This is a genomic window from Klebsiella sp. GW_Kp181, assembly GCF_040062315.1.
In the GTDB taxonomy this organism is placed as follows: domain Bacteria; phylum Pseudomonadota; class Gammaproteobacteria; order Enterobacterales; family Enterobacteriaceae; genus Klebsiella; species Klebsiella oxytoca.
Window position 1 is genome coordinate 1 of sequence record NZ_JBEAFR010000082.1, and the last position, 56,849, is coordinate 56,849.

Here is a 56,849-nt window from a genome sequence, read left to right on the forward strand (position 1 = left end):
GTCGATGACGGCAGATTTACAGTCTGCTCCCTTTGGCCGCTCGGGAACCCCACCACGGGGTAATGCTTAATACTGGCCTGCTTCCTTATCGGGAAGCGGGGCGCATCATATCAAATGACGCGCCACTGTAAAGTATTCGTTTGCTAAAAACAAACTGGTTGCCTGATTTTTACGCGTAAAGCCGTAAAGCTAACCAGTTAATTTCATTATTGATTAAAGAATAATCGTTCGGTTGCCGTAAACAAACACCCGCTGTGCAAGCACCTGGTACAATGCGCGGCTCAGAACGTTTTTCTCAACGTCGCGGCCAGCGCGCATCATATCTTCTGCGGTGTAGGTGTGATCGACGTGAATAACGTCCTGCATGATGATGGGGCCTTCATCCAGATTATCGTTCACGTAGTGGGCGGTTGCGCCAATAATCTTCACCCCTCGGTCATAGGCCTGATGATACGGACGCGCGCCGATAAACGCCGGCAGGAATGAGTGGTGAATATTGATAATCTTATTCGGGAAGCGGGAGACAAACTCGGGGGTCAACACCCGCATGTATTTCGCCAGCACGACGTAATCCGGTTCATGGGCGGCGATAGCATCACCCATCTGCTTATCGTGCTCTTCGCGGGTTAGCCCCTCATGGCTCACCAGCTGGAAGGGAATATCAAAGCGTTCAACCAGCGAGCGCAGGGTTTCGTGATTGCCGATGACGGCGGCGATTTCTACGTCCAGCCCGCCATAGTTGGCTTTCATCAGCAGATCGCCGAGGCAGTGCGCCTCTTTAGTCACCAGAATGACGACACGGCGGCGGCCTGCTGGGTTGAGCTCACGAATCGAGCCTTCCGGCAGCGCGCTGTCGAGGTCAGCCAGGAGAACGGAGTCATTGAAAATACCCTCGAGCTCGGTACGCATAAAGAAGCGGCCGGTCCGGTGGTCAACGAACTCATTGTTCTGCACGATGTTCAGCTCGTGCTTGTAGCAGATATTCGTGATACGCGCGATGAGGCCTTTCTGATCAGGGCAAATGGTGCGTAGTACTTTACGTTGTAGTGAATGCATCGCGGGGAAAATCCTGTAGTGTTTGCTATTCCTGCTGCTGGCTTACTGGCCGCAGCATTTTTTAAATTTTTTACCTGAACCGCAAGGGCAGGGGTCGTTACGACCGATCAGCGGTCGCATTCCGTCAATATAGTACCACTGTCCGTTTTCTTTTAAGAATCTGGATCGTTCAATAATGGCGCCGGAGCGGTTATTGTCAGTGAAACGCGCGATAAAGCTGACGTAGCCTTCATCGGGACTTCTGCCTTCATCGGCAGCAAAGACGGTGAGACCCAGCCATTGAGTTTGCTTAAACCCGTTCTCCAGGTCCGCGCGAAACTGTTGCGCCTGACAGGAGGGGTGCCAGGTTTTAATCAGATAGTCGGCGTCCTGCATAACAAATGCGCTATAGCGGGAACGCATCAGCTGTGACGGATCTGGCGCAAGCTGCGTGCCAGCCAGATAACGCTGACAACATGCGCTATACTCCAGAGCGCTGCCGCAGGGGCATAATGGCGACAAAACGGCCTCCATGGGATAAAGAAAGACGGCGCTACGCCGCCAAAGCGCAATATGTTAACTGAGGTATGGCGATGATGCCATGCCCGGAGTGGAAGGATATGTTTCGGTAAGAATGAGAAAGCTCAAGATCGGTCTGGCGCTAGGGGCAGGAGCCGCCCGCGGGTGGTCGCATATCGGTGTGATTAATGCATTACAGCGTGCGGGCATTGACGTTGATGTCATCGCAGGGTGCTCTATTGGCTCGCTGGTGGGGGCGGCTTACGCCTGCAACCGCCTTCCGGCGCTGGAGAAATGGGTATGCTCTTTTAGCAACTGGGACGTCCTGAAATTAATGGATCTCTCCTGGCAGCGAGGGGGCTTGCTGCGGGGCGAACGGGTATTTAGCCAATATCGTAAACTGCTACCGGTCACCGAGATTGAACGCTGCGAGCGTCGTTTTGCGGCCGTTACCACCAATTTAAGTACCGGTCGCGAACTGTGGTTTACGGAAGGGGATCTGTATCTGGCGATTCGTGCCTCGTGCAGTATGCCTGGTCTGATGTCGCCGGTCATGCATAATGGTTACTGGCTAGTGGATGGCGCGGTGGTTAATCCCGTGCCGGTATCCCTGGCTCGGGCAATGGGCGCGGATATCGTTATTGCCGTTGATTTGCAGCACGACGCGCATCTGATGCAGCAGGATTTATTATCCATGGAGGTGCCGCGTCCGGAGGCCGAAGAAGATTTTTCGTGGCATTCACGGCTGCGCTCCCGCCTGGCGCGTATGACCTCACGTCGGGCGACGGTAGCGCCGACGGCAATGGAGATCATGTCGACTTCCATTCAGGTTCTGGAAAATCGTCTTAAGCGAAACCGTATGGCGGGCGACCCGCCGGATATCCTGATTCAGCCCTTTTGCCCGCAAATCTCCACGCTGGATTTCCACCGTGCCGGCGAAGCTATCGCTGCCGGACATCTGGCAGTGGAAAAGAGAATGGATGAACTATTACCTTTAGTGCGTACCTCCGTGTAGCGCATTTGATGCATACTTAAGTAAATTCTGACAGGCGGTAGCGTGAATCGCGTGCCACTATTAACTTATCGTCAGTCAGGGGAGAGATCATGACGCAGCCATTGGCGGGAAAACAGATTCTGATAGTTGAAGACGAACCCGTTTTCCGCTCACTTATGCACACCTGGTTAGCTTCGCTGGGCGCGACCATCGTCCAGGCGGAAGATGGCGTGGATGCACTTCAAAAAATGGCCGAGTCAAAACCCGATTTGATGATATGCGATATTTCCATGCCGCGAATGAACGGCCTGCAGCTGGTGGAGCATGTGCGCAATCAGGGCGAGCAGCTGCCGATTCTGATGATTTCAGCGACGGAAAATATGGCGGACATTGCTAAAGCGCTGCGCCTTGGCGTGCAGGACATTCTTCTTAAACCGGTAAAAGATTTCGATCGCCTGCGAGAAACCGTGTACGCCTGCCTCTACCCCAACATGTTTAATTCTCGTGTCGAAGAGGAGGAACGCCTGTTTGAGGATTGGGACGCGCTGGTCAGCGATCCCTCCGCGGCGTCAAGGCTGCTACAGGAGCTTCAGCCCCCGGTCCAGCAGGAGATGTCGAACTGCCGTATTCACTATCGGCAGCTTGTCTCCGTCGATAAGCCCGGTCTCGTGCTCGACATTGCGCCGCTATCAGAAAACGATCTGGCGTTTTATTGTCTGGACGTCACGCGAGCGGGTGATAATGGGGTTCTTGCTGCTTTATTACTGCGCGCCCTTTTCAATGGCCTGCTGCAGGAGCAGCTCGCTCATCAGGGACAGCGTTTACCGGAGATGGGGAGCCTGCTTAAACAGGTCAATCAATTACTGCGTCAGGCTAACCTGCCGGGGCAATTTCCATTATTGGTAGGGTATTACCATAGCGGCTTGAAAAATTTAATTTTGGTTTCCGCGGGTTTGAATGGCACGTTGAATACGGGGGAACACCAAATTCAGATTAGCAATGGCGTTCCGTTAGGTACCCTGGGTAATGCCTATCTCAACCAAATTAGTCAACGCTGCGCATCATGGCAGTGCCAAATTTGGGGGGCCGGGGGACGTTTACGCCTTATGTTGTCTGCGGAGTGAACAATTGCGCTTATTTTTACCCAAGTGGGATTACCACGCGATCTTTTGTGGTGGTACTATCGCCGGGTTTAATGCGTAAAATTCCTAATTCGGAGATATCTAATCCTTTTCGGAACAGGTTCAACTGAACAGGCTGATATACTCGATACCATATTATTAACGAGAAGTTTAAAAAACGAACAGTCCAGGAGATTTCAATGGCTGCGCTTAATTCAAAAGTAAGAAAAGCTGTCATCCCGGTTGCGGGATTAGGCACCAGGATGTTGCCCGCTACTAAGGCTATTCCGAAAGAAATGCTGCCGCTGGTAGATAAGCCATTAATTCAATATGTTGTTAACGAATGTATCGCCGCCGGGATTACAGAAATTGTTCTGGTGACGCACTCTTCTAAAAACTCCATCGAAAACCATTTCGATACCAGTTTTGAACTGGAAGCCATGCTGGAAAAACGTGTAAAACGCCAGCTGCTGGAAGAAGTGCAATCTATTTGTCCGCCGCACGTGACTATTATGCAGGTGCGTCAGGGGCTGGCTAAAGGTCTGGGCCATGCTGTGCTGTGTGCGCATCCGGTTGTCGGCAATGAGCCGGTCGCGGTTATTCTACCGGACGTTATTCTTGACGAATATGAATCCGATCTGTCCCGCGATAACCTGGCGGAAATGATCGCTCGTTTTGATGAGACCGGAGCCAGCCAGATTATGGTTGAGCCGGTTGCTGACGTGACCGCGTACGGCGTTGTCGATTGCAAGGGCCAGTCCCTGCAGCCGGGTGAGAGCGTACCGATGGTCGGCGTTGTTGAGAAACCGAAAGCGGACGTAGCACCGTCTAACCTGGCAGTTGTAGGTCGCTATGTGCTGAGCGCCGATATCTGGCCGCTGCTGGCAAAAACGCCTCCGGGAGCCGGTGACGAAATTCAGCTGACCGATGCCATCGATATGCTGATCGAAAAAGAGACCGTTGAAGCCTATCATATGAAAGGCAAAAGCCACGACTGCGGTAATAAGCTGGGCTATATGCAGGCCTTCGTTGAATATGGCGTGCGCCATAAGTCGCTGGGCGCTGAATTTAAATCCTGGCTGGAAAAAGCCATCGCGAAGTAATTGATCGCCACACAATGCACGACCGGGAGCGAGATTCGTTTCCCGGTTTTTTTATGTCCGCAGGGCACAGGTCCGATTAGCGGATAAAAAAAATCCCGCCGAAGCGGGATTTTTAAACGGATGCGCGGGCATATTACAGCAGGAAATCGTCCAGCGTTTTACCTTGCTCATCCATCGCTTTCTTGATCACTGCCGGAGTACGACCCTGACCAGTCCAGGTTTTAGTTTCGCCATTTTCGTCAACGTAGCTGTATTTAGCCGGACGTGCAGCGCGCTTGGTTTTAGTTCCCGCTTTAACTGCAGCCATAGTGCTCAGCAGTTCATTAGGATCAATACCGTCAGCAATCAGCATTTCACGGTATTGCTGCAGTTTACGAGTGCGTTCTTCAATTTCCGCAGCCGCAGCGCTTTCTTCTTCACGACGTTCGTTAACGACAACTTCTAATTTTTCCAGCATTTCTTCGAGCGTTTCAAGGGTGCATTCTCTTGCCTGTGCACGAAGAGTACGGATGTTGTTCAGAATTTTAAGTGCTTCGCTCATTGTAGTAATCTCAAACTTATATTGTGGGGTGGTTTGTTGGTCTAATAATAGAGCGATAAATTCAGATGTGCAATAGGGGAGAATGTAAGGAAGTCAAAATAACTTGTTATTTGTCTCGGGAATTAATTCATTTAACTTAAATTTTATGTGCGGGTTCACATCTTTCCTGCTTATAGCGCGGTGGAAAACATAAGCTAAAACCCTGAGATAGTATGCTTTTTCTGTTACGCGATGAGAAAAATTATACTTTGCATGGATAAATATCATTGTCAGTATTAGCGCAGCAGCGGCGATGATGTTTAATATAAAACACTTGTCCAGCGCGGTTATAGCTATCAGAAAAATGCCTGGTAAGCACAAAAGCGCAATAGCGATGTGGGAGCGGACCGCTGTTGGCGCACGAATAGCAGGCATTCCCCTTCAATTAAGATGCTTAATCTATCAGGCATTCGTTGACCGGACATTCCCGGCAATACCCACACGGTGAGGGCTGATAGTGAGTGAATATATGATACAATTTTGCTGCGAAAAAACACATTGATTGGGGTTACGCGGCCGATGGCACAACTTTATTTCTACTATTCAGCAATGAATGCAGGCAAGTCTACCGCTCTGTTGCAGTCTTCATACAATTACCAGGAGCGAGGGATGCGTACTCTGGTTTATACCGCAGAGATTGACGATCGCTTTGGTTCAGGGAAAGTGAGTTCAAGGATTGGCCTCTCCTCGCCGGCGCGGTTGTATAATACGCAGACAGCGTTATTTACCGACATTGCCGACGAACATAGACGTCAGCCGATTCACTGCGTATTAGTTGATGAGAGCCAGTTTTTGACGCGCGAACAGGTCCATGAGCTGTCTGAAGTCGTAGACCAGCTGGATATTCCCGTGCTGTGCTATGGACTGCGTACTGATTTTCGCGGTGAACTTTTTACCGGCAGTCAATATTTGCTGGCGTGGTCAGATAAGCTGGTTGAATTAAAAACTATCTGTTTCTGCGGTCGTAAAGCGAGTATGGTTTTGCGCCTCGACCAGGAGGGGCGGCCGTACAATGAGGGGGAACAGGTAGTGATTGGCGGTAATGAACGCTATGTGTCCGTCTGCCGCAAGCATTATAAGGAGGCGTTGAGCGTCGGTTCTTTAAGCTTTGTGCAGAACAGACAGCACACCTGCTAATACCTTCCCGTGAGACCCTCTCAGGCGCTTATATAGCGCCTTTTTTTATTCCTCAACGCTGACCCCTTGATTATACATTTCGGCCGTCTGAGGCCTTATGTGGGCCGCTGAACGGCGGAGATAAAAAAAGCCCCATCATAAGATGGGGCTGGTATTAACGTTCTTGACTACGGTGAGATTAAGCGGATTTCTTCGCTTTTTTCTCAGCTTTACCCGGCACGGCTTCTTTCTTCTCTTCCACGCCGCCTTCGACGTAATGACGACCGTAGTAGGTATCCAGCAGAATCTGTTTCAGCTCGGCAATCAGCGGATAGCGCGGGTTGGCGCCGGTGCACTGGTCATCGAATGCGTCTTCAGACAGCTTATCAACGTGGGCCAGGAAGTCAGCTTCCTGCACGCCAGCTTCGCGGATAGACTTAGGAATACCCAGTTCAGCTTTAATTTCTTCCAGCCAGCCAAGCAGTTTTTCGATTTTCGCTGCGGTGCGGTCACCCGGTGCAGTCAGACCCAGGTGGTCAGCGATTTCCGCATAGCGACGACGGGCCTGCGGACGGTCGTACTGGCTGAATGCCGTCTGTTTGGTCGGGTTGTCGTTGGCGTTATAGCGGATAACGTTGCTGATCAACAGGGCGTTCGCCAGACCGTGAGGAATGTGGAACTGAGAACCCAGCTTGTGCGCCATGGAGTGACATACACCCAGGAAGGCGTTAGCAAACGCAATACCGGCGATCGTTGCAGCACTGTGTACGCGCTCACGCGCTACCGGGTTCTTAGAACCTTCATGGTAAGACGCCGGCAGGTTTTCTTTCAGCAGCTTCAGCGCCTGCAGAGCCTGACCGTCGGAGAACTCGGAGGCCAGTACGGAAACGTAAGCTTCCAGCGCATGGGTCACCGCATCCAGACCACCGAAAGCACACAGGGATTTCGGCATTTCCATGACCAGGTTAGCATCAACAATCGCCATATCCGGAGTCAGGGCATAGTCAGCCAGCGGGTATTTCTGCCCGGTGGCATCATCGGTAACAACGGCGAACGGCGTGACTTCAGAGCCGGTGCCAGATGTGGTGGTGATCGCCACCATTTTGGCTTTAACGCCCATTTTCGGGAACTTGTAGATACGCTTACGGATATCCATAAAGCGCAGCGCCAGCTCTTCGAAGTGGGTTTCCGGATGTTCGTACATGACCCACATGATTTTCGCCGCGTCCATCGGGGAACCGCCGCCCAGGGCGATAATCACGTCCGGTTTGAAAGAGTTCGCCAGCTCAGCGCCTTTACGGACGATGGTCAGAGTCGGGTCAGCTTCCACTTCAAAGAAAACTTCTGTTTCAACGCCGGCCGCTTTCAGTACAGAAGTGATCTGGTCTGCGTAGCCGTTGTTAAACAGGAAACGGTCGGTGACGATCAGCGCGCGTTTGTGACCATCAGTAATCACTTCATCCAGCGCGATTGGCAGTGAGCCACGACGGAAGTAGATAGATTTCGGAAGTTTGTGCCACAACATGTTTTCAGCTCGCTTAGCAACGGTTTTCTTGTTGATCAGGTGCTTAGGACCAACGTTTTCCGAGATGGAGTTACCACCCCATGAACCACAACCCAGAGTCAGGGAAGGTGCGAGTTTGAAGTTATACAGGTCACCGATACCACCCTGAGAAGCAGGGGTGTTGATCAGGATACGTGCGGTTTTCATCAACTGACCGAAGTAAGCAACGCGTTCTGGCTGGTTATCCTGGTCGGTATACAGGCAGGAGGTGTGGCCGATACCGCCCATAGCAACCAGTTTTTCAGCTTTATCAACCGCGTCTTCGAAGTTCTTCGCACGATACATCGCCAGTGTCGGGGACAGTTTTTCGTGGGCAAACGGCTCGCTTTCATCAACGTCGGTGACTTCACCAATCAGAATCTTGGTGGACACAGGAACGGTGAAGCCTGCCAGCTCAGCGATTTTATACGCAGGTTGACCAACGATAGCGGCGTTCAGCGCGCCATTTTTCAGAATGATATTCTGAACCGCTTTCAGCTCCTGGCCCTGCAGCAGGTAGCCGCCGTGGCTGGAGAAACGTTCGCGAACGGCGTCGTATACGGAATCTACAACGACTACGGACTGCTCGGAAGCACAAATAACGCCGTTATCGAAGGTTTTAGACATCAGTACGGATGCGACGGCGCGTTTGATATCAGCCGTTTCGTCGATAACAACGGGAGTGTTACCCGCGCCTACGCCGATTGCTGGTTTACCAGAGCTGTACGCTGCTTTAACCATGCCCGGACCGCCGGTGGCGAGGATCAGGTTGATATCCGGGTGATGCATCAGCGCATTGGACAGTTCTACGGAAGGCTGGTCAATCCAACCAATCAGATCTTTCGGCGCGCCGGCAGCGATAGCCGCCTGCAGTACGATATCAGCTGCTTTATTGGTTGCATCTTTAGCACGCGGATGCGGGGAGAAGATGATGGCGTTACGAGTCTTCAGGCTAATCAGAGATTTAAAGATAGCGGTTGAAGTCGGGTTAGTGGTCGGGACGATACCGCAGATGATACCAATCGGTTCAGCGATTGTAATAGTACCAAAGGTGTCATCTTCAGACAGGACGCCGCAGGTCTTTTCATCTTTATAGGCGTTATAGATGTATTCGGAAGCAAAGTGGTTTTTGATCACTTTATCTTCGACGATGCCCATGCCGGATTCGGCAACGGCCATCTTAGCGAGAGGGATTCGAGCATCTGCAGCGGCCAGAGCGGCGGCGCGGAAGATTTTGTCTACTTGTTCTTGAGTGAAACTGGCATATTCACGCTGGGCTTTTTTTACGCGCTCTACGAGTGCGTTAAGTTCAGCGACATTAGTAACAGCCATAATGCTCTCCTGATAATGTTAAACTTTTTTAGTGAATCAGTAGCTCGATTCGACAGTATAGACAGTGTGTTAACTGCTTGCATTTAAATGTTAACGTAAAGAATTTTGTGCTTCTGACTTCACCGATTGACTAAAAAAGCTTTTGTTTTTTCTTTCAGGTACCGCTGTTGTGCCTCCTCTCTGTGTGTAAACAAGGTTACTCACTTCTGAGTACAAATTATGTGATCTAAATCAATAATCGGCAAAGCTGATACCTTTCAGCAGGTCATTTTTTGACCAATTTGCTCAAGTGTAATGATACGGTATGCTAATTAAATGACTAAATAGCATTGCGTAAACAAATAAATAACATTCCAGCCTTATTATGTACTTCCAGATGAATAGAGATGAATTATGCTATCAAACAGCGTATCTTCTCGCGGATATTTTATGCTGGTAACTGTCAACAGCCATTTTTATGATGCTGCGGAGCGCCCTGTGATTCAGTCGTTGTTCGATTTTTCAGCCTACTTTAAATTTTTTATTGGGTTATTTGCGCTGGTAAACCCGGTTGGCATTATCCCGGTGTTCATTAGTATGACCAGCTACCAGACGGCGGCCGTACGCAACAAAACCAACCTGACCGCCAACCTGTCCGTCGCCATTATCCTGCTCACGTCGCTGTTTTTGGGCGATGCAATTCTGCAGGTCTTCGGCATTTCCATTGATTCTTTCCGCATTGCCGGCGGGATTCTGGTCGTCACCATTGCCATGTCGATGATTAGCGGCAAGCTGGGCGAGGATAAACAGAACAAGCAAGAAAAATCAGAAACGGCCATTCGCGAGAGTATTGGCGTGGTGCCGCTGGCGCTGCCCCTGATGGCCGGTCCCGGGGCCATCAGTTCGACTATTGTCTGGGGAACGCGCTATCACAGTGTCGCCCACTTTGTTGGCTTTTCCGTCGCTATCGCGCTTTTTGCGCTGTGCTGCTGGGGCATTTTCCGTATGGCCCCCTGGCTGGTTCGTTTACTTGGTCAAACCGGTATCAACGTAATTACCCGTATTATGGGACTGTTGCTGATGGCTCTCGGGATTGAGTTTATCGTGACCGGTATAAAGGCGCTGTTTCCAGGGCTGGTGAATTAACCTGCATCGCTTTGTGCGCGGGGCTCATTGTCCCGCGTTTGCTAAATATCAGTAAAACATATCAAAAAAGGTGATTTATCTGGCTGGTATACGTTTTTTTAATGCCTGATAATGTTATTTATTTTCAGTTAATTACCCCTGTAATTTACGTCTTTCCTGCCGTTTTACCCACAGTCGCTACTGTTATTTTCTTCACATCATTCTCTGGCGCTTGCCGTCTGATAATCGAAATGATATTAGTAATTTATCTCGTGAAGCAGATGAATGTGCTAAATAATAAGCGAATGTTAAATTTTCGTACAAAATTTCATCGATTCACTGAGATTTGGCATTCAACGCGAGTGTTATCTTTTATCATTATGATAAATAACAATTTTATTAACATTGTCCTGCATGATGCTGACACGGCTATCGCAATAAACGGGCGACAAAAGAGAATCCGGTAACATATTTGCAAATTGCATTGGCGGACAATAAAGCGTTTTGGTACTTTCCGGCGTGATCTTTAGTGAATTCATGCGCAAATGAGAATTCTTATTAAATAGCTCATTGCGACTTAAAATCGCCCCCGGACAGGGGGGTAAGAATCGACGTCAAGGCTGCCGTTTGAGCGGTCGTAATAAATAAGTCGGTGATAGCAAGCAGTACTCGCTGGCAGCTGCATAAACTCCTGCACTGTTCAGAATCCAGAAAAGAGAAAACAGGCTGGTTAAATAGCCAGTAATTATAATGAGTGGAGTAACAAACACATGACCATCATCACGAAAAAAAGCCTGGTAGCCGCAGGCGTACTCTCTGCATTAATGACAATCAACGCCGCGGTGGCGGCAGATGTACCGGCAGGGGTACAGCTGGCGGATAAACAAACGCTGGTACGTAACAACGGCTCCGAAGTTCAGTCTCTCGATCCGCACAAAATTGAAGGCGTGCCGGAGTCCAATATTAGCCGCGATTTGTTTGAAGGGCTGTTGGTAAGCGACCTTGATGGCCATCCGGTGGCGGGTGTGGCGGAAAAATGGGACAACAAAGATTTTAAAGTCTGGACCTTCCATCTGCGTAAAGATGCTAAGTGGTCCGACGGTTCGCCGGTTACCGCGCAAGATTTTGTTTATAGCTGGCAGCGTCTGGCGGATCCGAAAACAGCCTCGCCTTATGCAAGTTATTTACAGTACGGTCACCTGGCCAACGTTGACGACATCATCGCCGGGAAAAAGCCAGCAACCGATCTGGGCGTCAAAGCGCTGGACGATCATACCTTCGAAGTGACCCTTAGCGAACCGGTACCTTATTTCTACAAACTTCTCGTGCACCCATCCGTTTCTCCAGTTCCTAAAGCCGCTATTGAGAAATTTGGTGACAAATGGACCCAGCCGGCCAATATCGTCAGCAACGGCGCGTATAAATTAAAAGACTGGGTAGTGAACGAACGTATTGTACTGGAACGTAATGCTAACTACTGGGATAACGGCAAAACCGTTATTAATCAGGTTACCTTTTTGCCGATCGCTTCTGAAGTCACCGACGTCAACCGCTACCGCAGCGGCGAAATCGATATGACCTATAACAATATGCCGATCGAACTGTTCCAGAAACTGAAAAAAGAGATCCCGCAAGAAGTTCACGTCGATCCGTATCTGTGTACTTATTACTACGAAATCAATAACCAGAAAGCGCCGTTTACCGATGTTCGCGTGCGTACCGCGCTGAAGATGGCGCTGGACCGCGACATTATTGTCAATAAAGTGAAAAACCAGGGCGACCTGCCAGCCTATAGCTATACGCCGCCGTATACCGATGGCATGAAGCTCATCGAACCTGAGTGGTTCAAGTGGTCACAGGAAAAACGTAATGAAGAAGCGAAAAAACTGCTGACCGAAGCCGGCTATTCTGCTGACAAGCCGCTGACTTTCAATCTGCTCTATAACACTTCCGATCTGCACAAAAAACTGGCTATCGCCGTGGCTTCGATCTGGAAGAAAAATCTCGGTGTCAACGTGAAGCTGGAAAATCAGGAATGGAAAACCTTCCTCGATAATCGCCATCAGGGTACCTTCGATGTCGCACGCGCCGGCTGGTGCGCGGACTACAACGAACCCACTTCCTTCCTGAATACCATGCTGAGCGACAGCTCAAACAACACTTCGCATTATAAGAGCCCGGCTTTCGACAAGATTATTGCCGAAGCGCTGAAAACCAGCGATGAAGCAAAGCGCGCGGATCTCTATGCACAATCCGAGCAGCAGCTGGATAAAGACTCCGTCATTGTACCGGTCTTCTATTATGTTAACGCCCGTTTGGTTAAGCCGTGGGTAGGTGGGTATACCGGTAAAGATCCGCTGGATAATACTTACACAAGAAATATGTACATTGTGAAGCACTAATGGCAATACGTGAGGCAGGCATCATTGCCTGCCTCACGGTGTCTTATTTCATCGCACTATTGAAGGCACACGCCAGAAGGTACGGGCAATGTTAAAATTTATCTTACGTCGCTGTCTGGAAGCGATTCCGACGCTATTTATTCTTATTACTATCTCTTTCTTCATGATGCGTCTTGCGCCGGGAAGCCCTTTTACCGGTGAACGCACGCTGCCGCCGGAAGTCATGGCGAATATTGAAGCAAAATACCATTTAAACGACCCCATCATGACTCAGTACTTCAACTACCTGAAGCAGCTGGCGCACGGTGATTTCGGTCCTTCTTTTAAATATAAAGATTATTCTGTCAACGATCTGGTGGCCTCCAGCTTCCCGGTGTCAGCCAAATTAGGCTTCGCCGCGTTTTTTCTGGCGGTGGTGCTCGGCGTGACGGCCGGGGTTATTGCAGCATTGAAGCAAAATACGAAATGGGATTTTGCCGTGATGGGGATAGCAATGACCGGGGTCGTGATACCGAGTTTCGTGGTGGCGCCACTGCTGGTCATGATATTCGCCATTACGCTGCACTGGTTGCCGGGCGGGGGATGGAACGGCGGGGCGCTGCAATATATGATTTTGCCGATGGTCGCTCTGTCGTTAGCCTATATAGCCAGTATCGCGCGTATTACCCGCGGTTCGATGATCGAGGTTTTGCACTCTAACTTCATCCGCACCGCCAGGGCAAAAGGCTTGCCGATGCGCCGTATTATTCTGCGCCATGCCTTAAAGCCTGCGCTGCTGCCGGTACTTTCCTATATGGGGCCCGCCTTCGTCGGTATTATCACCGGCTCAATGGTTATCGAAACGATTTATGGTCTGCCGGGAATCGGTCAGCTGTTCGTCAACGGCGCGCTGAACCGCGACTACTCGCTGGTGCTCAGCCTGACCATTCTGGTGGGCGCATTGACCATTCTGTTTAACGCGATTGTTGACGTGCTGTATGCCGTTATCGATCCGAAAATTCGTTACTGACGCTGGGGTTCGCCATGATGTTAAGTAAGAAAAACAACGAGGCGCTGGAAAACTTCAGTGAAAAACTGGAAGTCGAGGGGCGTAGCCTCTGGCAGGATGCCCGCCGCCGCTTTATGCATAACCGCGCCGCGGTTGCCAGCCTGATTGTGCTGGTGATTATTGCGCTGTTCGTTACCATCGCGCCGATGGTAACGCAGTTCTCCTATTACGATACCGACTGGGGCATGATGTCCAGCGCGCCCGACATGGAGTCCGGCCACTACTTTGGTACCGACTCTTCCGGCCGCGATCTGCTGGTGCGCGTGGCTATCGGCGGGCGTATCTCATTGATGGTCGGCGTTGCTGCTGCGCTGGTGGCGGTGATTCTGGGAACGCTTTACGGTTCGCTTTCTGGCTATCTGGGCGGCAAAGTGGATTCGGTGATGATGCGCCTGCTGGAAATCCTCAACTCCTTCCCGTTTATGTTCTTCGTCATTCTGCTGGTGACCTTCTTTGGCCAGAATATCCTGCTGATTTTCGTGGCTATAGGCATGGTCTCCTGGCTGGATATGGCGCGTATCGTTCGCGGTCAGACCTTGAGCCTGAAGCGGAAAGAATTCATTGAGGCTGCGCAGGTCGGCGGCGTTTCAACGCGCAATATCGTTATCCGCCATATCGTGCCTAACGTGCTTGGAGTGGTTGTGGTGTATGCCTCACTGCTGGTCCCAAGCATGATTCTGTTTGAATCCTTCTTAAGTTTCCTCGGTCTGGGGACCCAGGAGCCGTTAAGCAGCTGGGGCGCGCTGCTCAGCGATGGCGCCAACTCGATGGAAGTGTCGCCGTGGCTGCTACTGTTTCCTGCCGGTTTCCTGGTAGTTACGCTGTTTTGTTTTAACTTTATCGGCGATGGCCTGCGTGATGCCCTCGACCCGAAAGACCGCTAAGGAGCGCCGTCATGAGTACGATTGAAACGGCGAAAACGCCGCAGACTGCCCAACAATCCGGATTGCTTCTGGATGTGAAAGATCTCCGCGTCACCTTTGGTACCCCCGATGGCGATGTGACCGCGGTCAACGATCTCAATTTCAATCTGCGGGCCGGGGAAACCTTAGGCATCGTGGGCGAGTCCGGTTCCGGTAAGTCGCAGACCGCTTTTGCGCTGATGGGCCTGCTGGCGGCAAACGGTCGCATCGGGGGTTCAGCGACCTTTAACGGTAAGGAGATCCTTAACCTCCCGGAGCGCGAACTGAATAAGCTGCGCGCCGAGCAGATCTCCATGATTTTTCAGGACCCGATGACCTCGCTCAATCCCTATATGCGGGTAGGCGAGCAGCTGATGGAAGTTCTGATGCTGCACAAAGCGCTGAGTAAAGCCGAAGCGTTTGAAGAGTCGGTGAAAATGCTGGATGCGGTCAAAATGCCGGAAGCGCGCAAGCGGATGAAAATGTACCCACACGAGTTTTCCGGCGGGATGCGCCAGCGCGTGATGATTGCGATGGCGCTGCTGTGCCGGCCCAAGCTGCTGATCGCCGATGAACCGACCACGGCGCTGGACGTGACCGTACAGGCGCAAATCATGACGCTTCTCAATGAGCTTAAGCGCGAATTTAATACCGCAATCATCATGATTACCCACGACCTGGGCGTTGTCGCCGGCATCTGCGACAAGGTGCTGGTGATGTATGCCGGGCGTACCATGGAGTATGGCGAGGCGCGTGACGTCTTTTACCAACCCTCGCATCCGTATTCCATCGGACTGCTCAATGCAGTACCGAGGCTGGATGCGGAAGGCGATGCCCTGCTGACGATTCCCGGTAACCCGCCGAACCTGCTGCGTCTGCCTAAGGGCTGTCCATTCCAGCCGCGTTGCCCGCATGCGATGGAGATTTGCAATAGCGCTCCGCCTCTGGAGGAGTTTGCACCTGGCCGCCTGCGCGCCTGCTTTCAACCGGTGGGGGATTTGCTATGAACGCCGTAACGGAACAAAGAAAAGTCCTGCTCGAAATCGCCGATTTGAAGGTGCACTTTGATATTAAAGACGGTAAACAGTGGTTCTGGCAGCCGTCAAAAACGCTGAAAGCGGTAGATGGCGTGACGCTGCGTCTGTATGAAGGGGAAACCCTGGGCGTGGTCGGGGAGTCAGGCTGCGGAAAGTCGACGTTCGCGCGCGCGATCATTGGTCTGGTGAAAGCCACCGACGGTAAAGTCGCCTGGTTGGGCAAAGATTTACTTGGCATGAAGGCCGAAGAGTGGCGCGACGTGCGTAGCGATATTCAGATGATCTTTCAGGATCCGCTGGCGTCGCTCAATCCGCGCATGACGATCGGGGAAATTATTGCCGAGCCGCTGCGCACCTATCATCCAAAAATGGCGCGACAGGAAGTTCGTGACCGCGTGAAGGCGATGATGATGAAAGTGGGCCTGCTGCCGAACCTGATTAACCGCTATCCGCATGAATTCTCCGGCGGCCAGTGTCAGCGTATCGGTATTGCGCGCGCGCTAATTCTTGAACCGAAGCTCATTATCTGCGATGAGCCGGTCTCCGCGCTGGACGTGTCGATTCAGGCACAGGTGGTTAACCTGCTGCAGCAGCTGCAGCGGGAAATGGGGCTGTCGCTGATTTTCATCGCCCACGATTTGGCGGTCGTAAAGCATATTTCCGACCGCGTGCTGGTGATGTATCTTGGTCATGCCGTGGAGCTGGGCACCTACGATGAGGTGTACCATAATCCGCTGCACCCCTATACCAAAGCGTTGATGTCGGCGGTGCCGGTGCCGGACCCCGATAAGGAAAAGAATAAAACGATCCAGCTGCTGGAAGGGGAGCTGCCCTCGCCGATTAATCCGCCGTCGGGATGCGTATTCCGTACCAGATGCCCCATCGCCGGGCCGGAGTGCGCAAAAACGCGACCGGTGCTGGAGGGCAGTTTCCGCCATGCGGTTTCCTGCCTGAAGGTAGACCCGTTATAATCTCTGGGGCTGACGTAAGTCAGCCCTTTTATTAGCGAGGTTTACGTGGCTTTTCATATTCATGCCGCTCGTCTGCGGCTGTATCATTTACTCTTCGATCAAAATCGCCGTTCCGGTCGTCATTTTGAGGGACTTTGCGGCATATTTGCCCTGCTCAGCGTGCTGGTGATATTTATCGAGTCCGGGCTCGGTACGCAATATCATCTGACATTAGACGAATGGCATATTTTCGTCTGGCTCGAACTTATCGTCACGGCGGTTTTTACTTTTGAGTATTTTCTGCGCATTATCAGCTGGCCGAATCCGCTAAAGTATATTTTCAGCTTCTGGGGAATTATTGACCTGGCCACCATTTTACCGCTTTATGTTATGTGGCTATGGCCCGAGATCAGTATTGAGTACGTGTTTGCCTGGCGGGCGATGCGCGCCATCCGGGCGTTGCGCATCCTTAAGCTACTGCGCTTTATGCCGTCGCTGAATATTTTCTGGTCCGCTATCGTCAGCGCACGCCACCAGCTGATCCTGTTCTATTCTTTTATTGCCATTGTGATGGTGATCTTTGGCTCCCTGATGTATCTGGTTGAGGGGCCGCGATACGGTTTTACTACGCTAAATGCGTCGGTTTACTGGGCGATAGTGACGATAACCACGGTAGGGTATGGCGATATTACGCCGCATACGCCGCTGGGGCGCATTTTGGCATCCATACTTATCTTAATTGGCTACTCGATTATTGCGATCCCTACCGGCTTAATTACCAGCCATATGACCGCCGCCTTTCAGAATCGCCGCACGCAGCGCCAGTGTCCGCACTGTCAGCATCACGCTCATGAAAAAGGTGCTCGCTACTGCAATGCTTGCGGCAGCGAACTGCCGGAATAAATAAAAAAGCCTGCGCTGATTCACTCAGGCAGGCTTCTTCTTTTATTAGCTATTTGCTTAAGAAAGAGCTTATTCGCGCCACAGGATATGGCAGAGCTTGTGGTCTTTCTCGCGGCAAAGCAGCACGCGTGCAAAAATATCGTTAATTTCGCCGCCATCTTCATCGGCCAGGCCAATCACCACTTCAGCGAAGAAGTCAGGATTGAGGTCGAAATCCACGTGCTCTTCCCAGTCCGGTGCTGGGTCAAACAGCTCGGCGCCGCCGCGCTCTTCAAACTGCAGGTTGAACAGAATGACATCCGCCGGGTCGAGGTTATCGACGGCCAGTTCAAGGAAAATGTCGTAGGCCTGTTCAAGCGTTTCGTCTTCGGTCAGGCGGTTATTTAAATCCATATCCATGATTGCTACCCATTAAACATCTGATTGGCACGTTTTACAGCAACGGACTGAAGAAGTAAAACAGTCGCTCGGCGATCCGTTGCCACAGCGGACGTTTTAACCACAGCCTGGCGTCCAGCAGGCGCGAGCGGGAAATATAATCATCCTGCACCGCGGCCAGATCGCTGCCGAAACCGGCATCGTCAATCACCAGCGTGATCTCGAAGTTAAGCCACAGGCTACGCATATCGAGGTTAACGGTACCCACGAGGCTAAGTTCGCCATCAACCAGCACGCTCTTGGTATGCAGCAGACCGCCTTCAAACTGATAGATTTTCACCCCGGCAGCCAGCAGCTCGGTAAAGAAAGCGCGGCTGGCCCAGCCGACCAGCAGCGAGTCGTTCTTGCGCGGCAAAATAATGCTGACGTCAACGCCGCGCTGGGCGGCAGTGCAGATGGCGTGCAGTAGATCGTCGCTGGGCACAAAATAAGGTGTCGTCATGATCAAATGCTCTTTGGCTGCATAAGCGGCAGTCAGCAGAGCCTGATGGATCAGGTCTTCCGGGAATCCCGGGCCCGAGGCAATGGTATGAATCGTATGCCCGCTGGCCTCTTCAAACGGCATAATGTTCGCGTCCGGCGGCGGAGGCAAAATACGTTTTCCGGTTTCAATCTCCCAGTCGCAGGAGTAGACAATGCCCATGGCTGTCGCGACCGGGCCTTCCATTCGTGCCATCAGATCGATCCACTGGCCTACGCCGGAGTCCTGCTTAAAGAAACGCGGATCGACCAGATTCATACTGCCGGTATAGGCAATATAGTTATCGATCATGACCATTTTGCGGTGCTGACGCAGGTCCATACGGCGCAGAAAGACGCGCATCAGGTTAACCTTCAGCGCTTCGACGACTTCAATTCCGGCATTACGCATCATGGCGGCCCAGGGGCTGCGGAAGAAAGCCACGCTCCCCGCGGAGTCCAGCATCAGCCGGCAGTGCACGCCGCGCCGCGCTGCCGCCATTAATGACTCTGCGACTTTATCGGCCATGCCGCCGGGCTGCCAGATATAGAACACCATCTCGATATTATGACGAGCGAGCTGAATATCGCGAATCAGCGCCTGCATGACGTCATCGGATTCGGTAAGCAGCTGTAGCTGGTTGCCTTTAACGCCACCAATTCCCTGACGACGTTCGCAGAGCTTGAACAAGGATTCCGCGACCGGGCTATTATCCTCGGCAAAGATATGCTTGCAGGCCTTAAGATCCTTCAACCACTTAGCCGTCGATGGCCACATGGCCCGCGCGCGCTCGGCGCGACGTTTACCCAGATGCAGTTCGCCAAACGAGAGATAGGCGATAATCCCTACCAGCGGAAGGATATAAATGATCAGCAGCCACGCCATCGCTGACGGTACCGCGCGTCTTTTCATTAATATCCGTAATGTTACACCGGCGATAAGTAGCCAGTAACCGAGTATAACTAGCCAGTTCACCACCGTGTAAAAGGTTGTCATAGATGAAAAATCCTTTTGAATGACTTGATGACATGAGTTTACGCATCAACATCCATCTGGCAAATAAAAACGCAGCGAAAGCGTTGGTTAGCCCGATTCATCGGTCTATAATGCAGGCTGTTTTCACTCGTAGAGTAGTTGCAATGAAGCGTAGTAGAACGGAAGTAGGGCGCTGGCGCATGCTTAGACAGGTGAGTCGCCGTAAAGCACGCTGGCTGGAAGGCCAATCGCGTCGCAATATGCGCATCCTCTCCATCAGAAAGGAGCTGGTTAAACGGCAACGTCACTCTCTGCTGTTCACCTTCTCTGAGTTTTGAGAGTCGAAACAAAAGGCACCGTTCGCGGTGCCTCTGTTTTATCCGCGTTTCGTTGTGAGCATACTCTTATATTGACACCCTCTTTCTTTAGCCAGCGAAACCCTTTTTCGCAACGGATCCTGCGTTATTGTTTGCATTAGCCGAATGCTGACAGGAAGGCTCATCGCCACAACACCTTTTCCCGGCTCATAAGGCTGGCTCAACGCGTATAAACGCAAAAAACGGGAAGTACCATGCATCAACACATGCTACTTATAATGTCCGTAAGGCTTCTATTATTGAGAGGTATCTATGAGTCAACTTTTTAGTCCGCTGCGAATCGGTAAGCTGGAACTTGAGAATCGCATTGTCATTGCTCCAATGTGTCAGTATTCCGCCGACAATGGAAAGGCGACGGCATGGCATCGTATCCATCTTGGACAACTGGCTTTTTCCGGCGCAGGTTTACTGATTATCGAAGCCAGCGCTGTCGAGCCAGCAGGGCGAATCACCCCGGCTGATATAGGCTTATGGGATGACGAAACGGAAGCCGCATTACACACCGTACTGAAAGATATACGCCAGTACTCTTCAATCCCCATCGGCATCCAACTGGGCCATGCCGGGAGAAAAGCATCTTCCGCAGCCCCCTGGCTGGGGGGACAACAGCTGGCACATGATGCTGGCGGATGGGACGCGGTTGCGCCATCAGCGCTGGCCTATGGCGAGGGCGATCGTCCTCCGGTTGAGCTTACTCAGGACCAGATGAAACGCATCAAGCAGGCATTCGCAGACAGCGCCAGACGCGCTGAGCGGATGGGTATCGAGTTGATTGAAATGCATGCTGCTCATGGTTACCTGCTTCATCAGTTCCTTTCTCCGCTCAGTAACCAGCGCACCGACGAGTATGGCGGGTCTCTGGAGAACCGCTTGCGTTTCCCGCTCGAAGTCTTTCAGGCCATTCGCGAGGCTGTCGGTCAGGACATCGCGGTGGGAGTGCGACTTTCTGCGACCGATTGGGTTGATGGCGGCTGGGATAATGCACAATCAATTCTCTTCAGCCAGAAGCTTGAGGCTCTCGGCTGCGACTATATTCATGTTTCCAGCGGTGGATTGTCGCCTCATCAGGCGATTCAGGTTGGCCCGGGCTATCAGCTGCCGTTTGCCCGTGAAATCCGGGAGAGGGTGAATATCCCGGTGATTGGGGTGGGCTTAGTGACGGAACCCCAGCAGGCGGAAGATGCGTTAAGCCATGGCGACGCCGATCTCATCGCCATTGCCCGCGCGGCGCTCTACAATCCGCACTGGCCCTGGCAGGCAGCTGCCGCTCTGGGAGCCCATGTGAGCGTTCCGCCACAATATCTTCGCTCGGAACCACATGGTCTCAAAGGCACGCTGCACTCCAATAGCTAATCAACAACAGCAAGTCGGCGGTGCTGATGCGCCGCCGGCAACGGTTATCATCATGACGTTGCTTACAGCGACTGCTGGAATCGAGAAGGTGAAGGGAAATAAGGATGGCGACCATTGCGTACTCGCGGACACGGAAGCGTCCTCTCATGAACGATCGCCATAGATAAAACTTTTAACGCACTCTTATTGCCTAAAAATTTTAGATTCTAAAAGACTTTCTTATACGGTTTGACCGACACTTTCTGATAAACCCCTGCGGCAATATAGGGATCGTCATTGGCCCATGATTGCGCCGCTTCCAGTGATTCAAATTCCGCAATGACCGTTGAGCCGGTAAAGCCCGCCGCGCCGGGTTCATTACTGTCTACGGCAGGCATTGGGCCTGCGGTCAGTAAACGACCTTCATCATGTAATAATTGCAAACGCGCCAGGTGGGCGGGACGTACCGACGTCCGTTTTTCCAGAGAGTCGGCGATATCTTCAGCGTAGATAACGTAAAGCACGGCATGGCTCCTTATCAATAAATTGGCGAATCACGTTAAGTGAAACCGTCGTTGACTGCAATGCAAAGATGCTGACGATCCTCAGAATGCCATGCTCCGGAGGCTTTTTGTCAGAAAACAGGGCAAATTTTGATACAAGCCAACAACCTTAGTTGAATATGATTGCTATTTGCATTTAAAATCGGGACATCATTTTTCAACAGAAACGACTATGAGCGCAATGACCTTTGATTTACCTCGCCGCTTTCCGTGGCCTACGCTACTGTCCGTGGTTATCCACGGCGGTGTTGTCGCGGCGTTGCTCTATACTTCGGTACATCAGGTTATTGAACGGCCTTCGCCATCGCAACCCATTGAGATCACTATGGTAGCCCCGGCAGATCTGGAACCGCCTCAGGCGGCGCAGCCGGTCGTAGAACCCGTTGTTGAACCGGAACCCGAGCCTGAGCCGGAAGCGCTTCCGGAACCGCCAAAAGAGGCGCCGGTGGTTATCCATAAACCGAAGCCTAAACCGAAGCCAAAGCCTAAACCAAAGCCGGAAAAAAAAGTTGAGCAACCGAAGCGGGATGTAAAACCGGCGGAGACGCGCCCGGCCTCGCCGTTTGAAAATGCAAATACGGCGCCAGCGCGTACCGCGCCGAGCACTTCAACCGCTACCGCTAAACCAACCGTCACGGCGCCTTCGGGACCGCGGGCGTTAAGCCGCGGAGAGCCGACCTATCCGGCACGTGCCCAGGCGCTGCGGATTGAAGGAAGCGTACGGGTTAAGTTTGACGTGACAGCGGATGGGCGCGTGGATAACGTGCAGATCCTTTCGGCCCAGCCAGCCAATATGTTTGAACGTGAAGTGAAAAGCGCCTTACGCAAATGGCGCTATGAGCCGGGTAAACCGGGGAGCGGTATTACCATGACTATTCAGTTCCGCATGAAAGGTGTTCAAATTAACTAACCCGCAGAAACAAGGCCCCTTACGGGGCCTTTTCCATTAAGACGTCATCAAGCGCTTTTTGGGCCGTCACCAGGTGCTGGCCGCCAAACAGGATAGCCCGATTCAGCAGCGTATAGAGCTGGTAAATTGGCTGCCGCTCGAGAAAACCGGACGGCAGCGGCGAAACGGATTGATAGCCATCGTAGATTTGCGGCGGCTGTTCCGGATGCAGCGGCAGCATCGCCAGATCGCACTCGCGATCGCCCCAGTAGCAGGCCGGGTCGAAAATGTATGGCCCGTCAGGCCCGAGCGCGCAGTTACCGGACCATAAATCGCCGTGGAGCAGCGACGGCTGCGGTTGATGATTGCTCAACCGCTGCTGGACGGTATCGACAAGACTATCGATATCGCCAAAATGCAGACCTTTCTCGGCGGCCAGCTCCAGCTGCCAGCCTATGCGTTGTTCGGCGAAGAACGTAGACCAGCGACGTTGCCAGGCGTTCGGCTGAGGCGTTGTGGAAAGGTCGTTGTCAAAATCCAGACCAAACTGCGGTTGGTCGCTCCATTGGTGTAAATGGGCGATTTGCTGGCCTAACAGGAAAGCGCTGTGCGCATCCAGCGGGCGAGGAGGGAGGTATTCCATCACCAGAAAGCTGTAATCCCGGTCGCTGCCTACGGCAAAAACCTGCGGTACGTTCACGGTTTTGCTGCGTGACAGTAGCTCAAGCTGGTCTGCCTCGGCCGTGAAGATGGGTAAAAGCTCACGTTCGTCGCACTTTACGAAGTAATCCCTGCCGCCGAAGCGTAAATGCCAGGCCGCGTGGATCTCGCCACCGGGTAGTTCGTTGCGCAGTTCGATTTCAGCTGCTTCGGTATGCAAATCGCTTAATAATTTGCCGATCGCTTGCCACATGCCGTCTCTCCCCATGTTTGCCAACTTTTCATAAGGTTAGCGCATAACCCAGGCGCAAAATTCGAACTGACGCACAACTGAACGTTTTCTGTCGCGTCAATCGCACTTATTGAGCTTTTAACCACTCGCTGAATGTGGCAACGGTAACGTCGACGGTTCTTCCCAGCGCAGTTTCGGCTAAACCCGCGCTCAAGGCTTTGACCTCTTCGGCATTCTGCATGGAAAGCAGACCAAAAACGTTGGTTCCCAACTCGTGGGGGTTGCCTTCATCATCGTTTAAAACCAGGGTAAATCCGGCGCGAGTCAGGTGATTACTAAGCTCATTAATTTCCGTTAACGTCTCTTCGTGAAAACGAACCGTGACCACCCAGGCAGTAATTTCGCTACTCATTTTTCACCCCATTGTTATCCATGGCTTTTTAGCATAGACCATCCTGTTGATTTGGCGACTCCCCCTGTAAAGACAGAGGGAGTGAGGCGTAATCAACCGCGCAGGTAGTCGTAGATTTTTTGCGTATTTTCCAGCGAGCAAAGGCGGGTGCCCTGATTTATCGTTGCCGCGCTACCCGCCGCCACCCCAAAGCGAACCATATCTTCAAGTGAGGCATTTTCCGCCAGCCTTAACGTCATGGCGCCGACCATGCTATCGCCGGCGCCGACGGTGCTCTGGCTTTTCATCGGCGGCGGTACGACCTGGACACTTCCATTTATATCAACACCCAGCGCCCCCTGTGCGCCCAAAGAGACGACAACGCGCTGGACTTTGCCTGACCGAATAAGCTCCTGCGCGGCAAGACGCACATCATCCGGTTGGCTCAGGTCCCGCTGTACCAGCGCGCTGAGCTCTTTCTGGTTCGGCTTAACCAGCTCGATATTGCCGACATTAAGCGCGGCGGCAAGCGCATCGCCGGAACTATCAACAATACAGCGCAGGCCATGCTGCTGAGCGTTTTTGACCAGCTGCGTCAGGTTTTCGACGCTGATGCCCGGCGGCAGGCTTCCGCTAATCACCAGCAACGAGCCTGGAGCAATGGCGAGAACTTTTTGCTCCAGAAGATGAAGCTCTTCTTTGGTTAACGCCGCGCCCGGCATCACGAAACGATACTGTTCGCCGCTGACGTTCACGTGAACGTGAAGATTCTGTCGCGTCCAGTCATGGGTTTCTACCGTATCGACGGGAACATGCTCATCCGTCAGCAGCGCGGTCAGATGTTCACCCGTTGCGCCGCCGACGGGAAAGATAGCGGTGGCGCTGCCGCCAAGAAACGTGATGGCTCGCGCCACGTTAATACCGCCGCCTCCGGGTTCAAATACGGGGGCGCTACAGCGCAGCTTGCCTTCCGGGTAAATTTGCGGGGTTTGCGTGGCGCTGTCGAGCGAGGGGGCTAACGTGAGCGTATAGATTTTGGTCATCCGGTTTCCTCCATAATACGAATTTAGCTGCTCTGATTTTAAGCATGGCACTTAAAGGAGGTGAGGGAAAGCCGCAAGTGATTTTCGCCGGGCCTGGCTTTTATCTTTATGAAATAAAAATTGTTTTAAGAAGGGTCTTATACAAAAAACGAAAGAGTAATTGATTGCTAAGTTAATCGTGCTTTTTTATAATTTACTCCCTTTCCTGGAGCGGCAATCTGCGATCCTCGCGAAAGTTTCCGGGACCCTCCTGGTCTCCTTATAGGTTGTACGGACTTAAAATTAAATGAAGCTTTTGAAGACAGTACCCGCAGCGGCAATGCTGGCGGGGGGGCTCTTTGCGTCTGCATACGCAATGGCCGATGATTCCGTTTTTACTGTCATGGATGACCCTTCTTCTGCCAAAAAACCTTTCGAAGGAACTGTTAACGCCGGCTATCTGGCGCAGTCCGGCAATACGAAAAGTTCCTCAATGACCGCAGACTCCACGTTGACCTGGTATGGCAATACGACCGCATGGTCGCTGTGGGGAAATGCCAGCAATACATCGTCAAACGATCAGCGCTCTTCGGAAAAGTACGCGTTGGGTGGACGTAGCCGGTATAACCTGACCGATCAGAACTATATCTTTGGCCAGGCCAGCTGGCTGACCGATCGTTACAATGGCTATCAGCAGCGTGATGTGTTCACCGCGGGTTATGGTCGGCAGATCATGAATGGTCCGGTACACAGCCTGCGTTTCGAATTCGGTCCCGGCGTGCGTTACGACGAGTATACCGATGGAGATAACGATACCCAGCCTCTGGGCTACGCTTCCGGCACTTATGCCTGGCAGATGACCGATAACGCCCGATTTACCCAGGGCGTTTCGGTATTCGGCGCTGAAGATACGACGCTGAACTCGGAAAGTGCATTGAATGTGGCGATCAATGCGCATTTTGCGCTCAAAGTGGCCTATAACCTGACGTGGAACTCGGAACCGCCATCCTCGGCACCGGAACACACCGATCGTCGTACAACGCTATCGCTCGGATATAAAATGTAATATTTTCAGGCCGGATATTCCGGCCTGTTTGTTTTAAATTTGGCATAAAGTGGCATTATTATTTTTGGTCTCTTGTTTTGTTTTTTATAAAAAGAACCGGCCTTCATAATTTCCTCATAATTGTCTTTTTGCTGACAAATATGCAGTTAATTTGACACGAAAAGATAAATATTGGGTCGGACAAAAATGTGATCTGGATCTATACTGTGGAACACAGGCGGAGATAACGATTCCGTTCTATTACCTGAAACAAATAAGAGAATGACTATCATGAGAAATAGCAAAATCGCACTCGCGGCCGTGATGCTGTGCACGCTGTCTTTTGGCGCATTTGCCGCCGCTCCCGCACCGCAGCCGGGTAATAACGATCATACGCAAGTTGGCATTGCTAAAGCCACCGATGTCGAAGCGGGTTCCAACATTGCGCCGGGTTCACAATCAACCGGGCAGTCAATGAACGATGCTTTTGATGTTCATAAACTTGTTGCCGGGGAATGGTCCTGATATTTCATCACCATTTAACATCCCCCTTTAATTATTTCGTGAAGCAGCAAACCGGGTAATGTTGTACCGGTTTTGCTTTGCGCGTTTTCGGTTAAACATTCACTATTTATGTGAAATCATAAATATCCTTTATGGGTCATCCCGTCCTGCGTTGTGCATCTTGTTGCGAAAGAATTACGCTGCGTTAGTCGCGCCCCCCTTTTTTTTCCCATCAACAATAACCATTTAGTCTCATGTGACTTTAATCACGCAGTAATGATGTGTAAACTAACCGTCGGTGTTATCAACAGGCGGCTGCAGGTGGGTACGCGTCGGTGAACGAGCGTGCGCATATTTTCGCAGAGTGAAGCGGGAACTGAGCCGGAACATGTTGATAATTATGATTATATTGTTTTGTATGTGCTCTTTCGTGTGGGGCACCACTGCAAATAAGGACATGAAATGCCTGTAATTACGCTTCCTGATGGCAGCCAACGCCATTTTGATCATGCTGTGAGCCCGATGGACGTCGCTTTGGATATTGGCCCCGGTCTGGCGAAAGCCACCATTGCGGGTCGTGTCAACGGCGAGCTGGTCGACGCCTGTGACTTAATTGAAAACGACGCGACGCTCTCTATCATCACCGCGAAAGATGAAGATGGTCTTGAGATTATTCGTCACTCCTGTGCGCACCTTTTAGGGCACGCAATTAAACAGCTGTGGCCAAATACCAAAATGGCGATCGGCCCGGTTGTCGACAATGGTTTTTACTATGATGTCGATCTGGACCATACCCTGACCCAGGAAGATATCGACGCGCTCGAAAAGCGTATGCACGAGCTCGCCGAGAAAAACTACGACGTCATTAAGAAGAAAGTCAGCTGGCACGAAGCGCGTGAAACCTTCGTGAAGCGCGGCGAGAGCTATAAAGTCTCCATTCTTGATGAAAACATTGCTCATGATGACAAACCCGGTTTGTATCATCATGAAGAATATGTCGATATGTGCCGTGGACCGCATGTGCCGAATATGCGTTTCTGCCATCACTTCAAACTGATGAAGACCGCTGGCGCCTACTGGCGCGGCGATAGCAACAATAAAATGCTGCAGCGCATCTACGGGACCGCATGGGCAGATAAAAAAGCCTTAAATGCCTATCTGCAGCGTCTGGAAGAAGCCGCTAAGCGCGATCACCGTAAAATCGGCAAGCAGCTCGACCTGTATCATATGCAGGAAGAGGCGCCGGGTATGGTATTCTGGCATAACGATGGCTGGACTATCTTCCGCGAACTGGAAACTTTTGTGCGTTCTAAGCTGAAAGAGTACCAGTATCAGGAAGTTAAAGGTCCGTTTATGATGGACCGTGTGCTGTGGGAAAAAACCGGCCACTGGGACAACTATAAAGATGCGATGTTCACCACGTCTTCTGAGAACCGTGAATACTGCATCAAGCCGATGAACTGCCCGGGTCACGTACAGATCTTCAACCAGGGTCTGAAATCCTACCGCGATCTGCCGTTACGTATGGCTGAATTCGGTAGCTGCCATCGTAACGAACCGTCAGGCGCGCTGCATGGCCTGATGCGCGTACGTGGCTTTACTCAGGACGACGCCCATATCTTCTGTACTGAAGATCAGGTTCGCGATGAAGTGAACGCCTGTATTCGTATGGTCTACGATATGTACAGCACCTTTGGCTTCGAGAAAATCGTCGTCAAACTGTCGACTCGCCCGGAAAAACGCATCGGTAGCGATGAGACCTGGGATCGTGCTGAAGCGGATCTGGCCGTTGCGCTGGAAGAGAACAACATCCCGTTTGAGTATCAGCTGGGTGAAGGCGCGTTCTACGGTCCGAAAATTGAATTTACCCTGTATGACTGCCTCGATCGTGCATGGCAGTGCGGTACTGTACAGCTGGACTTCTCCCTGCCGCAGCGTTTAAGCGCCTCTTATGTGGGTGAAAATAACGAACGACAGGTTCCGGTAATGATTCACCGCGCAATTCTTGGTTCGCTGGAGCGCTTCATCGGCATCCTGACCGAAGAGTTTGCGGGCTTCTTCCCGAGCTGGCTTGCGCCGGTGCAGGTTGTGGTCATGAATATTACTGATTCTCAGGCTGAATACGTTAACGAATTGACGCGTAAACTACAAAATGCGGGCATTCGCGTAAAAGCAGACTTGAGAAATGAGAAGATAGGCTTTAAAATCCGCGAGCACACTTTACGTCGTGTCCCTTACATGTTGGTCTGTGGCGACAAAGAGGTAGAAGCCGGCAAAGTCGCCGTGCGTACCCGTCGTGGCAAAGACTTGGGCAGCCTGGACGTAAATGAAGTTATCGAGAAGCTGCAACAAGAGATTCGCAGCCGCAGTCTAAAACAACTGGAGGAATAAGGTATTAAAGGCGGAAAACGAGTTCAAACGGCACGTCCGAATCGTATTAATGGCGAGATTCGCGCCCTGGAAGTTCGCTTAACTGGTCTGGAAGGCGAAGCTTTGGGTATTGTGAGTCTGAGAGAAGCAATCGAAAAAGCTGAAGAAGCTGGAGTAGATTTAGTTGAAATCAGCCCTAACGCCGAACCGCCAGTTTGTCGTATCATGGACTACGGCAAGTTCCTTTATGAAAAGAGCAAGTCTTCTAAGGAACAGAAGAAAAAGCAAAAAGTTATCCAGGTTAAGGAAATTAAGTTCCGTCCTGGCACCGACGATGGCGATTATCAGGTAAAACTCCGCAGCCTGATTCGCTTTCTGGAAGATGGCGATAAGGCCAAGATCACGCTGCGTTTTCGCGGCCGTGAGATGGCCCACCAACAGATCGGTATGGAAGTGCTTACCCGCGTCCGTGACGATCTGAGTGAACTGGCAGTAGTCGAATCCTTCCCAACGAAGATCGAAGGCCGCCAGATGATCATGGTGCTCGCTCCTAAGAAGAAACAGTAAGGCCTTCAAGTAGCAATGTCTGTGGAGCCTGCGGGTTCCACAGCCGTTGTTCGCCTATGTTTCGTTTATTAACAATGCGAAGTGGAAGTTATTAAAATGCCAAAAATTAAGACCGTACGTGGTGCTGCTAAGCGCTTCAAAAAAACCGGTAAAGGTGGTTTTAAGCACAAGCACGCTAACCTGCGTCACATTCTGACCAAAAAAGCTACCAAGCGTAAACGTCACCTGCGTCCGAAAGCCATGGTTTCCAAAGGCGATCTGGGCCTGGTCATCGCGTGCCTGCCGTACGCATAAGTCGTTAACCCTTTTAACTTTTTAATTAGAATAGATACAGGAGAGCACATATGGCTCGCGTAAAACGTGGTGTAGTTGCCCGTGCACGTCACAAGAAAATTTTGAAACAAGCTAAAGGCTACTACGGTGCGCGTTCTCGCGTATACCGCGTTGCCTTCCAGGCTGTTATCAAAGCTGGTCAGTACGCTTATCGTGACCGTCGTCAGAAAAAGCGTCAGTTCCGTCAACTGTGGATTGCGCGTATCAACGCAGCAGCACGTCAGAACGGTATTTCTTACAGCAAATTCATCAACGGCCTGAAAAAAGCCTCTGTTGAAATCGACCGTAAGATCCTGGCTGACATCGCAGTATTCGACAAATTAGCGTTCACCGCGCTGGTCGAAAAAGCGAAAGCAGCTCTGGCATAAGCCAGTTGAAAGAGGGAGCTTGTCTCCCTCTTTTCGTTTCAAGACTATCAATACATTGACTTTTATTCGCGTAAGCTTTTCAATATCGTTCTTACGTTTTTACCAGACAAGGTAATGCAAGCATGAATGCTGCTATTTTCCGCTTCTTTTTTTACTTTAGCACCTAAACTCAGGAGGCTAGCGCGTGAAAGAAGAAACGGAAAACAGCGCCAAAAAGCCTCCCACTGTGGAGGCTTTTTTTGTATCTGAACTGGCTTGTTCTATTTCAAGCCCCAGACGAGTGGCTGGCCCTGGTCATTCTGACAACGGGCGGATTGCCCGCCGTCTGCGGCTCGAAATAGTGAGAGCAAAATAATAACCATAACCGGTGTCTGCACCGACATAATGAGGAAAACCATGTCACATCTCGCAGAGCTGGTTGCCAGTGCGAAGGCAGCCATTAACGAGGCATCAGATGTTGCTGCGCTGGACAACGTCCGCGTGGAATACCTGGGTAAAAAAGGTCTCCTGACCCTTCAGATGACGACCCTGCGTGAGCTGCCTGCTGAAGAGCGTCCGGCAGCCGGTGCGGTTATCAACGAAGCGAAAGAGCAGGTCCAGCAGGCGCTTAACGCGCGCAAGTCAGCGCTCGAAAGCGCAGCGCTCAACGCGCGTCTGGCCTCGGAAACCATTGATGTCTCTCTGCCGGGGCGTCGTATCGAGAACGGTGGCCTGCATCCGGTGACCCGTACCATCGACCGTATTGAAAGTTTCTTCGGTGAGCTCGGTTTTACCGTCGCGACTGGCCCGGAGATCGAAGATGATTATCACAACTTCGATGCGCTGAATATTCCAGGCCACCACCCGGCACGCGCTGACCACGACACTTTCTGGTTTGATGCCACGCGCCTGCTGCGCACGCAAACATCAGGCGTACAGATCCGCACCATGGCTAATCAGCAGCCGCCAATCCGCATTATTGCCCCCGGCCGCGTGTATCGTAACGACTACGATCAGACGCATACCCCGATGTTCCATCAGATGGAAGGTCTGATCGTTGACACTAACATCAGCTTCACCAACCTGAAGGGAACGCTGCACGATTTCCTGCGTAACTTCTTTGAAGAAGACCTGCAGATTCGTTTTCGTCCGTCCTATTTCCCGTTCACTGAGCCGTCTGCAGAAGTTGACGTAATGGGTAAAAACGGTAAATGGCTGGAAGTGCTCGGCTGCGGTATGGTGCATCCAAACGTGCTGCGTAACGTGGGCATCGATCCGGAAATCTATTCCGGCTTTGCCTTCGGCATGGGTATGGAGCGTCTGACCATGCTGCGCTACGGCGTGACCGACTTACGCGCGTTCTTCGAAAACGATCTGCGTTTCCTCAAACAGTTTAAATAAGGGCAGGACAGAACAATGAAATTCAGTGAACTGTGGTTACGCGAGTGGGTTAACCCGGCTATCGATAGCGAAGCGCTGTCGGATCAGATAACGATGGCCGGCCTTGAGGTTGACGGCGTAGAGCCGGTGGCGGGCAGCTTTAACGGCGTTGTCGTTGGCGAAGTGGTTGAGTGCGCTCAGCACCCGAATGCCGATAAACTGCGCGTCACAAAAATTAACGTCGGCGGAGAACGTCTGCTGGACATCGTCTGCGGCGCGCCAAACTGCCGTCAGGGCCTGAAGGTTGCTGTTGCTACCATCGGCGCCGTTCTGCCGGGCGATTTTAAAATTAAAGCGGCAAAGCTGCGCGGCGAACCGTCGGAAGGCATGCTGTGCTCCTTCTCCGAACTGGGAATTTCCGACGATCACAGCGGTATTATCGAACTGCCTGCCGACGCACCGCTGGGTACCGATATTCGTGAATACCTGAAGCTTGACGATAACACTATCGAAATCAGCGTCACGCCAAACCGTGCCGACTGCCTGGGAATTATCGGCGTGGCCCGCGATGTTGCCGTGCTCAACAAGGCGCCTTTGAATGTCCCGGAAATGGCTCCGGTTGCCGCCACCATCGACGATGTTCTGCCAATCCAGGTTGACGCGCCGGAAGCGTGTCCTCGCTATCTGGGGCGTGTGGTAAAAGGCATCAATGTCAAAGCGCCGACGCCGCTATGGATGAAAGAGAAGCTGCGCCGCTGCGGTATTCGCTCCATCGATGCCGTGGTTGACGTGACCAACTACGTTCTGCTTGAGCTCGGTCAACCTATGCACGCATTCGATAAAGACCGCATTGAAGGCGGAATCATCGTACGTATGGCGCATGAAGGTGAAACGCTGGTTCTGCTTGACGGCTCCGAGGCGAAGCTGGATAGCGATACTCTGGTTATCACTGACCACCAGAAAGCCCTCGCCATGGGCGGTATTTTCGGCGGCGAGCACTCCGGCGTAAACGATGAAACGCAAAACGTTCTGCTGGAATGCGCGTTCTTTAGCCCGCTATCTATTACCGGCCGCGCCCGCCGCCATGGCCTGCATACCGACGCTTCGCACCGCTACGAGCGCGGCGTGGACTCCGCGTTGCAGTATCAGGCAATGGAGCGTGCTACCCGCCTGCTGATGGATATTTGCGGCGGTGAAGCGGGCCCGATTATTGACGTTACCAATGAAGCGACTCTGCCGAAACCTGCGACCATCCGTCTGCGCCGCAGCAAACTGGATCGTCTGATTGGCCATCACATTGAAGATACGCAGGTTAGCGACATTCTGCGTCGTCTGGGCTGTGAAGTTACCGAAGGACAGGATGAGTGGCATGCCGTGGCGCCGAGCTGGCGTTTCGACATGGAGATCGAAGAAGACCTGGTTGAAGAGGTTGCCCGCGTCTATGGCTATAACAATATTCCTGATGAACCGGTACAAGCGGGCCTGATTATGGGCACCCACCGCGAAGCGGATCTGTCGCTTAAGCGCGTGAAAACGTTGCTTAATGACAAAGGCTACCAGGAAGTGATTACCTATAGCTTTGTCGATCCGAAAGTACAGCAGTGGATCCACGCCGGCGAGGAAGCGCTGATTCTGCCGAGCCCGATCTCCAGCGAAATGTCGGCGATGCGCCTCTCCTTGTGGACCGGTCTGTTAGCAACGGTGGTCTACAACCAGAATCGTCAGCAGAACCGCGTACGCATCTTTGAGAGCGGTTTACGCTTTGTGCCTGATACCCAGGCTCCGCTGGGTATTCGTCAGGATCTGATGCTGGCTGGCGTTATCTGCGGCAACCGCTATGAAGAACACTGGAACCTGGCAAAAGAGACCGTCGATTTCTATGATGTAAAAGGCGATCTTGAATCTGTACTCGACCTGACCGGTAAGCTGTCCGACATCGAATTCCGTATCGAAGCTAATAATGCGCTTCATCCGGGCCAGTCGGCAGCGATTTATCTGAAAGGTGAACGTATTGGTTTTATTGGGGTTGTTCATCCCGAGCTGGAACGTAAACTGGATCTGAACGGTCGCACTCTGGTATTTGAACTGGAGTGGAACAAGCTTGCAGACCGCGTGGTGCCTCAGGCGCGTGAAGTTTCTCGCTTCCCGGCGAACCGTCGCGACATCGCCGTCGTTGTGGCAGAAAACGTTCCCGCTGCCGATGTTTTAGCCGAGTGTAAGAAAGTTGGCGTAAATCAGGTAGTTGGCGTAAACTTATTTGACGTGTACCGCGGCAAGGGCGTAGCGGAAGGTTTCAAGAGCCTCGCTATCAGCCTTATCCTCCAGGATACCAGCCGTACACTCGAAGAAGAGGAGATTGCCGCTACCGTCGCCAAATGTGTAGAGGCATTGAAAGAGCGATTCCAGGCATCATTGAGGGATTGAACCTATGGCGCTTACAAAAGCTGAAATGTCAGAATATCTGTTTGATAAGCTTGGGCTTAGCAAGCGGGATGCCAAAGAGCTGGTAGAGTTGTTTTTCGAAGAGGTCCGTCGCGCTCTGGAAAACGGGGAGCAGGTAAAGCTCTCCGGGTTCGGCAACTTCGATTTGCGTGATAAAAACCAACGCCCGGGCCGTAACCCGAAAACGGGAGAGGATATCCCTATTACAGCCCGGCGAGTGGTGACTTTCAGACCTGGCCAGAAGCTAAAAAGCCGCGTCGAAAATGCGTCACCCAGAGACAAATAATCTGAACTAACTAAAAAGGCCGCGATGCGGCCTTTTTTCTTTTCTTCGCCGAATACCGTAAAATCAATCACATCCTTTTCCCCGATGCAGAAATCTATGCTGACCTTTGCTCAAATTCAACGGCGCCGCAGCCGGCGCTGGCTTGCCGTATTAACCTTGCTGCTGCTGGCTACGTCGACCATTAGCCTGTGCGCGGGCGACCAGTGGATTGGCCCCGGCGAATGGTTTAGCGCCAAAGGTGAGCTGTTTATCTGGCAGATACGTCTGCCGCGCACCCTGGCCGTTCTGCTGGTGGGCGCCGCGCTGGCGCTTTCCGGGGCGATTATGCAGACGCTGTTTGAAAACCCGCTGGCGGAGCCCGGCCTGCTGGGGGTCTCAAACGGCGCTGGAGTCGGCCTGATTGCTGCCGTATTGCTGGGAAAAGGACTGCTTCCTGGTTGGGCGCTGGGGCTGTGTGCAATCGCGGGCGCGCTGGTCATAACCTTTATTTTGCTACGTTTTGCCCGGCGGCATCTGTCTACCAGCCGTCTGCTGCTGGCGGGTGTGGCGCTCGGTATTATTTGTAGCGCGCTGATGACCTGGGCAGTCTATTTCTCTACCTCTTTCGATCTCCGCCAGCTGATGTACTGGATGATGGGCGGATTTGGCGGCGTAGACTGGCAGCAGCTGTGGTTGATGCTGGCGCTGCTGCCGGTACTGGCCTGGGGATGCCTGCAATCGCAGCCGCTTAATTTGCTCGCGCTGGGGGAGGTTTCAGCGCGTCAACTGGGGCTTCCGCTGTGGTTATGGCGAAAGGTGCTGGTGGTCGCGACCGGTTGGCTGGTGGGCGTCAGCGTGGCGCTGGCCGGAGCGATTGGCTTTATCGGTCTGGTTATCCCGCATATTCTGCGTTTATGTGGTTTGAGCGATCACCGCGTACTGCTTCCGGCTTGTCTGCTGGCGGGCGCCAGCGCGCTGCTGGGGGCGGATATCGTCGCGCGGCTGGCGCTATCCGCGGCGGAGCTGCCTATTGGCGTAGTGACCGCCACCCTGGGGGCGCCGGTGTTTATCTGGTTATTGCTTAAATCAGGCCGCCCGCATTAACGGGCGGCCATACAGACAGGGGCTGGCTTGTTGCCGCCTCTGTATGCGGCCGATCCATTACCAGCCCTTAATCGCATCGCCTTTATAGACTTCCGCTGCCTTGTCGGCAACGGCTTGCGTCTGGAAGGCCTCTTTCAGTTCCTGAACTTTTTTACTGTCTTTATTATCTTCGCGCGCAACAATGGCGTTGACGTACGGAGAATCGGGCCCCTCCATAAATAACCCGTCGCGAGCGGCGGACAGACCAGCCTGCGCGGAGAAATTGGTATTAATAATCGACAGGGCGACGTTCGGATCGTCAAGCGTACGGGTCAGCTGCGGCGTGTCGACTTCCACAATCTTCAGCTGCTTAGGATTATCAATAATATCCAGCGTCGTCGGCAGGTAGCCTGTCCCGTCTTTCAGCTTGATTAAGCCCTGCGCCTGTAGCAACAGCAAACTGCGGCCCAGGGTGGTGGTTTCGTTAGAAATGGAGATCGTCGCGCCGTCAGGCAGTTCGCTAATGTTTTTGATTTTCTTCGAGTAAGCGGCGATCGGGAAGACGAAGGTTTTACCGACAATCGCAAACTTATAGCCGCGTTCTTTTGATTGCGCTTCAAGGTAAGGCAGCGTCTGGAAGGCGTTAGCATCAACGTCTTTATTGTTTAACGCTTCGTTCGGCAGGACGTAATCATTAAAAGAGATGACCTCCACGTCGAGGTTGTATTTCTCTTTAGCCACCTGTTCTACGACTTTCCAGATAGCCTCATCCGGCCCGGTATTGATCGCGACTTTAACTTTATTATCTTCATCCGGCGAACAGGCCGATAACAGCGCGACGGAGGCCGCAATTAACACGGTGCTAAACATCTTTTTCATCAACAAAACTCTCTCAAATTAACAATTAACGAAATGCTATTACATCCATTCACCACTGTACACTGAATTGCTCTGTACCGGTGTTGAGATGAATTCATGTTGCGCGGCCTGTTACATCAAGAGACACTCCAGGGCGATTCCAGGTAGAATGCCCTGGTCTGAATCCGCTACAGTAGATAGAGATCACCTGAAGCAGTCACCGGTTTTATTCACTGAGGGAAGGCTATGCAACACGATATTCTTAATACTGAAGTCACCACTATCGATGGTGAGAAAACAACGCTTGCTCCGTGGGCAGGCAAAGTGCTGTTGATCGTTAACGTTGCGTCAAAATGCGGCCTGACGCCGCAGTATGAGCAACTGGAAGCGCTGCAAAAGGATTTAGAAAGCGAAGGTTTCAGCGTGCTGGGCTTTCCCTGCAACCAGTTTTTGGGGCAGGAGCCGGGCAGCGAAGAGGAGATTAAAACGTTCTGCAGTACGACTTACGGCGTGACCTTCCCGATGTTCAGCAAAATTGACGTCAACGGCGAACATCGCGCGCCGTTGTATCAAAAGCTGATTGCGGCGGCGCCTCAGGCCGTTGCTCCAGCAGGCAGCGGTTTCTATGAACGCATGGCCAGTAAAGGCCGCGCGCCGCTGTATGTCGACGACATTCTGTGGAACTTTGAAAAATTCCTGATTGGCCGCGACGGCCAGGTTATCGGTCGTTTCTCTCCGGATATGACGCCGGATGACCCGCAGCTGGTGGCCGCTATTAAAGGAGCATTAGCGAAATAATGCCGTTTTTGATGCAGCTACAGGATGTCGAAGAGCCTGGACGGCTGGCGCCGTTTTCAGCCGATATCAGACCGGGAGAGATTATTCATCTGGTGGGGCCAAACGGGGCGGGGAAAAGCACATTGCTGGCACGTATGGCGGGGCTCTCTACCGGCCCGGGGCAGGTAAGACTGAATGAACGTCTTCTGAATGACTGGCCGGCGCAGGAGCTGGCGCGTCATCGCGCCTACTTAAGCCAGCACCAGATGCCGCCTTTCGCCATGCCGGTCTGGCATTACCTATCGCTGCATCTGCAGAACGAGGCGCAAAACGGACTCCTGACGGCCATTGCGCAGAAGCTGGGCTTAGGCGATAAGCTTGGACGTCAGGTGAATCACATCTCCGGTGGGGAGTGGCAGCGCGTGCGCCTGGCGGCGGTGATACTGCAGATTCATCGTCAGGCTAACGCGTCCGGTCAACTGCTACTGCTGGATGAACCGATGAACAGCCTGGACGTGGCGCAGCAGGCCGCGCTCGATCGACTGCTTAGCGATCTCTGCGCATCAGGCATTGCCATCGTCATGAGCAGCCACGATCTTAATCATACTCTCCGGCACGCCCACAGCTCCTGGCTTATCTGTCAGGGGCAAACTATCGCCTGCGGCAGCACCGCGGAGGTGTTAAGCGAGGAGAATTTAACCGCTGCCTATGCCATGGAGTTTCAGCGGGTTGAGGTGGCGGGTCATCTTATGCTCGTTGCGTCACAGTAGTACGCAGTCAGCTTGCCAGCGAATTGATAAACAAGGTAAATTATTCCGATAACCGGATAGGGAACAGAGGATTCGTCTGAGATGCGTTTCTGGCTCGTTTTGTGCGTTGCGTTATTTCTCGCGGGTTGTAGCAGTCACCGTGCACCGCCGCCAAATCCGCGGCTGGCTGATTCGATTACCGTCGTTGCCAACCTGAATGAGCAGTTAAGGAACTGGCGGGGAGCGCCGTATCGCTACGGCGGAATGTCGCCGCGCGGCGTTGATTGCTCGGGGTTCGTGCTGATGACGTTTCGCGATAAATTTGCGTTACAGCTGCCGCGCGAAACCCGCGAACAGGCGGAAATCGGCACTAAAATCGATAAGAGCGAACTGCTGCCCGGGGATCTGGTCTTCTTCAAAACCGGATCCGGCGAGAGCGGTCTGCACGTCGGTATTTACGACACGGATAACCAGTTTATTCACGCTTCCACCAGCCAGGGCGTCACGCGTTCATCGCTGGATAATGTCTACTGGCATAAAAATTTCTGGCAGGCGCGCAGGATCTAACGTTAGCTAATGAGCAGGGACCCCCTGTCTCCCTGCTCATCATGGCAAAGCGGCTGAGAGATAGCGCTCCATGCTTGCCGATTCAGCTATCCCCCCCAAATTAGACCAGCCGATCCGCGTCTCTTCCCGGTACGCTACCGGGCGATGGCAGAAGCGTGCTAAATCCCCGTGCGGCTTATTATTGCAATAACCCCGCACTCGCCCCGTGTTAATAATTTGTTGAAGGCACTACACTGAAGGCAGGAGGAAACATGACCCTGTCTTTTACTACCCACTGGCGTGATGAACTGCCGGATTTTTACACTGCATTAGCCCCCACGCCGCTGGAGAACGCGCGCCTTGTCTGGCATAACGCGCCGCTGGCGCAAGAGCTGGGCATTCCCGAGTCGTTGTTTAACCTGGACAAGGGCGCTGGCGTATGGGGCGGCGAAGCGCTGCTGCCGGGGATGTCGCCGTTGGCGCAGGTCTACAGCGGCCACCAGTTCGGCTCGTGGGCCGGACAGCTCGGCGACGGGCGCGGTATTCTGCTCGGCGAACAGCAGTTGGCCGATGGCCGCCGCGTTGACTGGCACCTGAAGGGCGCCGGGCTGACACCCTATTCGCGCATGGGAGACGGGCGGGCGGTGCTGCGCTCAACGATCCGCGAAGGCCTGGCCTCGGAAGCGATGCATGCGCTGGGTATTCCCACCACCCGCGCTCTGGCAATGGTCGCCAGCGATACGCCGGTGTACCGCGAAACCGTCGAGCAAGGGGCAATGCTGATGCGCCTGGCGGAAAGCCACGTGCGTTTTGGCCATTTTGAGCACTTTTACTATCGCCGCGAGCCGCAAAAAGTGCAGCTGCTGGCGGATTATGTGATTCGCCACCACTGGCCTCATCTGCAAAATGAAGCGGATAAATACATTGTGTGGTTCAGGGATGTTGTCACCCGAACCGCGGAGATGATTGCCAGCTGGCAAACGGTCGGCTTCGCCCACGGGGTGATGAATACCGATAATATGTCGATCCTCGGACTGACGATGGATTACGGCCCGTACGGCTTCCTTGATGATTTTCAGCCTGGCTTTATTTGCAATCATTCCGACTATCAGGGGCGCTATAGCTTTGATCATCAGCCGGCGGTAGGACTATGGAATCTGCAGCGCCTGGCGCAAGCGCTCTCGCCGTTTATCAGCGCGGAAGCGCTGAACGGCGCGCTGGATGACTACCAGCACGCGCTGCTGACGGCATATGGCCGGCGTATGCGCGACAAGCTGGGATTATTGACCCAGCAAAAAGGGGATAACGAGCTGCTGGACGGCCTGTTTACTCTGATGGAGCGCGAGGGCAGCGACTATACGCGGACCTTCCGGATGCTAAGCCTTAGCGAGCAGGAGAGCGCCGCCACGCCGCTGCGCGACGAATTTATTGATCGTGAGAGGTTCGATAGCTGGTTTGCCGCTTATCGCGCGCGCCTGCGCGATGAACAGATTGACGATGCGCAAAGGCAGGCGCAAATGCGCAGCGTGAATCCGGCTATCGTGCTGCGCAACTGGCTGGCTCAACGAGCCATTGAGCAGGCAGAGCAGGGGGATATGCGTGAACTGGAACGTCTGCATAGCGCACTTTCTCAGCCCTTTGTCGATCGCACGGATGAGTATAGCCAGCGTCCTCCGGACTGGGGAAAGCGCCTTGAAGTGAGCTGCTCGAGCTAATCACCATTCTCCCTGCCTCTACCGGCGGGGAGCATTATTTGGTCAGGATCAGCTTGCCCGAATGAGTCTGACGCAGCAGATAGCGCTGACCGCCATGTTCAATCACTACCCGTCCTTCGCTGCCTAATAATGTCCGGCTGCTTATCTCTTTGTCCGTCGGAACGGGATACGGGGCATTGTCTTTTGTTTTTTCTGCTGTGGCAGTGTTATCCATACGCGTCATAGCACTAAAAATAAAAATCAAGGCAACAATGATAATCATTATCAATAATGTTGTTTTTGACGGCAAGCTTTATTTAACGCATTACCAGATTTAGCAGGTGTCCGGCCGGACATTGGCGAGAAAAATCTCCCCGCCGCGATCGCGACGGGGAAGGGAGCTAGAGGCGGGTGGCGGTTGCGGCGGCTAATTCATCCAGCAGCCGCTCGCTGTCTTCCCAACTCAAGCAGGGATCGGTAATCGATTGTCCCCAGGTCAGCGGCTGGCCGGCAACGACCTTTTGCGTACCTTCCTTAAGGAAGCTTTCGGCCATGATCCCGGCGATTGCGGTCGAGCCCGCGCGGATCTGCTGACATATATCGGCGCAAACTTCCAGCTGACGGCGATGCTGTTTCTGGCAATTACCGTGGCTAAAATCCACCACCAGTTGTTCCGGCAGGTCGAACTCTGCCAGCGCTTCTCCGGCGGCGGCGATGTCGGCAGCGTGGTAATTCGGTTTTTTACCACCGCGCATAATAATATGGCCGTACGGATTCCCGCTGGTCTGATAGATGGTCATCTGGCCCTGCTTATCCGGCGACAGGAACATATGGCTGGCGCGGGAAGCGCGGATGGCGTCAACGGCGATACGGGTATTACCATCGGTACCGTTTTTAAAGCCCACCGGGCATGAGAGCGCAGAGGCCATTTCGCGATGGATTTGGCTCTCGGTTGTACGTGCGCCGATCGCGCCCCAGCTAATCAAATCGGCAATAAACTGTCCGGTCACCATATCGAGAAACTCGGTAGCGGTGGGGACGCCGAGCTCGTTCACCTGCAGCAGCAGGCTACGCGCCAGTTCAAGGCCGTGATTCACCCGGTAGCTGCCGTTCAGGTCGGGGTCGGAGATCAGCCCCTTCCAGCCAACCACCGTACGCGGCTTCTCAAAATAGGTGCGCATCACGATTTCCAGCTGCGGCTGATAGCGTTCGCGCATACCCTGCAGTCTGCGCGCATACTCCATCGCCGCATCAGTATCGTGAATGGAACAGGGACCGATCACTACCAGCAGGCGGCGATCTTCACCGTTGAGAATTTTTTCGATTCGGCGGCGCGAAGCAGAAACGTGGGCGGCAACATCGGGGGACACGGGGTGCCGTTGCGCCAGTTCCGCGGGCGTTACCAGGCTTTCAATGCGCGCGGTACGCAATTCGTCTGTTTTATTCATTGGGGTCTCAAAAATCTGTTTCTTCCGCGGCGAAAATGCCGGGAAGTGATGCGCATCACGATAAACCAATCCCTGCTTATTGCAAGAGCAGGGCATGATCCTGTATAGGCCACGGGTGATAGCATAAACAAATTTTTGATATCGTACTAGTGTGTTAGTACATTCTGCGGCTTAGCCCCATAATATCCATGATTTTGGTGGCGATCTCTTCAACGGAGTAATTGGTACTGTTCAGGCAAGGAATTTTATTTTTGCGATACAGCGCTTCAACTTCGGTGACTTCCATCCGGCACTGGCGCATAGAAGCATAGCGGCTGTTTTCCCGTCGCTCTTCGCGGATGGCCGCCAGCCGCTCCGGATTGATAGTTAAGCCGAATAGTTTGTGCTGGAGCGGCTTAAGCGATGCCGGCAGAATCAGATTGTCCATATCATCGGCGATAAACGGGTAGTTGGCGGCGCGGATACCGTACTGCATCGCCAGGTACAGGCTGGTAGGCGTTTTCCCGCAGCGCGAAACGCCGAGGAGGATCACCTGGGCCTGATCGAGGTTGCGCAGCGAAATCCCGTCATCATGAGCAAGGGTGTAGTCGATAGCGGCGATACGCGCGTCGTATTTGTTCAGATTACCCGGGGTCAGGCCGTGGGTGCGGTGAGCGATTGGCGTCGGGTCCAGGCGTAGCTCCTGCTGCAGGGGGGCCACCAGCGCCTGAACAATATCCTGACAAAAGCCTTCGCTTTGCACGATGATATCGCGGATCTCCGGCAGCACGATGGAATAGAACACCAGCGGTCGAATACCGGTCTGCTGGAAGATGGCGTCAATTTGTTCCTTCACGGCGCGCGCGCGGCTGATATTTTCGACAAACGGCAGGGTTACGCTGCTGGTGGCTACCGGGAATTGCGACATGACCGCATGACCCAGAACTTCCGCCGTAATAGCGGTACCGTCGGAAATATAAAATACGTGGCGATCTACAGCACTTTCCATTTTGACCATCCGGTATAAAGAGTTTAATTAGCTGAAAGCAGATATTAAATTTAAGCATATCACTCCAGGCTTTGTCTCAAATTTAAAAAGTGAAACGCTATTTTTATTTTTAATGAAAAGGTTGGTTCATTTTTCGCAACTGCGTATCTTTTGTATCAAATTTCATCAGATTTTAGAAGAATCATTGGCTTAGCTATATCCGGAAAAGAATCCTAAAAACGAAAAAATAATTTGCTTGAACGATTCACCGTTTTTTTCAACGGCATAATTATGTCAGGATAAATCCCGTAGTCGATCGTGAATTATTTATCACTGGTATTAAATCACAAAAGGATTGTCTCGATGTCCAACAATGGCTCGTCACCGCTGGTGCTTTGGTATAACCAACTCGGCATGAATGATGTAGACAGGGTTGGGGGCAAAAATGCCTCCCTTGGTGAAATGATTACAAATCTGTCAGGTATGGGTGTGTCCGTACCGAACGGGTTTGCCACCACCGCTGATGCTTTTAATCAGTTTTTGGACCAAAGCGGCGTGAACCAGCGCATCTATGAACTGCTGGATGAAACCGACATTGACGACGTTTCCGCATTAGCGAAAGCGGGCGCGCAGATCCGTCAGTGGATCATTGATACGCCGTTCCAGAGCGAACTGGAAAATGCGATTCGCGACGCGTATACCCAGCTGTCCGCCGATGACGCTGAGGCCTCCTTTGCCGTGCGCTCCTCCGCAACGGCGGAAGATATGCCGGATGCCTCCTTCGCCGGTCAGCAAGAGACATTCCTTAACGTGCAGGGCTTTGACGCCGTGCTCGTCGCGGTGAAGCACGTGTTTGCTTCGCTGTTTAACGATCGCGCCATTTCCTATCGCGTGCATCAGGGTTACGATCACCGCGGCGTGGCTCTATCCGCCGGAGTGCAGCGTATGGTGCGTTCCGATCTGGCATCATCCGGCGTGATGTTCTCCATCGATACCGAATCCGGATTCGATCAGGTGGTGTTTATCACCTCCGCCTGGGGGCTTGGCGAGATGGTGGTGCAGGGGGCGGTGAACCCCGATGAGTTCTACGTCCATAAACCGACGCTGGAAGCGGGACGGCCGGCGATTGTTCGCCGCACCATGGGGTCGAAAAAGATCCGCATGGTTTATGCTCCAACTCAGGAGCACGGCAAGCAGGTGCGTATCGAAGACGTGCCGCAGGCGCAGCGCGACGTTTTCTCGTTGACCGACGCGGAAGTGCAGGAGCTGGCCCAGCAGGCGGTGCAAATCGAGAAGCACTACAACCGCCCGATGGATATCGAATGGGCGAAAGATGGCCATACCGGTAAGCTGTTTATCGTCCAGGCGCGTCCGGAAACCGTCCGTTCGCGCGGCCAGGTGATGGAGCGTTATACCCTCCATGCGCAAGGGCAGATTATTTCGGAAGGGCGCGCGATCGGCCACCGCATCGGCGCGGGTCCGGTGAAAGTCATTCATGATATCAGCGAAATGAACCGTATCGAGCCCGGCGACGTTCTTGTGACCGACATGACCGACCCGGACTGGGAACCGATCATGAAAAAAGCGGCGGCGATCGTCACCAACCGCGGCGGGCGGACCTGTCATGCGGCGATTATCGCGCGTGAGCTGGGGATCCCGGCGGTAGTGGGCTGCGGCAACGCCACCGATCGCATCCAGGAAAACCAGAATGTAACCGTCTCCTGCGCCGAGGGCGATACCGGCTACGTCTATGCCGAAATTCTCGACTTCAGCGTCAAGAGTTCCACCGTCGGCGATATGCCGGATCTGCCGCTGAAAATTATGATGAACGTCGGTAACCCGGACCGGGCTTTCGACTTTGCCTGCCTGCCGAACGAAGGCGTGGGCCTGGCGCGTCTGGAGTTTATTATCAACCGGATGATCGGCGTTCACCCGCGCGCGCTGCTGGAGTTTGACGATCAGGAACCGGGTCTGCAGAACGAAATCCGCGAGCTGATGAAAGGTTACGACTCGCCGAGAGAGTTTTACGTCGGTCGCCTGACCGAGGGTATTTCGACGCTTGGCGCGGCATTTTTCCCGAAACGGGTCATCGTGCGCCTTTCCGACTTCAAATCTAACGAATACGCCAACCTGGTCGGCGGCGAGCGTTATGAGCCGGAAGAAGAAAACCCGATGCTGGGCTTCCGCGGGGCCGGCCGCTATGTCTCCGAAAGCTTCCGTGACTGCTTCGCGCTGGAGTGTGAAGCAGTAAAACGCGTGCGTAACGATATGGGCCTGACCAACGTCGAAATCATGGTGCCGTTTGTTCGTACCGTCGCGCAGGCAAAAGCGGTGGTTGAAGAGCTGGCGCGCCAGGGCCTCAAGCGCGGCGAGAACGGCCTCAAGCTGATTATGATGTGTGAAATCCCATCGAATGCGCTGCTGGCTGAGCAGTTCCTCGAATACTTCGACGGTTTCTCCATTGGCTCCAACGATATGACGCAACTGGCGCTGGGTCTGGATCGCGACTCCGGCGTGGTCTCCGAGCTGTTCGATGAGCGTAACGACGCGGTGAAAGCGCTGCTGTCGATGGCTATCCGCGCGGCGAAGAAACAGGGTAAATACGTCGGTATCTGCGGGCAGGGTCCGTCAGACCATGAAGATTTTGCCGCCTGGCTGATGGAAGAGGGAATCGATAGCCTTTCCCTCAATCCGGATACCGTGGTGCAAACCTGGCTTGGCCTGGCGGAGCTGAATAAGTAAGTTTTTCGCTAAACAAAATGCGCAATCCCCGTCAGCAATGGCGGGGATTTTTTGTTTCAGCCGTCAGCGTACGGGCAAAAAAAAGCCCATCGTGGGAGATGGGCAAAGACTACACACAGCAATTCGTTGTTTCACTCAGGGGATTTCCATGCTTATAAATCAAGGCATTGATTTATAACCGTGAGCTAATACTAGGCACTGAGGCTTTTTGCGTCGATCGGATTCCTCTCAATAGTTAAATTAAGGTAAAGAATCTGCGAGGCAAATGTGGTTAGTGGGCAGAGGAATGCGGACTGTTGTGAGGAATATATTAGTGTTTCTTAATATTTGAGGGCGGTGTGCCCGACAGCGGTCGAGGCGCAATGGCAAAAGGCGGGTTCCCCCGCCCGTTGACTTATTTATCCTGCGAGGCTCGGGTATTGAGCTCGCTAAGCTCCTCAAGCACCAGATCGGGATCTTTCGGCGGCGGCGGCGCTTCGTTAACCCACGCGTCGTATAGTCGCCAGGAGACCGCCAGCAGAACCGGCCCGATAAACAGGCCAATCATGCCGAACGCCACCAGACCGCCGATAACGCCGGAAAGGATCAGAATCATCGGCAGGTCGGCGCCCATACGAATCAATAGCGGGCGGATAAAATTGTCCATGGTGCCCACTACGCAGCTCCACACCAGCAGTACGGTACCCCAGGTGGTATCGCCGCTCCAGTAGAGCCAGATAATTGACGGCACCAGAACCAGTAAAGGCCCCAGTTGGACAAGACAGGTAAAAATCATCACCACGGTGAGCAGCGCCGCGTAGGGCACGCCGCTGACCGCGAGACCAATACCGCCGAGCACCGCCTGGGCCAGGGCCGTCACGACCACTCCCAGCGCCACGGCGCGAATTGCCTGACCGGCGAGGATCACCGCCGCGTCGCCGCGTTTGGCGGCCAGACGGGTAGCGAAGTGGCGGAAACCATAGGCGACCTGTTCACCACGCCAGTACAGCAGCGCGCTAAACAGTAGCATAAGACCGCAGTAGACCAGCAGCTTGCCGATATGCGCCGCCTGACCAACAAACCAGGTGGTGGTGGTGCCGAGATAAGGACGAATTTTAGTCATAATCGCCGTGCCCCCCATCTCCAGCAAATTATGCCAGCCGGTGTACAGCTTATCGCCGATCAGCGGAACCGTATTCAGCCACGCCAGATCCGGCGGGGTAAAGTTGCCGCTGGTCACCACTTTTATTAATGGCACGCTGTTGTCCACCAGACTATTGACCAGTAGCGCAATAGGAATAACGAAGAGTAAAAAAAGCAGCAGCGTCATTACCAGTACGGCCAGAGAGCGTTTGCCGAAAAGCAGGCTCTGCAGGCGCAAAAGTACCGGCCAGGTCGCGATGACCACCGTACCGGCCCACGCAAATGACAGAATAAATGGCTGAACGACCCACAGACAGGAAATAATAATCAGGGACAAAAACAGCACCGACAGCAGAACTTGCGGTATATCCCGGGGCTGATTGGGGTTAATCATAGTGAAATTTTACCTTTGCAGTCGCGTCAAAAGGCTGACGCAGCGTAATTCCATGTACTGATAATAATATCAATAAGTTCGCGCGCCTGATTTTGCCCTTAATTCTGGCGGGCGCATATGAAAAAAATGTGATAAAAAGTTGGGTGCGTCACGCAAACGATTAATCACTTACAACACAACATAGTCAGGCAGGGTCGAGCGTCATGATCCCACAGATTTCTCAAGCGCCAGGTGTCGTTCAACTGGTGCTGAATTTTTTGCAGGTACTGGAGCAACAGGGTTTTACCGGCGATACCGCCACCAGCTATGCCGACAGGCTAACGATGGCAACTGATAACAGTGTATATCAGCTGTTGCCGGATGCGATTTTATTCCCCCGTTCCACGGCAGACGTGGCTCTGCTGGCAAGACTGGCAGCGGAAGAGCGTTTTAAAACGCTGATCTTTACCCCGCGCGGAGGCGGCACCGGCACGAACGGCCAGGCGCTGAACGCCGGGATCATCGTCGATATGTCCCGCTATATGAACCGCATTATTGAAATCAATCCCGAAGAAGGGTGGGTGCGGGTGGAGGCGGGGGTCATTAAGGACCAACTTAATCAGTTTCTTAAACCGTACGGCTACTTTTTTGCCCCGGAACTGTCGACCAGCAACCGCGCCACGCTTGGCGGGATGATCAACACCGACGCCTCCGGGCAGGGGTCGCTGGTCTACGGTAAAACCTCCGATCACGTACTCGGGGTGCGCTCGGTGCTGATCGGCGGCGATATTCTTGACACTCAGCCAATCCCGGCGGCGCTGGCGGAAACCCTGGGCGCAGAACAGTCGGCAATCGGGCGTATCTATCGCACGGTATATCAACGCTGCAAAGCGCAGCGGCAGCTGGTTATCGATAAATTCCCGAAACTTAACCGTTTCCTCACGGGTTACGATCTGCGCCACGTGTTCAACGACGACATGAGCGAATTTGATCTGACCCGAATCCTGACCGGTTCCGAAGGCACGCTGGCGTTTATTACCGAAGCGCGGCTGGATATCACCCGTTTGCCGAAAGTGCGCCGGCTGGTCAACGTTAAGTACGATTCCTTTAACTCTGCGCTGCGCAACGCGCCGTTTATGGTGGAAGCGAAGGCGCTTTCGGTCGAAACGGTCGACTCGAAGGTGCTCAATCTGGCGCGGGAGGATATTGTCTGGCATTCGGTTAGCGAGCTCATTACCGACGTTGCGGATAAGGAGATGCTGGGGCTGAATATCGTCGAGTTCGCCGGTGATGACGCCGAACTGATTGACGGCCAGGTGACGACCCTGTGTCAGCGCCTGGATGAACTGATAGCACGCAACGAGGCGGGCGTAATCGGCTGGCAGGTTTGTCACGAGCTGGACGGCGTCGAGCGCATCTATGCGATGCGGAAAAAAGCGGTTGGGCTTCTGGGGAATGCCAAAGGGGCCGCCAAACCGATACCTTTCGCCGAAGATACCTGCGTGCCGCCGGAACACCTGGCCGATTATATTGCTGAATTCCGTGAGCTGCTCGACGGCCACGGGCTGAGCTACGGTATGTTTGGTCATGTCGATGCCGGCGTGCTGCACGTGCGGCCGGCGCTGGATATGTGTGACCCGCAGCAAGAGATGCTGATGAAGCGGATCTCCGATGACGTGGTCGCGTTAACCGCTAAGTACGGCGGTCTGCTGTGGGGGGAACACGGCAAGGGTTTTCGCGCTGAATACAGTCCGGCATTCTTCGGCGAAGAGCTGTTCGGCGAACTGCGCAAAATTAAAGCCGCGTTTGACCCGGATAACCGTCTGAACCCGGGTAAAATCTGTCCTCCGGAAGGCGTTGATGCGCCGATGATGAAGGTGGATGCGGTCAAGCGCGGGACATTCGATCGGCAGATCCCCATCGCCGTGCGCAGCTCGTGGCGTGGCGCGATGGAGTGTAACGGCAATGGCCTGTGCTTCAACTTTGATGCCAAAAGCCCGATGTGCCCGTCGATGAAGGTCAGCAACCACCGTATTCACTCGCCGAAAGGGCGGGCAACGCTGGTGCGTGAATGGCTGCGCCTGCTGGCGGACCGCGGCATCGACCCCAATCAGCTGGAAAAAGATCTGCCGGAAAAACGCGCCAGCCTGCGTACTCTGGTGGAGCGTACCCGCAATAGCTGGCACGCACGTAAAGGCGAGTACGATTTCTCCCATGAGGTTAAAGAGGCGATGTCCGGCTGTCTGGCCTGTAAAGCCTGCTCGACCCAGTGTCCGATTAAAATCGACGTTCCGGAGTTCCGTTCGCGTTTCCTGCAACTTTACCATAGCCGCTATTTGCGCCCGGTTCGCGACCATCTGGTGGCGACGGTTGAATCCTACGCGCCGCTGATGGCGCATGCGCCAAAGACCTTCAACTTCTTTATCAATCAGCCGTGGATGCGCAAGCTATCGGAAAAGCATATTGGTATGGTTGATCTTCCGCTGCTTTCCGTCCCATCGTTGAAGCAGCAGATGGTCGGCCACCGTTCGGCGAATACCACCCTGGAACAGCTGGAAGCGCTGAGCCCTGAGCAGAGGGCGAAGAGGGTGCTGGTGGTTCAGGATCCCTTCACCAGCTATTACGATGCGCAGGTGGTTGCCGACTTTGTTCGCCTGATCGAGAAAGTGGGATACCAGCCGGTGCTGCTGCCGTTCTCTCCCAACGGCAAGGCGCAGCATATTAAGGGCTTCCTGACGCGATTCGCGCGCACCGCGCAGAAAACTGCCGACTTCCTTAACCGCGTGGCCCAGCTCGGCATGCCGATGGTGGGTGTCGATCCGGCGCTGGTGCTCTGCTATCGCGATGAATACAATCAGGTGCTGGGCGACAAGCGTGGCGATTTTCGCGTGATGCTGGTGCATGAATGGTTGCCGCAGGCGTTGACGGAAACCGCAGCGCAGGATCAAGGCGGCGAGTCGTGGTATCTGTTTGGTCACTGTACTGAGGTGACGGCGCTTCCCGCTTCTACCCGGCAGTGGGCGGATATCTTCGCACGCTTTGGCGCGAAGCTGGAAAACGTTAACGTGGGCTGCTGCGGCATGGCCGGGACCTACGGTCATGAAGTGAAGAATCACGCCAATTCGCTGGCCATCTACGCGCTCTCCTGGCAGCAGGCGATGCAGCGCCTGCCGCGCAACCGCTGTCTGGTCACCGGCTACTCCTGCCGTAGCCAGGTGAAGCGTATTGAAGGCAGCGGTGTGCGCCATCCGCTGCAGGCGCTACTGGAGATTATGGGATGATTTGGAAACGTCACAGCACGCTGGAGCAGCTGAACGCGATGGGCGACGGGAACATGGTCGGCCTGCTGGATATACGCTTCGAGGCCATGACCGACGAGACCATCGCCGCGACCATGCCGGTAGACAGCCGTACCCATCAGCCGTTTGGCCTGCTGCACGGCGGCGCATCGGTAGTATTAGCGGAAACGTTAGGTTCGGTGGCGGGCTACCTGTGCAGCGAAGGCGAACAGAAGGTGGTCGGTCTGGAGGTCAATGCCAACCATATTCGTTCGGTGCGCAGCGGGAGGGTTCGCGGCGTGTGCCGGGCGCTGCACGTCGGCTCCCGTCACCAGGTGTGGCAGATCGACATTACTGATGAGCAGGGGCGTCTTTGCTGTTCGTCGCGGTTGACCACAGCCGTAATTTAAGTCAATTAAGGGGGAAGATTTCCCCCTTAATACTTATTACCTGCCATCCTTCATCACCGCTGAACGTATCTACGCTATATCCGCTAGCTGCCGGTTTGCACTGTTATTTGTATTGAGATTCAACCAGGCCCAATGTTAACGCTTTATAAGAAAAGTCCTGGCTTAACTTTGCTGCTCACCAGGGATTATTAGCCTTCTACCTTTTATATTTTTTGGTCGCTTATTTGTGCGACATCTTTAGCGCGTAGACCATTATCTTTGATATGACAAGCTCATCCATGTTAAATATAAATTTATCAAACATCGTTAATATTTATGCTAATATTTTTAATACCAGAATTTACAAGGTAACAAGAGGACGGAGTTAGCTATGGGTATCATTTCATGGATCATTTTTGGGCTTATTGCCGGTATTTTAGCCAAGTGGATTATGCCGGGGAAAGACGGCGGCGGGTTTATCGTTACCGTAATTCTCGGTGTCATCGGTGCAGTTGTCGGGGGTTGGATTAGTACTTTCTTCGGCTTTGGCCGGGTCGACGGTTTTAATTTCGGCAGCTTTGTCGTCGCGGTGATTGGTGCGCTGGTCGTACTCTTCATCTACCGTAAGATCAGAAGCTAACCGCACCAGCAACGCCATAAAGTGCAGAGGCTGCCGCCATTGTCGGCAGCCTTTTTAATATCTCTAAAATGTCCGAGTGTTTAATTTCCCCTCTTTCATTCTATTACCACGATACGCGCTTACAGCGCGGGCATATCGGGGACCGGCACGACTTCAACGCGCACTTCATAATGTTTAGCTTTGCTGGCTGGAATCAGCGGCGTGAGTTTATTGATCGTTTCGACCGGATTATCGGTGGCTACGGTGGCGGAGAAAATAACCGGTTTTTTCGGCGGCACAGGGAAAGGCATTGGGCCATAACCCTGAGTCAGCTCGAAGGGGGGATGGCCAGCATTATGGGCCTCAGCCGCCGGTGAGGGCGTTTCGGCTTTCTCTGCATCGGCGGCGAACGCGCTGGTGACGGTAATCGAAACGACGGCGAAGAGCGCAATGATAGTTTTTTTCATTTTTGTTACCTCATAAGTATGTCGATAAAAGCTTAGAGGCAACGCTTTTGGCAAACAATCCCACGGCGGGCGAATCCTATGAATCTCCTTATTTCTTCACGAATGTGAAAGCCTGTCCGGCGACGGTGAGGCTTACGAAATTTAAGGGGAAAATGGGGTTAATCGAGCAAAACGCTAATAATTAACAGGACGACCATACACATCGACATGACATCTGTTTCTATATCCATAGTTCAGTACAACACAGGTTCCCGATCGGTCGCCGTTGCGACATTGCGTGAAAAGATGAAGGAAATTTAGCAGCGCATTCTACAGGAGCCAGCCGGCACTGAATAAATCTTTATTTCTGTGAAATGACAGCACTTATAATGAAAACGAATAGGTTTCGTTGCATGAATGGATTCGCGTTAGTGAGGGGGCAAACAGCGTCTCAATTTGGCATGTTGGTCGGGTGGCGCATCAGGCGGCGCGGGACCCTGAGGGGCAATGGGAGGCAAATGTCATCGTCCCGCCGGATACGCACGTGAAGAAAATATTAATACCGTTTATTGGCCGCCGCGCCTCGTTATGCGCAGCGCGGCATCAACCGATGCCACGGTGGACGCCGACGCGGCGAACAGGCGGCAGGACTTCGCTGGAAGCAGGGCTCCGCTTAGTCCACGCGTTTGCCTTTGGTCGCCTCTCCGCCGCCGAGTGCGGCTTGATTAATTTTATCTTCGTGGGTATTAATCAATTGCGTGAGCGCTATTTGCTCCTGAAATTTAGTCAGCAGAAGCTCAGCGTCGGATTTAAGAATATCTTCCGATGATTCAAGCACCGAGTTAATTGCTTTGGTCACATTCCCAACCAGCTCCGCGACCCCTCCTTCCTCGCCAATGGCAAGCATTAATGCGCTTATCAGCAGCGACTGGGCCTCAACCTGCGCAGCAAGCTGCTTGTTTTCTGCATCCATCGCTGAAATTTTCGCGATGATGCTGAGAATGACATTATTCATGATAATCCTTAAATCAATGAGTTAAACGCCGAAGATCACGCTGGTTATATTCGTTGCAGGATCAGCGAAATATCCATTGAAGATAAATATGCCAGAAAATATATCATCAGTGGTAGTGGGGTATTTTCATTATCGGTTGCAGGCGATCCGTCGCTATGGCCTTATCTCAATGTGCTGTCAGATGATTTTGCTGCCGGCACGCTGGCTTGTTGCGGCCTGAAGCGTGTAACTCATTGAATGTCCAGCAAGTAGATGAAAAGTGCTTTTTCCCGCGCCTATTTTATAAATCGGTATTTTCGATACATCTTTGCCATTGCCTGCAATTAAGCGCGCCAAACGTCAATATCTTATTATTTTTCAATATATTAAAACAGAAATTCGCAGGCTGAAAACGCCGAGCACAGGGTCTATGCTTATAAAAAGCGCAAGAAATGAGCCAGCGGGGACAATACCCCTTCTCCGGATGGGTTGAAGTGATAATCATTATCACTAACATAGTGGGTATGCCCTGATGGCGTCAACCTATGAGGTAGAGCGATGGATTCACATGCAGGAACTTTTAATCCCGAAGATTTCAGCTGGCGCGGCCTGGCGATGACCCCAGCCGCCGCCGCCCATATTCGCGAACTGGTCAGCAAACAACCCGACAAGCAGGGACTACGCCTGGGCGTTAAAACCAGCGGCTGCGCCGGCTTTGGCTACGTTCTCGAACTCATCGCTGAACCGGCGCAGGACGATCTGCTTTTTGAGCGCGATGGCGCGAAACTGTGGGCGCCACTGCAGGCCATGCCGTTTATCGATGGCACCGAGCTCGACTACGTCCGCGAAGGTTTAAACCAGATTTTTAAATTTCATAACCCCAAAGCGCAGCACGAATGCGGCTGCGGCGAAAGTTTTGGCGTTCAGGCGGAGTAACTATGTCTCGTAATACTGAAGCAACTGACGATGTCAAAACCTGGAGCGGCGGGCCACTCAACTATAAAGAGGGCTTTTTTACCCAGCTACAGACCGATGAGCTGGCGAAAGGCATAAATGAAGAGGTGGTTCGGGCGATTTCTGCACGCCGCAATGAACCAGAATGGATGCTGGAGTTTCGTCTGAACGCCTTCAAGGCCTGGCAGGCAATGGAAGAGCCGCACTGGCTGAAAGCGCACTACGACAAGCTGAATTATCAGGATTACAGCTATTACTCAGCGCCCTCCTGCGGCAACTGCGATGACGCCTGCGCTTCTGAGCCGGGAGCTCTACAGCAAACGGGGTCCAGCGCATTTCTGACCAGCGAAGTCGAAGAGGCGTTTAACCTTCTCGGCGTACCGGTTCGCGAAGGGCGGGAGGTGGCCGTCGACGCCATTTTTGACTCGGTTTCCGTGGCGACCACCTACCGCGAAAAGCTGGCGGAGCAGGGGATTATTTTCTGCTCCTTCGGCGAAGCGATTCACGATCACCCTGAACTGGTCAGGAAATACCTCGGTACCGTAGTACCGGGCAACGACAACTTCTTTGCCGCCCTTAACGCGGCGGTAGCCTCCGACGGCACCTTTATCTATGTGCCCAAAGGCGTGCGCTGCCCGATGGAGCTGTCGACCTATTTCCGCATCAACGCCGAGAAAACCGGCCAGTTCGAACGCACCATACTGGTCGCCGACGAAGGCAGCTACGTGAGCTATATCGAAGGCTGTTCGGCGCCGGTACGCGATAGCTACCAGCTGCACGCGGCGGTGGTGGAGGTGATCATTCATAAAGATGCCGAGGTGAAGTACTCCACGGTGCAAAACTGGTTCCCCGGCGACAATAATACCGGCGGGATCCTTAATTTCGTGACCAAGCGCGCCCTGTGCGAAGGCGAGAACAGCAAAATGTCGTGGACCCAGTCGGAAACCGGCTCGGCGATCACCTGGAAGTATCCGAGCTGTATTCTGCGCGGCGATAACTCCATTGGCGAGTTCTTCTCGGTAGCGCTGACCAGCGGCCACCAGCAGGCGGACACCGGCACCAAGATGATCCATATCGGCAAAAACACCCGTTCGACGATTATCTCGAAGGGGATTTCAGCCGGCCACAGCCAGAACAGCTATCGCGGCCTGGTCAAAATCATGCCCACCGCGACCAACGCGCGCAACTTCACCCAGTGCGACTCCATGCTGATTGGCCCGGACAGCGGGGCGCATACCTTCCCGTATGTAGAATGCCGTAATAACAGCGCGCAGCTTGAGCACGAAGCGACCACCTCCCGTATCGGCGAAGATCAGCTGTTCTACTGTCTGCAGCGCGGAATCAGCGAAGATGATGCCATCTCGATGATCGTTAACGGTTTCTGTAAGGATGTCTTCTCAGAGCTGCCGCTGGAGTTTGCCGTAGAAGCGCAAAAATTACTGGCGATTAGCCTTGAACACAGCGTCGGCTGATAACAAAGGAAATAAGATGTTAAGTATAAAAAATTTGCAGGTCGCCGTTGAAGACAAAGAGATCCTGCGCGGACTGAATCTGGACGTTCGCCCCGGCGAAGTGCATGCCATTATGGGCCCGAACGGTTCCGGTAAAAGTACGCTCTCCGCCACGCTTGCCGGACGTGAAGACTATGAGGTGACCGGCGGCAGCGTGGAGTTTAAAGGCAAAGATCTGCTGGAACTCTCCCCTGAAGATCGCGCCGGCGAGGGCATCTTCATGGCCTTTCAGTATCCGGTTGAAATTCCCGGCGTCAGCAATCAGTTTTTCCTGCAAACCGCGCTGAACGCCGTGCGCAGCTACCGCGGCCAGGAGCAGCTTGACCGTTTTGACTTCCAGGACCTGATGGAGGACAAAATTAAGCTGCTGAAGATGCCGGAGGATCTGCTGACCCGCTCGGTTAACGTCGGCTTCTCCGGCGGCGAGAAAAAGCGCAACGATATCCTGCAGATGGCGGTGCTGGAACCGGAGCTGTGCATCCTGGACGAGTCGGACTCCGGGCTGGATATCGACGCCCTGAAGATTGTTTCCGACGGCGTCAACTCGCTGCGCGACGGCAAGCGCTCGTTTATTATCGTCACCCACTATCAGCGCATTCTCGACTATATCAAGCCGGATTACGTCCACGTGCTGTACCAGGGGCGGATTGTTAAATCCGGCGATTTTACTCTGGTCAAACAACTGGAGGAGCAGGGCTATGGCTGGCTTACCGAACAGCAGTAACGCGCTGCAGCAGTGGCACCATCTGTTTGAAGCGCAAAGCGAGCAGCGCAGCCCGCAGGCGCATCAGCATTTGCAACAGCTTCTGCGGCTGGGGCTGCCGACGCGTAAACATGAAAACTGGAAATATACCCCGCTGGATGCGTTACTGAACCATATTTTTGTCGCTGCGGAACCGCAGAAGCTGACGGCGGCCCAACGCGACGCGCTGGGGCTGGCGGTGGACGCATGGCGTCTGGTTTTTGTCGACGGCCAGTTTAACGAACGCCTGAGCGACGACCTGACCGCCAGCGGCTTTGAGGTGCGGGTAGATAACGACCGTCAGCCGCTGCCTGAAGCCGTTCAGCCCGAAGTTTTTCTGCATTTGACCGAAAGCCTGGCGACCAGCGTCACCCATATCCGGGTCGGGCGCCACCAGCGTCCGGAAAAGCCGCTGCTGATCGTGCACATGACGCGCGGGCTGCCGGGCGATGAAATGAACACCGCCCACTATCGCCACCATCTGGAGCTGGAGAGCGGCGCGCAGGCGACTATTATCGAACACTATCTGAGCCTCAACGACGCCGCCCATTTTACCGGCGCAAGGCTGACGATGTCCGTGGAGGATAACGCCCACCTGCAGCATATCAAGCTGGCGTTTGAAAATGCGCAAAGCTACCACTTTGCCCATAACGATCTGGCCCTCGGACGCGACGCCTCCGCCTTCAGCAGCAGTTTTCTGCTCGGCGCCTCGGTACTGCGCCACCACACCAGCACGCAGTTGAACGGTGAAAACAGCAACCTGCGGATTAACTCGCTGGCGATGCCGGTTAACAACGAAGTGTGCGACAGCCGCACCTGGCTCGATCATAAGGTCGGATACTGTAACAGCCGTCAGCTGCACAAAACCATCGTCAACGATAAAGGGCGCGCGGTGTTTAATGGACTGATCAACGTCGCCCAGCATGCGATTAAAACCGATGGCCAGATGACCAACAATAATTTGCTGCTTGGCCGCCTGTCCGAAGTGGATACCAAGCCGCAGCTGGAAATCTACGCTGATGACGTGAAGTGCAGCCACGGCGCGACCATCGGGCGCATTGATGATGAACAGCTGTTTTATCTGCGTTCGCGCGGCATTACGCAGCAGGCGGCGCAGCAGATGATTCTTTACGCCTTTGCCGCGGAGCTCACGGAAGCGATCGATGATGAGGCGCTCAGGCAGCAGATACTGGCGCGTATTGGCCAGCGTTTGCCGGGAGGTAAAGCATGACATTTTCTGTGGAACGCGTGCGCGCGGATTTTCCCGTGCTTAATC

Annotated in this window: 57 protein-coding genes, 1 other RNA gene and 1 other annotated feature (1 of these 59 running past the window's edge); of the genes, 39 read left to right on the plus strand and 19 right to left on the minus strand. The window is 53.2% G+C overall.

What is annotated here, in order from left to right:
• Positions 1-213: 213 nt before the first annotated feature.
• Both purU and ABLV11_RS22895 read right to left on the minus strand, forming a co-directional pair.
• The gene (gene purU, locus ABLV11_RS22890; RefSeq protein WP_004103121.1) at positions 214-1,056 is read right to left on the minus strand and encodes a formyltetrahydrofolate deformylase; all 843 of its coding nucleotides are present in this window, start codon (positions 1,054-1,056) and stop codon (positions 214-216) included.
• A 42-nt stretch (positions 1,057-1,098) separates the two neighbouring features.
• Positions 1,099-1,557, minus strand: a complete 459-nt coding sequence (locus tag ABLV11_RS22895) for a YchJ family protein (RefSeq protein ID WP_004103120.1) — start codon at positions 1,555-1,557, stop codon at positions 1,099-1,101.
• A 112-nt stretch (positions 1,558-1,669) separates the two neighbouring features.
• On the opposite strand from ABLV11_RS22895, the gene rssA reads away from it, so the two are divergent.
• The 3 genes from rssA (at position 1,670) to galU (ending at position 4,772) form a co-directional block, all read left to right on the plus strand.
• Positions 1,670-2,569, plus strand: a complete 900-nt coding sequence (rssA, locus tag ABLV11_RS22900; protein WP_126489249.1) for a patatin-like phospholipase RssA — start codon at positions 1,670-1,672, stop codon at positions 2,567-2,569.
• An 89-nt stretch (positions 2,570-2,658) separates the two neighbouring features.
• Positions 2,659-3,672: a two-component system response regulator RssB gene (gene rssB, locus ABLV11_RS22905; RefSeq protein WP_004103118.1), complete on the plus strand. Its 1,014-nt coding sequence runs from the start codon at positions 2,659-2,661 to the stop codon at positions 3,670-3,672.
• A 197-nt stretch (positions 3,673-3,869) separates the two neighbouring features.
• Complete coding sequence (gene galU, locus ABLV11_RS22910) at positions 3,870-4,772, plus strand: UTP--glucose-1-phosphate uridylyltransferase GalU (protein WP_004103117.1); 903 nt, start codon at positions 3,870-3,872, stop codon at positions 4,770-4,772.
• Positions 4,773-4,905: 133 nt separating this feature from the next.
• Here the strand turns inward: galU and hns are convergent, their stop codons facing one another.
• Positions 4,906-5,313 carry a histone-like nucleoid-structuring protein H-NS gene (gene hns / locus ABLV11_RS22915; RefSeq protein WP_004103116.1) on the minus strand — a complete coding sequence of 136 codons (408 nt, stop codon included), beginning with the start codon at positions 5,311-5,313 and terminating at the stop codon, positions 4,906-4,908.
• A 93-nt stretch (positions 5,314-5,406) separates the two neighbouring features.
• Positions 5,407-5,727, minus strand: coding sequence for a hypothetical protein (locus ABLV11_RS22920; protein WP_032726314.1), 321 nt, complete (start codon positions 5,725-5,727; stop codon positions 5,407-5,409).
• 144 nt (positions 5,728-5,871) lie between these two features.
• Between ABLV11_RS22920 and tdk the strand changes: the two genes are divergently transcribed.
• Positions 5,872-6,489, plus strand: a complete 618-nt coding sequence (gene tdk, locus ABLV11_RS22925) for a thymidine kinase (protein ID WP_016808826.1) — start codon at positions 5,872-5,874, stop codon at positions 6,487-6,489.
• A 178-nt stretch (positions 6,490-6,667) separates the two neighbouring features.
• Here tdk and adhE read toward each other — a convergent pair whose 3' ends face one another.
• Positions 6,668-9,343: a bifunctional acetaldehyde-CoA/alcohol dehydrogenase gene (gene adhE / locus ABLV11_RS22930; RefSeq protein ID WP_126489248.1), complete on the minus strand. Its 2,676-nt coding sequence runs from the start codon at positions 9,341-9,343 to the stop codon at positions 6,668-6,670.
• A gap of 477 nt (positions 9,344-9,820) precedes the next feature.
• On the opposite strand from adhE, the gene ABLV11_RS22935 reads away from it, so the two are divergent.
• From ABLV11_RS22935 to ABLV11_RS22965, 7 genes are all read left to right on the plus strand, one after another.
• Complete coding sequence (locus ABLV11_RS22935; protein ID WP_024274364.1) at positions 9,821-10,468, plus strand: YchE family NAAT transporter; 648 nt, start codon at positions 9,821-9,823, stop codon at positions 10,466-10,468.
• A 749-nt stretch (positions 10,469-11,217) separates the two neighbouring features.
• On the plus strand, positions 11,218-12,849 hold the full coding sequence (oppA, locus tag ABLV11_RS22940) for an oligopeptide ABC transporter substrate-binding protein OppA (protein WP_004103108.1): 1,632 nt from the start codon (positions 11,218-11,220) through the stop codon (positions 12,847-12,849).
• An 88-nt stretch (positions 12,850-12,937) separates the two neighbouring features.
• Positions 12,938-13,858: an oligopeptide ABC transporter permease OppB gene (gene oppB, locus ABLV11_RS22945; protein WP_004103106.1), complete on the plus strand. Its 921-nt coding sequence runs from the start codon at positions 12,938-12,940 to the stop codon at positions 13,856-13,858.
• A 14-nt stretch (positions 13,859-13,872) separates the two neighbouring features.
• Positions 13,873-14,781 carry an oligopeptide ABC transporter permease OppC gene (gene oppC, locus ABLV11_RS22950; RefSeq protein WP_004103105.1) on the plus strand — a complete coding sequence of 303 codons (909 nt, stop codon included), beginning with the start codon at positions 13,873-13,875 and terminating at the stop codon, positions 14,779-14,781.
• Between the two features lie 11 nt (positions 14,782-14,792).
• Positions 14,793-15,806, plus strand: coding sequence for an ABC transporter ATP-binding protein (locus ABLV11_RS22955; RefSeq protein WP_004103103.1), 1,014 nt, complete (start codon positions 14,793-14,795; stop codon positions 15,804-15,806).
• Entirely contained in the window at positions 15,803-16,807 is a 1,005-nt protein-coding gene (gene oppF, locus ABLV11_RS22960) for a murein tripeptide/oligopeptide ABC transporter ATP-binding protein OppF (protein WP_105890408.1), read from the plus strand. The genes ABLV11_RS22955 and oppF overlap by 4 nt, the downstream gene beginning before the upstream one ends.
• A 45-nt stretch (positions 16,808-16,852) precedes the next feature.
• On the plus strand, positions 16,853-17,689 hold the full coding sequence (locus tag ABLV11_RS22965) for an ion transporter (RefSeq protein WP_004103099.1): 837 nt from the start codon (positions 16,853-16,855) through the stop codon (positions 17,687-17,689).
• A gap of 69 nt (positions 17,690-17,758) precedes the next feature.
• Here the strand turns inward: ABLV11_RS22965 and ABLV11_RS22970 are convergent, their stop codons facing one another.
• Entirely contained in the window at positions 17,759-18,088 is a 330-nt protein-coding gene (locus ABLV11_RS22970; RefSeq protein ID WP_004103097.1) for an HI1450 family dsDNA-mimic protein, read from the minus strand.
• 34 nt (positions 18,089-18,122) lie between these two features.
• Positions 18,123-19,583: a cardiolipin synthase gene (gene cls, locus ABLV11_RS22975; RefSeq protein WP_004103095.1), complete on the minus strand. Its 1,461-nt coding sequence runs from the start codon at positions 19,581-19,583 to the stop codon at positions 18,123-18,125.
• A 143-nt stretch (positions 19,584-19,726) separates the two neighbouring features.
• Here cls and ABLV11_RS22980 point away from each other — a divergent pair, with 143 nt between their 5' ends.
• Together ABLV11_RS22980 and ABLV11_RS22985 are read left to right on the plus strand one after the other, a co-directional pair.
• Positions 19,727-19,900: a YciY family protein gene (locus ABLV11_RS22980; RefSeq protein ID WP_004103093.1), complete on the plus strand. Its 174-nt coding sequence runs from the start codon at positions 19,727-19,729 to the stop codon at positions 19,898-19,900.
• Between the two features lie 291 nt (positions 19,901-20,191).
• Positions 20,192-21,292: an NADH:flavin oxidoreductase/NADH oxidase gene (locus ABLV11_RS22985; protein ID WP_105890407.1), complete on the plus strand. Its 1,101-nt coding sequence runs from the start codon at positions 20,192-20,194 to the stop codon at positions 21,290-21,292.
• A gap of 206 nt (positions 21,293-21,498) precedes the next feature.
• On the opposite strand, the gene ABLV11_RS22990 is transcribed toward ABLV11_RS22985, so the two are convergent.
• Entirely contained in the window at positions 21,499-21,795 is a 297-nt protein-coding gene (locus ABLV11_RS22990) for a YciI family protein (protein ID WP_004103089.1), read from the minus strand.
• 211 nt (positions 21,796-22,006) lie between these two features.
• Between ABLV11_RS22990 and tonB the strand changes: the two genes are divergently transcribed.
• The gene (tonB, locus tag ABLV11_RS22995; RefSeq protein WP_126489246.1) at positions 22,007-22,744 is read left to right on the plus strand and encodes a TonB system transport protein TonB; all 738 of its coding nucleotides are present in this window, start codon (positions 22,007-22,009) and stop codon (positions 22,742-22,744) included.
• A 19-nt stretch (positions 22,745-22,763) separates the two neighbouring features.
• Here the strand turns inward: tonB and ABLV11_RS23000 are convergent, their stop codons facing one another.
• The 3 genes from ABLV11_RS23000 to pfkB form a co-directional block, all read right to left on the minus strand.
• The gene (locus tag ABLV11_RS23000) at positions 22,764-23,636 is read right to left on the minus strand and encodes a fructosamine kinase family protein (RefSeq protein WP_004103085.1); all 873 of its coding nucleotides are present in this window, start codon (positions 23,634-23,636) and stop codon (positions 22,764-22,766) included.
• Between the two features lie 106 nt (positions 23,637-23,742).
• Positions 23,743-24,027 (minus strand): type V toxin-antitoxin system endoribonuclease antitoxin GhoS, encoded by a 285-nt coding sequence (gene ghoS / locus ABLV11_RS23005; protein WP_004103083.1) that lies wholly within the window; start codon positions 24,025-24,027, stop codon positions 23,743-23,745.
• Positions 24,028-24,119: 92 nt separating this feature from the next.
• Positions 24,120-25,049, minus strand: a complete 930-nt coding sequence (gene pfkB, locus ABLV11_RS23010; RefSeq protein ID WP_126489245.1) for a 6-phosphofructokinase II — start codon at positions 25,047-25,049, stop codon at positions 24,120-24,122.
• Between the two features lie 286 nt (positions 25,050-25,335).
• Here pfkB and ABLV11_RS23015 point away from each other — a divergent pair, with 286 nt between their 5' ends.
• From ABLV11_RS23015 to btuC, 12 genes are all read left to right on the plus strand, one after another.
• Positions 25,336-26,094, plus strand: coding sequence for a YdiY family protein (locus tag ABLV11_RS23015; protein WP_024274361.1), 759 nt, complete (start codon positions 25,336-25,338; stop codon positions 26,092-26,094).
• Positions 26,095-26,364: 270 nt separating this feature from the next.
• On the plus strand, positions 26,365-26,598 hold the full coding sequence (locus ABLV11_RS23020; RefSeq protein ID WP_004103077.1) for a hypothetical protein: 234 nt from the start codon (positions 26,365-26,367) through the stop codon (positions 26,596-26,598).
• Between the two features lie 441 nt (positions 26,599-27,039).
• Positions 27,040-28,968 (plus strand): threonine--tRNA ligase, encoded by a 1,929-nt coding sequence (gene thrS / locus ABLV11_RS23025; RefSeq protein ID WP_004102966.1) that lies wholly within the window; start codon positions 27,040-27,042, stop codon positions 28,966-28,968.
• Between the two features lie 3 nt (positions 28,969-28,971).
• Positions 28,972-29,514: a translation initiation factor IF-3 gene (infC, locus tag ABLV11_RS23030; protein ID WP_052746887.1), complete on the plus strand. Its 543-nt coding sequence runs from the start codon at positions 28,972-28,974 to the stop codon at positions 29,512-29,514.
• A 96-nt stretch (positions 29,515-29,610) separates the two neighbouring features.
• Positions 29,611-29,808 carry a 50S ribosomal protein L35 gene (gene rpmI / locus ABLV11_RS23035; protein WP_001124225.1) on the plus strand — a complete coding sequence of 66 codons (198 nt, stop codon included), beginning with the start codon at positions 29,611-29,613 and terminating at the stop codon, positions 29,806-29,808.
• A gap of 50 nt (positions 29,809-29,858) precedes the next feature.
• On the plus strand, positions 29,859-30,215 hold the full coding sequence (gene rplT, locus ABLV11_RS23040; RefSeq protein ID WP_004102963.1) for a 50S ribosomal protein L20: 357 nt from the start codon (positions 29,859-29,861) through the stop codon (positions 30,213-30,215).
• Between the two features lie 117 nt (positions 30,216-30,332).
• Positions 30,333-30,458, plus strand: a sequence feature (Phe leader region).
• A complete protein-coding gene (gene pheM, locus ABLV11_RS23045; RefSeq protein ID WP_001386830.1) occupies positions 30,338-30,382 on the plus strand; it encodes a pheST operon leader peptide PheM in 45 nt (14 codons plus the stop codon). Its footprint overlaps the feature before it by 45 nt.
• Complete coding sequence (locus ABLV11_RS23050) at positions 30,400-30,570, plus strand: hypothetical protein (RefSeq protein ID WP_153675267.1); 171 nt, start codon at positions 30,400-30,402, stop codon at positions 30,568-30,570.
• Before the next feature lie 41 nt (positions 30,571-30,611).
• Positions 30,612-31,595, plus strand: a complete 984-nt coding sequence (gene pheS, locus ABLV11_RS23055) for a phenylalanine--tRNA ligase subunit alpha (RefSeq protein WP_004102962.1) — start codon at positions 30,612-30,614, stop codon at positions 31,593-31,595.
• Between the two features lie 15 nt (positions 31,596-31,610).
• A complete protein-coding gene (gene pheT, locus ABLV11_RS23060) occupies positions 31,611-33,998 on the plus strand; it encodes a phenylalanine--tRNA ligase subunit beta (protein ID WP_224329717.1) in 2,388 nt (795 codons plus the stop codon).
• A 4-nt stretch (positions 33,999-34,002) separates the two neighbouring features.
• A complete protein-coding gene (gene ihfA, locus ABLV11_RS23065) occupies positions 34,003-34,302 on the plus strand; it encodes an integration host factor subunit alpha (protein WP_004102960.1) in 300 nt (99 codons plus the stop codon).
• Positions 34,303-34,398: 96 nt separating this feature from the next.
• Positions 34,399-35,385: a vitamin B12 ABC transporter permease BtuC gene (btuC, locus tag ABLV11_RS23070; protein WP_163530438.1), complete on the plus strand. Its 987-nt coding sequence runs from the start codon at positions 34,399-34,401 to the stop codon at positions 35,383-35,385.
• 57 nt (positions 35,386-35,442) lie between these two features.
• On the opposite strand, the gene ABLV11_RS23075 is transcribed toward btuC, so the two are convergent.
• Complete coding sequence (locus ABLV11_RS23075; RefSeq protein ID WP_004102954.1) at positions 35,443-36,243, minus strand: MetQ/NlpA family lipoprotein; 801 nt, start codon at positions 36,241-36,243, stop codon at positions 35,443-35,445.
• Between the two features lie 225 nt (positions 36,244-36,468).
• Here ABLV11_RS23075 and ABLV11_RS23080 point away from each other — a divergent pair, with 225 nt between their 5' ends.
• The 4 genes from ABLV11_RS23080 to selO all read left to right on the plus strand — a co-directional run bounded on the left by ABLV11_RS23080 (position 36,469) and on the right by selO (position 40,009).
• On the plus strand, positions 36,469-37,020 hold the full coding sequence (locus tag ABLV11_RS23080) for a glutathione peroxidase (protein ID WP_016808815.1): 552 nt from the start codon (positions 36,469-36,471) through the stop codon (positions 37,018-37,020).
• On the plus strand, positions 37,020-37,769 hold the full coding sequence (gene btuD, locus ABLV11_RS23085) for a vitamin B12 ABC transporter ATP-binding protein BtuD (protein ID WP_004113605.1): 750 nt from the start codon (positions 37,020-37,022) through the stop codon (positions 37,767-37,769). Before ABLV11_RS23080 ends, btuD begins: the two co-directional genes overlap by 1 nt.
• Before the next feature lie 81 nt (positions 37,770-37,850).
• Positions 37,851-38,315 carry an NlpC/P60 family protein gene (locus tag ABLV11_RS23090; RefSeq protein WP_004102948.1) on the plus strand — a complete coding sequence of 155 codons (465 nt, stop codon included), beginning with the start codon at positions 37,851-37,853 and terminating at the stop codon, positions 38,313-38,315.
• Between the two features lie 251 nt (positions 38,316-38,566).
• Complete coding sequence (gene selO, locus ABLV11_RS23095; protein WP_105890400.1) at positions 38,567-40,009, plus strand: protein adenylyltransferase SelO; 1,443 nt, start codon at positions 38,567-38,569, stop codon at positions 40,007-40,009.
• A 34-nt stretch (positions 40,010-40,043) separates the two neighbouring features.
• Here the strand turns inward: selO and hemP are convergent, their stop codons facing one another.
• The 3 genes from hemP to ABLV11_RS23110 all read right to left on the minus strand — a co-directional run bounded on the left by hemP (position 40,044) and on the right by ABLV11_RS23110 (position 42,424).
• Positions 40,044-40,223 carry a hemin uptake protein HemP gene (hemP, locus tag ABLV11_RS23100; RefSeq protein WP_160886036.1) on the minus strand — a complete coding sequence of 60 codons (180 nt, stop codon included), beginning with the start codon at positions 40,221-40,223 and terminating at the stop codon, positions 40,044-40,046.
• 166 nt (positions 40,224-40,389) lie between these two features.
• Positions 40,390-41,436 (minus strand): 3-deoxy-7-phosphoheptulonate synthase AroH, encoded by a 1,047-nt coding sequence (gene aroH / locus ABLV11_RS23105; protein WP_064344585.1) that lies wholly within the window; start codon positions 41,434-41,436, stop codon positions 40,390-40,392.
• A 154-nt stretch (positions 41,437-41,590) separates the two neighbouring features.
• A complete protein-coding gene (locus ABLV11_RS23110) occupies positions 41,591-42,424 on the minus strand; it encodes a pyruvate, water dikinase regulatory protein (protein WP_004102943.1) in 834 nt (277 codons plus the stop codon).
• A gap of 342 nt (positions 42,425-42,766) precedes the next feature.
• Between ABLV11_RS23110 and ppsA the strand changes: the two genes are divergently transcribed.
• Entirely contained in the window at positions 42,767-45,145 is a 2,379-nt protein-coding gene (ppsA, locus tag ABLV11_RS23115; protein WP_004113595.1) for a phosphoenolpyruvate synthase, read from the plus strand.
• Positions 45,146-45,219: 74 nt separating this feature from the next.
• Here ppsA and rprA read toward each other — a convergent pair.
• Positions 45,220-45,327, minus strand: an RNA gene (gene rprA / locus ABLV11_RS23120) — antisense sRNA RprA.
• A 212-nt stretch (positions 45,328-45,539) separates the two neighbouring features.
• A complete protein-coding gene (ydiK, locus tag ABLV11_RS23125) occupies positions 45,540-46,661 on the minus strand; it encodes an AI-2E family transporter YdiK (RefSeq protein ID WP_004113594.1) in 1,122 nt (373 codons plus the stop codon).
• A gap of 203 nt (positions 46,662-46,864) precedes the next feature.
• Between ydiK and ABLV11_RS23130 the strand changes: the two genes are divergently transcribed.
• From ABLV11_RS23130 to ABLV11_RS23140, 3 genes are all read left to right on the plus strand, one after another.
• Positions 46,865-49,921: an FAD-binding and (Fe-S)-binding domain-containing protein gene (locus ABLV11_RS23130; RefSeq protein WP_004102939.1), complete on the plus strand. Its 3,057-nt coding sequence runs from the start codon at positions 46,865-46,867 to the stop codon at positions 49,919-49,921.
• Positions 49,918-50,328, plus strand: a complete 411-nt coding sequence (gene menI, locus ABLV11_RS23135; RefSeq protein ID WP_004102937.1) for a 1,4-dihydroxy-2-naphthoyl-CoA hydrolase — start codon at positions 49,918-49,920, stop codon at positions 50,326-50,328. Before ABLV11_RS23130 ends, menI begins: the two co-directional genes overlap by 4 nt.
• Positions 50,329-50,698: 370 nt before the next feature.
• Positions 50,699-50,947, plus strand: coding sequence for a GlsB/YeaQ/YmgE family stress response membrane protein (locus tag ABLV11_RS23140; RefSeq protein WP_004102935.1), 249 nt, complete (start codon positions 50,699-50,701; stop codon positions 50,945-50,947).
• Between the two features lie 119 nt (positions 50,948-51,066).
• Here ABLV11_RS23140 and ABLV11_RS23145 read toward each other — a convergent pair whose 3' ends face one another.
• A complete protein-coding gene (locus ABLV11_RS23145; protein ID WP_017145693.1) occupies positions 51,067-51,393 on the minus strand; it encodes a hypothetical protein in 327 nt (108 codons plus the stop codon).
• Between the two features lie 652 nt (positions 51,394-52,045).
• A complete protein-coding gene (gene iraP / locus ABLV11_RS23150) occupies positions 52,046-52,387 on the minus strand; it encodes an anti-adapter protein IraP (protein WP_004102923.1) in 342 nt (113 codons plus the stop codon).
• A gap of 537 nt (positions 52,388-52,924) precedes the next feature.
• Here iraP and sufA point away from each other — a divergent pair.
• The 5 genes in view from sufA to sufS are tightly spaced (at most 16 nt apart) and all read left to right on the plus strand, a layout consistent with a single transcriptional unit that may run on beyond the window.
• Positions 52,925-53,302, plus strand: coding sequence for a Fe-S cluster assembly scaffold SufA (gene sufA, locus ABLV11_RS23155; protein WP_004102921.1), 378 nt, complete (start codon positions 52,925-52,927; stop codon positions 53,300-53,302).
• 2 nt (positions 53,303-53,304) lie between these two features.
• A complete protein-coding gene (gene sufB, locus ABLV11_RS23160) occupies positions 53,305-54,792 on the plus strand; it encodes a Fe-S cluster assembly protein SufB (protein WP_004102919.1) in 1,488 nt (495 codons plus the stop codon).
• Positions 54,793-54,808: 16 nt separating this feature from the next.
• Positions 54,809-55,555: a Fe-S cluster assembly ATPase SufC gene (gene sufC, locus ABLV11_RS23165; RefSeq protein WP_004102917.1), complete on the plus strand. Its 747-nt coding sequence runs from the start codon at positions 54,809-54,811 to the stop codon at positions 55,553-55,555.
• The gene (sufD, locus tag ABLV11_RS23170) at positions 55,530-56,804 is read left to right on the plus strand and encodes a Fe-S cluster assembly protein SufD (protein WP_126489242.1); all 1,275 of its coding nucleotides are present in this window, start codon (positions 55,530-55,532) and stop codon (positions 56,802-56,804) included. The genes sufC and sufD overlap by 26 nt, the downstream gene beginning before the upstream one ends.
• Positions 56,801-56,849: the 5' portion of a cysteine desulfurase SufS gene (gene sufS / locus ABLV11_RS23175; protein ID WP_024274315.1), read on the plus strand. 1,172 nt of this gene lie beyond the right edge of the window; the window shows 49 of its 1,221 coding nt (coding positions 1-49); its start codon is at positions 56,801-56,803; its stop codon lies off the right edge, out of view. Before sufD ends, sufS begins: the two co-directional genes overlap by 4 nt.

Coding starts and splice junctions, on each gene's coding strand:
- ABLV11_RS23080 (WP_016808815.1), top strand. CDS start 36,469: ATGCAACACGATATTCTTAATACTGAAGTCACCACTATCGATGGTGAG.
- oppF (WP_105890408.1), top strand. CDS start 15,803: ATGAACGCCGTAACGGAACAAAGAAAAGTCCTGCTCGAAATCGCCGAT.
- aroH (WP_064344585.1), bottom strand. CDS start 41,436: ATGAATAAAACAGACGAATTGCGTACCGCGCGCATTGAAAGCCTGGTA.
- ABLV11_RS23075 (WP_004102954.1), bottom strand. CDS start 36,243: ATGAAAAAGATGTTTAGCACCGTGTTAATTGCGGCCTCCGTCGCGCTG.
- oppB (WP_004103106.1), top strand. CDS start 12,938: ATGTTAAAATTTATCTTACGTCGCTGTCTGGAAGCGATTCCGACGCTA.
- ABLV11_RS23145 (WP_017145693.1), bottom strand. CDS start 51,393: ATGAAAAAAACTATCATTGCGCTCTTCGCCGTCGTTTCGATTACCGTC.
- sufC (WP_004102917.1), top strand. CDS start 54,809: ATGTTAAGTATAAAAAATTTGCAGGTCGCCGTTGAAGACAAAGAGATC.
- hns (WP_004103116.1), bottom strand. CDS start 5,313: ATGAGCGAAGCACTTAAAATTCTGAACAACATCCGTACTCTTCGTGCA.
- rssA (WP_126489249.1), top strand. CDS start 1,670: ATGAGAAAGCTCAAGATCGGTCTGGCGCTAGGGGCAGGAGCCGCCCGC.
- tonB (WP_126489246.1), top strand. CDS start 22,007: ATGAGCGCAATGACCTTTGATTTACCTCGCCGCTTTCCGTGGCCTACG.
- oppC (WP_004103105.1), top strand. CDS start 13,873: ATGATGTTAAGTAAGAAAAACAACGAGGCGCTGGAAAACTTCAGTGAA.
- rssB (WP_004103118.1), top strand. CDS start 2,659: ATGACGCAGCCATTGGCGGGAAAACAGATTCTGATAGTTGAAGACGAA.
- rplT (WP_004102963.1), top strand. CDS start 29,859: ATGGCTCGCGTAAAACGTGGTGTAGTTGCCCGTGCACGTCACAAGAAA.
- ABLV11_RS23140 (WP_004102935.1), top strand. CDS start 50,699: ATGGGTATCATTTCATGGATCATTTTTGGGCTTATTGCCGGTATTTTA.
- thrS (WP_004102966.1), top strand. CDS start 27,040: ATGCCTGTAATTACGCTTCCTGATGGCAGCCAACGCCATTTTGATCAT.
- tdk (WP_016808826.1), top strand. CDS start 5,872: ATGGCACAACTTTATTTCTACTATTCAGCAATGAATGCAGGCAAGTCT.
- btuC (WP_163530438.1), top strand. CDS start 34,399: ATGCTGACCTTTGCTCAAATTCAACGGCGCCGCAGCCGGCGCTGGCTT.
- galU (WP_004103117.1), top strand. CDS start 3,870: ATGGCTGCGCTTAATTCAAAAGTAAGAAAAGCTGTCATCCCGGTTGCG.
- sufD (WP_126489242.1), top strand. CDS start 55,530: ATGGCTGGCTTACCGAACAGCAGTAACGCGCTGCAGCAGTGGCACCAT.
- ppsA (WP_004113595.1), top strand. CDS start 42,767: ATGTCCAACAATGGCTCGTCACCGCTGGTGCTTTGGTATAACCAACTC.
- btuD (WP_004113605.1), top strand. CDS start 37,020: ATGCCGTTTTTGATGCAGCTACAGGATGTCGAAGAGCCTGGACGGCTG.
- pfkB (WP_126489245.1), bottom strand. CDS start 25,049: ATGACCAAAATCTATACGCTCACGTTAGCCCCCTCGCTCGACAGCGCC.
- ABLV11_RS22980 (WP_004103093.1), top strand. CDS start 19,727: ATGAAGCGTAGTAGAACGGAAGTAGGGCGCTGGCGCATGCTTAGACAG.
- ghoS (WP_004103083.1), bottom strand. CDS start 24,027: ATGAGTAGCGAAATTACTGCCTGGGTGGTCACGGTTCGTTTTCACGAA.
- hemP (WP_160886036.1), bottom strand. CDS start 40,223: ATGGATAACACTGCCACAGCAGAAAAAACAAAAGACAATGCCCCGTAT.
- ABLV11_RS22955 (WP_004103103.1), top strand. CDS start 14,793: ATGAGTACGATTGAAACGGCGAAAACGCCGCAGACTGCCCAACAATCC.
- adhE (WP_126489248.1), bottom strand. CDS start 9,343: ATGGCTGTTACTAATGTCGCTGAACTTAACGCACTCGTAGAGCGCGTA.
- oppA (WP_004103108.1), top strand. CDS start 11,218: ATGACCATCATCACGAAAAAAAGCCTGGTAGCCGCAGGCGTACTCTCT.
- ABLV11_RS22920 (WP_032726314.1), bottom strand. CDS start 5,727: ATGCCTGCTATTCGTGCGCCAACAGCGGTCCGCTCCCACATCGCTATT.
- menI (WP_004102937.1), top strand. CDS start 49,918: ATGATTTGGAAACGTCACAGCACGCTGGAGCAGCTGAACGCGATGGGC.
- cls (WP_004103095.1), bottom strand. CDS start 19,583: ATGACAACCTTTTACACGGTGGTGAACTGGCTAGTTATACTCGGTTAC.
- pheS (WP_004102962.1), top strand. CDS start 30,612: ATGTCACATCTCGCAGAGCTGGTTGCCAGTGCGAAGGCAGCCATTAAC.
- ABLV11_RS22985 (WP_105890407.1), top strand. CDS start 20,192: ATGAGTCAACTTTTTAGTCCGCTGCGAATCGGTAAGCTGGAACTTGAG.
- ydiK (WP_004113594.1), bottom strand. CDS start 46,661: ATGATTAACCCCAATCAGCCCCGGGATATACCGCAAGTTCTGCTGTCG.
- ABLV11_RS23000 (WP_004103085.1), bottom strand. CDS start 23,636: ATGTGGCAAGCGATCGGCAAATTATTAAGCGATTTGCATACCGAAGCA.
- ABLV11_RS23090 (WP_004102948.1), top strand. CDS start 37,851: ATGCGTTTCTGGCTCGTTTTGTGCGTTGCGTTATTTCTCGCGGGTTGT.
- ABLV11_RS23130 (WP_004102939.1), top strand. CDS start 46,865: ATGATCCCACAGATTTCTCAAGCGCCAGGTGTCGTTCAACTGGTGCTG.
- sufA (WP_004102921.1), top strand. CDS start 52,925: ATGGATTCACATGCAGGAACTTTTAATCCCGAAGATTTCAGCTGGCGC.
- ABLV11_RS23110 (WP_004102943.1), bottom strand. CDS start 42,424: ATGGAAAGTGCTGTAGATCGCCACGTATTTTATATTTCCGACGGTACC.
- ABLV11_RS22970 (WP_004103097.1), bottom strand. CDS start 18,088: ATGGATATGGATTTAAATAACCGCCTGACCGAAGACGAAACGCTTGAA.
- ihfA (WP_004102960.1), top strand. CDS start 34,003: ATGGCGCTTACAAAAGCTGAAATGTCAGAATATCTGTTTGATAAGCTT.
- purU (WP_004103121.1), bottom strand. CDS start 1,056: ATGCATTCACTACAACGTAAAGTACTACGCACCATTTGCCCTGATCAG.
- pheT (WP_224329717.1), top strand. CDS start 31,611: ATGAAATTCAGTGAACTGTGGTTACGCGAGTGGGTTAACCCGGCTATC.
- ABLV11_RS23015 (WP_024274361.1), top strand. CDS start 25,336: ATGAAGCTTTTGAAGACAGTACCCGCAGCGGCAATGCTGGCGGGGGGG.
- sufB (WP_004102919.1), top strand. CDS start 53,305: ATGTCTCGTAATACTGAAGCAACTGACGATGTCAAAACCTGGAGCGGC.
- rpmI (WP_001124225.1), top strand. CDS start 29,611: ATGCCAAAAATTAAGACCGTACGTGGTGCTGCTAAGCGCTTCAAAAAA.
- iraP (WP_004102923.1), bottom strand. CDS start 52,387: ATGAATAATGTCATTCTCAGCATCATCGCGAAAATTTCAGCGATGGAT.
- ABLV11_RS23020 (WP_004103077.1), top strand. CDS start 26,365: ATGAGAAATAGCAAAATCGCACTCGCGGCCGTGATGCTGTGCACGCTG.
- selO (WP_105890400.1), top strand. CDS start 38,567: ATGACCCTGTCTTTTACTACCCACTGGCGTGATGAACTGCCGGATTTT.